The following is a 56,269-nucleotide window of genomic DNA, read 5'->3' as shown; positions in this document are numbered from 1 at the left end:
TTCAGGATCGCGGGCATCGCCCCGCCAGCCGCCGCCGCTTCGCGCGTCAGGCGCAAGGCGGGGAAGCGATCCTGATCGGGCGCTTCGAAATCCAGCCGGCCGATCCGGGCCAGGTCGAGCGGCTGACACGGCGTCGCGATCCGCTGGGGCCAGGCGAGCGCATGGGCGATCGGTATCCGCATATCGGGCGATCCCAGCTGCGCCAGCGTCGATCGGTCGCGATATTCGACCATCGAATGGATCACGGATTGCGGGTGGACCAATATCTCGATCCGGTCTAGGCCGACGGGGAACAGATGCGCCGCCTCGATCAGCTCCAGCCCCTTGTTCATCATCGTCGCGCTATCGACGCTGATCTTGGCGCCCATCGACCAGTTGGGATGCGCGACCGCCTGCGCGGGGGTGATGTCGGCCATCTCCGCCCGGCTCCGCGTGCGGAACGGCCCGCCGCTGGCGGTCAGCGTAATGCGCGCGACATCTTCTAAAGAACTGCCGGCAAGGCATTGGAAAATCGCATTATGCTCACTGTCCACCGGCAATAATGTCGTGCCGGACACGCCAGCCGCCGCCATCATCAGCCCGCCCGCCGACACCAGCGATTCCTTGTTGGCCAGCGCCACCGTGCCGCCCGCCTTCAGCGCCGCCATGGTCGGCCGCAACCCTGCGCACCCCACGATCGCCGCCATCGTCCAGTCCGCCCCGGCCCCCGCGACATCGACCAGCGCCTGCTCGCCCGCCGCCGCCTCGATCGCCGTCCCGGCCAGCGCCTCCTTCAGCGCGCCGTACAGCCGCTCCTGGCCGATGACCGCCACCTTGGCGCCCGCCTCCCGCGCCAGCGCCGCCAGACTGTCCAGGTCACTGTTCGCCGTCAGCGCCACCACGTCATAGGCGTCGCGATCCCGCCGGATCAGGTCCAGTGTCGACTGGCCCACCGACCCGGTCGCGCCGAAAATCGAAACCTTCCGCGTCATCGCAGCACCAGCATCAGATAGAGCAGGGCGGCCAGCGGCGCGGCGGTCACCACCCCGTCGAGCCGGTCCAGCACGCCGCCATGACCCGGCAGCAGCGATCCGCTATCCTTGACCCCCGCCCGCCGCTTCATCGCGCTTTCCAGCAGATCGCCCGCCTGCGCCGCCACCGCCAGCAGGCCGCTTGCCGCCGCCAGTTCGATCGGCAGCCCGGCAAAACGGTGCAACAGAAATCCGATCAGCAACGCCGCCACTACGCCGCCACCCAGCCCCGACCAGGTCTTGGACGGGCTGATCCGCGGCGCCAGCTTCGGTCCACCGATCGACCGGCCCGCAAAATAGGCGCCAATATCCGTCGCCCACACCAGGGCCAGCGCCCACAGCGCCAGCGTCAGGCCAAAGATGTTCGGCCCCTGCCCGCGCAGGAACAGCAGCGCCATGACCGGCAGGCAGACATACAGGACACCCAGCGCCAGCCGGACGGATCGGGTCCCCCCGATCACGAACAGAAAAGCCGCAACCAGCAGGCCGATCGCAAACCAGGACAGGCCAGCGGCCAGCGGGCATAATATCGCCAGCGGCACCGAAACGGCGTACATCGACAATTTCTTGTGATCGGCCGATGCGCCGCTCAAATCGGCCCATTCGGCCTGCATCAGCACGCCCGCCACCGACAGCAGCGCCCAGAACAGCAGCCCGCCAGACAGCAACGCACCCAGCGCCACCGCAATCAGTACGACGCCCACGACGGCGCGGGTGCGCAATTCACTGCCCATGCCGCTCACAGCCCGCCGAAACGGCGGTCCCTCAAACGGAAAGCATCCAGCGCCTGCGCCAGAGCCTGGGCGTCGAAATCGGGCCACAGCATGTCAGTGAAATACAACTCGGCATAGGCCGCCTGCCACAGCATGAAATTGCTCAGGCGCTGCTCGCCCGACGTGCGGATCAGCAGGTCGAGCGGCGGCAGATCAGCCGTGTCGAGCGCCGCATCAATATCGCCCACGCCAATCGCGTCTGCGGCAATCTCGCCCGCCGCGACCCGCTGCGCCATGGCCTGGACCGCACGCACCATCTCATCCTGCGCGCCATAGTTGAGCGCGATCGCGATGATCGGCCCGCTATTGCCCGCCGTGCGCGCCACCGCCTCATCGATCAGCGCGACCAGCGAAGGCTCCAGCGCCTTGTAATTGCCGATGATCCGCAACCGCACGCCATTGGCATGAAATTCGTCCAGATCCGCCTTGATGAAATGGCGCAGCAGCCCCATCAGGTCCGCGACTTCGCTGGCGGGCCGCTTCCAGTTTTCCGACGAGAAAGCGTAGAGCGTCAGGCACTCCAGCCCCATCTCCCGCGCAGCGCGCGACACGCGCCGCACCGCTTCTACCCCGGCACGATGACCGGCGATACGCGGCAGCAGCCGCTTCTTCGCCCAGCGACCATTGCCGTCCATGATGATGGCGACATGGCGCGCGCCATGGGCGGGCGCGGCCTGGGACAGATCGGGCCGGACTTGCGTCGCCATCAGTCGGTGGGGGTTGCGCGGATCATGGGCGGAACATCCCGGCTTACTGGCCGAGAATTTCCTTTTCCTTGGCCGCGAAGGTCGCATCCAGCTCGGCAATCACGCCGTCGGTCAGCTTCTGGACTTCGGCTTCCTTGCGCTTGCGTTCGTCCTCGCTGATTTCGCCCTTCTTCTCGTCGGCCTTCAGGCTGTCCATGCCGTCGCGCCGCACGTTGCGCACCGCGATGCGCGCCGCTTCGGCATATTTGCTCGCCAGCTTGGCCAGTTCCTTGCGGCGTTCCTCGGTCAGGTCGGGGATCGGCAGGCGCAGCGTCTGTCCATCGACGATGGGGTTCAGGCCCAGCCCCGCAGACCGGATCGCCTTGTCCACCGGCCCCACATTGGTCTTGTCCCACACCTGCACCGACAACATGCGCGGTTCGGGCGCGGATACGGTCGCCACCTGATTGAGCGGCATCGACGCGCCATAGACGGTGACGGTCACCGGATCGAGCAGCATCACATTGGCACGCCCGGTGCGCAGGCCCGAAAGATCGCCCTTGAGCGATTCGACCGCGCCAGCCATGCGGCGTTCCAGGTCCGATTTGTCATATTGCGCCATGTGATCAGCTCTCCTGATTTTGTACGATCGTCGCCACGCCCTGCCCGGCCAGCACAGTCGCCAGATTGCCGGTTTCGCGGATGTTGAACACGACGATGGGAATATGATTGTCACGGCACAGCGCAATCGCGCTGGCGTCCATGACCTTGAGATTGTCGTTCAGCACCCGGTCGAAACTGATTTCGTCATATCGGGTGGCGCTGGGCACCTTCTTGGGATCGGCATTATAAACGCCGTCCACGCTGGTGCCCTTGAAGATCGCGTCGCAATTCATTTCGGCCGCGCGCAGGGCGGCGGTCGTGTCGGTGGTGAAGAAGGGATTGCCCGTGCCCGCCGCGAAGATGACGATCCGGCCCTTTTCCATATGCCGCACCGCCTTGCGCCGGATATAGGGTTCGCACACCGACGCCATCGGAATTGCCGACTGGACGCGCGTATCGCATCCCATCTTCTCCAGGGCATTCTGTACCGCCAGCGCGTTCATGACGGTTGCCAGCATGCCCATATAGTCGGCGCTGGTGCGGTCAAAGCCCTTGGCCGCGCCGGCCAGACCACGGAAGATATTGCCGCCGCCCACCACGACGCACAGCTCGAACCCGGCTTCCTTGGCCGCGGCGATCTCGCCTGCGACCCGATCGACGGTTTCGGGGTCTATCCCGAACTGGCCCGATCCCATCAGCACCTCGCCAGACAATTTCAGCAATATGCGCTTGAAGGATGGCCGGGTCATGCGGGGCAAATTCCATCTGGTCGGGGCCCAACTCTGGGCAAGGAAATGGCGCGCACCTTAGCAGTGCGCGCCAGTATGTGAAGCGGGGTTTTGGCGATTCACGCCACCCCCCTTGTCCGTTCGCTGCGCGTCTGTCGAGCGAAGTTTCCCGACCGACGCGCCAAAGCGAACCGACTATGCGTCAGGCAACGCCAGCCGCTGCCGCGACTTCGGCGGCAAAGTCGCTGACTTCCTTCTCGATGCCTTCGCCCAGCTGGAAGCGGACATAGCTCGTCAGGGTGATCGACGCGCCCGCTTCCTTGGCGGCCTTGGCCACCACGTCGGCGATCGGGGTCTTGTTGTCCATCACGAACAGCTGCGACAGAAGCGCATTTTCCTTGGCATATTTGGCCACCGCGCCATCGACCATCTTGGCGATGATCTCGGCGGGCTTGCCCGATTCGGCGGCCTTCTCGGTCGCAATGGCGCGCTCACGCTCCAACTGGACCGGATCGATGTCGGCAGCCGACAGAGCCAGCGGGAAGGCAGCGGCGATGTGCATTGCGATCTGCTTGCCCAGCGTTTCCATCGTGTCGGCAGGCGCGTCGCCTTCCAGCGCGACGAGCACGCCGATCTTGCCCAGGCCCGGTGCGGCGGCGTTGTGAACATAGGGAACGACGACGCCCTGGTTCACCGACACATGCGCGACGCGACGGACATTCTGGTTTTCGCCGATGGTCGCGATGTTGGCGACCAGCTTTTCGGACACGGTGCCACCCGACGGACAGGATGCCGCAAGCAGCGCTTCAGCATCGCTCACGCCGCTTTCCAGCGCGATGGTCGACACGGTGCGGACGAAATCCTGGAACTGCTCGTTCTTGGCAACGAAATCGGTTTCGCTGTTCACTTCGACGGCAACGCCCTTCGTCCCGGCAACGGCGACGCCGACCAGGCCTTCGGCCGCGGTACGGCTCGACTTCTTCTGCGCAGCGGCCAGACCCTTGGCGCGCAGCCAGTCGGTCGCCGCTTCGATGTCGCCGTTGGTTTCGGTCAGCGCCTTCTTGCAATCCATCATGCCGGCGCCCGAACGGTCGCGCAGTTCCTTGACGGTGGCGGCGGTAATATCGGCCATGTTTCGGCTCCTAATATATTTGTGGTTCAAACAAGCGGGTCTTGAACAAGCACTAGGGCGCGTCTCCAAAGAGCGCGCCCTAGCCTTTCAGTCTTACGGTTGTGCGACGCCTTCAGGCTTCGGCGACAACCTCTTCAGCCATCGGCTCGTCCATCGCGCCCAGGTCGACACCCGAAGCCTGCTGCGCACCACGGTTGCCCTTGGTGGCGGCGGCGGCAATGGCCTCGCAATACAGGCGGATGGCGCGGCTGGCGTCGTCGTTCGCGGGAACCGGGAAAGCGATGCCGTCGGGCGAAACGTTGGAATCGAGGATCGCAACGACCGGGATACCCAGCGTATTGGCTTCCTTGATCGCCAGTTCTTCCTTGTTGGCGTCGATCACGAACATGACGTCGGGAATGCCGTTCATGTCACGGATGCCGCCCAGCGACAGTTCCAGCTTCTCGCGCTCGCGAGTCATCTGGAGCACTTCCTTCTTGGTGAAGCCGTGGGTGTCGCCCGACAGCTTTTCCTCAAGGGTCTTGAGACGCTTGATCGAACCCGAAATCGTCTTCCAGTTAGTGAGCATGCCGCCCAGCCAGCGATGGTTGACGAAATGCTGGCCGGACTTGCGCGCAGCGTCAGCGATCGGGTCCTGTGCCTGGCGCTTGGTGCCCACGAACAGCACCTTGCCGCCAGCGGCTACGGTCGACGACACGAAGTCGAGCGCACGGCCGAACAAAGGCACGGTCTGCGACAGGTCGAGAATGTGGATGCCGTTGCGCTCGCCGAAGATGTACGGCTTCATGCGCGGGTTCCAGCGATGCGTCTGGTGGCCGAAATGCGCGCCAGCGTCGATCAATTGGTGCATGGTGACGACAGGTGCCGCCATAAGATATTCTCCTTCCGGTTGTGCCTCTGGGAATCAGGAACCGGGAAGGAGCCTCAAAGACCCCGCCGGCACCGGATATGTCGATTCCCATGTGGAATAGGGCGCGCCTTTAACGGCAGGCGAAACATTGCGCAAGGGGTTGACTTGCCCCAAAGATAGGAACATAACGTGAACAAGCGGAACAAATGGGCCTAACCGCCGTTTGAACCGTCATTGTGGGACAAGCCGTGCAAATGGCAAGATAGAAAGTGATCTCCATGTTCACATTCGTTGCAGTGACCCTGTTTACCCTGGCCTTCATGATGGCCATCGGCACGATCGCGTGGATGCTGCTCCACTATCATGACAAAATGGTGGCGGCCTTGCTGTTCCAGCCCATTCCGCAGGACGCGCCCGTCTATCATGTCCGTATCCGCCGCCCGCGCGTCATCCCCTCCGCGCGCAGCGCCAACCGCGCCCTGCCAAACGGCATGCTCGCCGCTTGACGATATTCAGGCGGGGCCGGGATTGGCCTCGCGCTGGCGGCGGACCTTGGCGTAGGACAGGATGCCAAACGGGATCAGCGCCACATATATGCCGCAGATCAGCAGCAGCGTCAGCCAGGGATCGGTCGCCAGCGAAGCGGCCAGCAATCCGGCCAGGGCAATCGTTTCCAGCCTGATCCGCTTGCGCAACCGCAGGGCCGACCAGCTATAGGTTGCAATGTTGGAAATCATCAGGAAGGCGATGAACGCGGTCCAGGGCGCCACGACATACCAGGCCTGGAAAATCGGTTCCCCCGTCACGAGCCACAGATAGAGCGGCACGAAGGTCAACCCTGCGCCAGCGGGCGCAGGCACGCCGGTCAGGAAGCCTGCCGACTTATGCGGCTGCACATCGACATCGATATTGGCGTTGAACCGCGCCAGCCGCAGGGCACAGGACAGCGCATGAGCGAGCGCGAAGATCCAGCCAAATTTGGGCATCGCATAGAGCGACCATAGATAGAGGATCAGCGAAGGCGCCACGCCGAACGCAATCGAATCGGACAGCGAATCCAGTTCCGCGCCAAAGCGGCTCTCGCCACGCAGCAACCGGGCGATTCGCCCGTCCAGGCCATCCAACACGCCTGCGAACAGGATGGACAGGACCGCCCGCTCCCATTCACCCGATATGCCATACCGCACGCCGGTCAGGCCAAAGCACAGTGCCATTGCCGTCACCGCATTGGGCGCAACCATCCGCAGGGTGATTCCCCGGCGCAACCCCCGTGGCACAGCGCGGCGCTGCCTCACTGTTGGATGCCCGCAATGACGCGGCGGTCGCCGACCTGGCCCAATATGGTCTCGCCCGCGACCGTTCGTTGCCCCAATATCACACGCGGCGCCGTCCCGGCGGGCAGGTAGACATCCACCCGGCTGCCAAAGCGGATCAGGCCGATGCGCTGCCCCGCCGCCACCATGTCACCGGGCTTGACGAACGGCACGATCCGCCGCGCGACCAGACCCGCAATCTGGGTGAAGCCGATACGCAGCCCGTCGTGCCGCTCGACCAATATATGCTGGCGTTCATTGTCCTCGCTCGCCTTGTCCAGGTCCGCGTTCAGGAACTTGCCCGAAATATAGACTACCGACTTGATCGTCCCGCCGATCGGCGTGCGATTGATATGGACGTCGAACACACTCATGAAGATGGACACGCGGATCAACGGCTGATCGCCAAGACCAGCCGCCCCGGCCATCTCGCGCGGCGGCGGGACTTTCTGGATCAGCGTCACCAGACCATCGGCGGGCGCAATGATCGCGCCTTCATCCTGCGGCACCGCCCGCACCGGATCGCGGAAGAAGGCCAGCACCCACATCGTCACGATCAGCATCAGCCAGCCGACCACTTCCCAACCCATCAGAAAGAAAACGCCCGTGATAGCCGCAGCGATCAGGCCGAATTTCACGCCTTCCGGATGAACCTGGGGGAAGCGCCATTTTACATTGCCGCCGGCGGCAATCGTGATCTCGTTATTTTCCATAGCCACCGTCTTTAGGGAGAGACCCTCGCCCTGACAACGACCGATGCCGCGCTATGTATCCTTGCCTGTCCGGAACGTTAGAATCCCCGCCAGAACGGTTGAACATTGGCCGCGCTTTGCCTAGGGCGTTTTGCAAATCCACCCAGAATGAAGAAGGCGAACAGGCGCATGGCGAAGATCAAGGTGAAAAACCCGGTCGTGGAAATTGACGGCGACGAAATGACCAGGATCATCTGGCAATGGATTCGCGAACGCCTGATCCTCCCCTATCTCGACATCGACCTGAAATATTACGACCTGAGCGTCGAAAAGCGCGACGAGACCAATGATCAGATCACGGTCGATGCCGCCAATGCCATCAAGAAATATGGCGTCGGTGTTAAGTGCGCCACCATCACCCCGGACGAACAGCGCGTCGAGGAATTCAACCTCAAGCAGATGTGGAAGTCGCCCAACGGCACCATCCGCAACATCCTGGGCGGCGTCGTGTTCCGCGAACCCATCGTCATCAAGAATGTCCCCCGCCTCGTTCCCGGCTGGACCGACCCGATCGTCATCGGCCGTCACGCCTTTGGCGACCAGTATAAGGCGACCGACTTTCTGGTCCCCAGCGCCGGCAAGCTGACCATGGTGTGGGACGGCGACAATGGCGAAAAGATCGAAAAGGAAGTGTTCAACTTCCCCGCCGCCGGCGTTGCCATGGGCATGTATAATCTCGACCAGTCGATCATCGACTTTGCCAAAGCGAGCATGAACTATGCGCTCGACCGCAAATGGCCGCTCTACCTGTCGACCAAGAACACCATCCTGAAGGCCTATGACGGTCGCTTCAAGGATCTGTTCCAGCAGGTGTTCGACGAAGAATTTGCCGATCGGTTCAAGGCGGCGGGCATCGTGTACGAACATCGCCTGATCGACGACATGGTCGCCTCCGCGCTCAAGTGGAGCGGCAAGTTCGTCTGGGCCTGCAAAAATTATGACGGCGACGTCCAGTCGGACACGGTTGCGCAGGGCTTCGGCTCGCTCGGCCTGATGACCTCCGTGCTCCTCTCGCCCGATGGCAAGACGGTCGAGGCCGAAGCCGCCCACGGCACCGTCACCCGCCACTATCGCCAGCATCAGCAGGGCAAGGCGACCTCGACCAACCCGATCGCGTCGATCTTCGCCTGGACGCAAGGGCTGGCTTTCCGCGGCAAGTTCGACGGCACGCCCGACGTCACCAAATTCGCCGAAACGCTGGAGCGCGTCTGCGTCAAGACTGTCGAGGATGGCGCGATGACCAAGGATCTGGCGCTGCTGATCGGCCCGGAACAGGCGTGGATGACCACGGAACAGTTTTTCGAAACGATCCGCGTCAATCTGGAAGCCGAAATGGCGACATGGAACTGATAGCTGCTTGAGGCTTTCAATTCGCAAACGGAACGAGGCGGCGCCGTGCAACGGAGCCGCCTTTTTCACGACTGGCCAACCGACCGGAAGGAAACCTTTCTCCGTTCGGGACTGACCTTACAGGAGACGCGCAGATGACAACGACAGCCCGCAAACGCCTGGAAGTCCGCACCGCCGTGCCGTCCGACGTGCGCGCCATCCTGCGGCTGATAGCCCGCGTCTATCCGGGCCTGCCCAATTATTCCCCCGCGACAGTCCGGGGCCAGATCAACAATTTCCCCGATGGCTGTTTCGTCGCGCTCTACGACAATAAGGTCGTGGGCTATTGCGCGACCATGCGGGTCAGCAAGTCGATGGCCTTTTCCCCCCATGACTGGGACGAAATCACCGCCAACGGCTTTGGCACCCGCCACAGCGCGGCGGGCGAATGGCTCTATGGCTATGAAATGGCGGTCGATCCCAAACTGCGCGGCCTGCGCATCGGCCAGCGCATCTATGACGAGCGCAAGGAACTGGTCGAACAACTCGACCTGCACGGCATCGTCATCGCCGGTCGCATGCCCGGCTATCTGCGCACCAAGCGCAAGGTGGACGGACCGAAAGATTATCTCGACAAGGTCGTGCAGGGCAAGATCCGCGACCAGGTGGTCAGCTTCCAGCTCAAAAACGGCTTCGAACCGCTCGGCGTCCTCGAAAATTACCTGCCGGAGGACAAGCAGTCGGACGGTCATGCTGCGCATCTGGTATGGCGCAATCCCTATGTCGACCCGGACGAAGCGCCCGAAATGCGCGTCCCGCGCGGCGTCGAAAGCGTCCGCCTCGCCACTTGCCAGCTACAGGCGCGCGCCGTGCAGGATTTTGACGAGTTTATCCGCAACATCGAATATTTCGTCGATGTCGCCGCCGACTACCGCTCGGACTTCATCGTCTTTCCCGAACTCTTCACCCTGCCCCTCCTGTCGTTCGAAACGAAAAAGCTCAACCCGATGGAGGCGATCGACAAACTCACCAACTATACGCCCCGCCTGACCAAGGAATTGGGCCGCATGGCGCTGGAATATAATATCAACATCATCGGCGGTTCCCACCCGACCCGCGCCGATGATGGCGACATCCAGAATATCGCCTATGTCGCGCTGCGCGACGGATCGCTCCACACCCAGGAAAAAATCCACCCGACCCCCAACGAAGCCTTTTGGTGGAATATCAAGGGCGGCGACGCGCTGGACGTGATCCAGACCGACTGCGGGCCGATCGGCGTCCTCATCTGCTACGACAGCGAATTTCCCGAACTCGCCCGCCGCCTGGTGGATCAGGGCGCGCGCATCATCTTCGTCCCCTTCTGCACCGATTCCCGCGCCGGCTATATGCGCGTGCGCTATTGCGCGCAGGCCCGTGCGATCGAAAATCAATGCTATGTCGTCATGTCGGGCAATGTCGGCAACCTGCCCAATGTCGACAATATGGACATCCAATATGCCCAGAGCGCCATCCTGACCCCCTGCGACCTGCCCTTCGCACGGGACGGGATTGCGGCGGAATCATCGGAAAATGTCGAAACCCTGACCATGGCCGACGTCAACCTGGCTGACCTCAGCTGGGCCCGCGCCGAAGGCACCGTCCGCAACCTGCGCGACCGGCGCTTCGATCTCTATCATATCGAATGGGACAACAACCCCGACCACGCCCACGCCCAGAGCGGCGGGCCGGTCCCAGCGGGGGGCCATAATTCGCCGGGGGGTGGGTGAGAAGACACTATAAGGGTGGGTGGCGGCCTGTCCGCTTTCTCAGCATAAAGGAGGCGATTGGACACGAGGAACCAACTCGAAAATGTTCTGGGAATCAAACCCATGGAGGTCGGGCTTTTTGCGATCTCATCCATGAAGAAGGGGTATCGCGAACGCGCAAGCTGGCCGCTTGCTTGGCGGCGCGCGGGCGTAAACGACTGGCCCGCGGTGTCTGCGCTCGGAGACGACCACGATTGGGCGCGAAAGATGGGAATGGGGTTCGTTGCCGAATTCAGCAATGAAGTTTTGTTTTTGATTGATCGGGATTGGTTTGGCTGGCCTGATCCGCCCCGATGGGGACTGGCATCGTTTGATCCGGCCAATGGAAAGTGGAACCTGTGGGGCAACTTTTCAGATTTGCCTTCTGCGTGGACTGTTCCTGCCGCCCTAGATGGACCGGAACGAAACCCTACATAGTCCGGCTGTGGGCCAGATTTATTTGCAATTGATTGACCGGCTTTTGGTCGTTCCCGATCATCCTCCCCTGTAAGGGGAGGTGGATGGCCGTAGGCCAGACGGAGGGGTGTCCCCCTCTCGATAGGGTGACACCCCTCCACCACTTCGTGGTCCCCCTCCCCTTGCAGGGGAGGAATTTGCGGACGCTTCTGGGCAATTTCCACCCCCGCAACCCCGTTCGCCCTGAGCCTGTCGAAGGGTCGCACTTTCTCCGTGCCTCTATACCCGTCGCAAGAAAGACGGGGGCTTCGACAAGCTCAGCCCGAACGGTAGCGGGTGGCACTCCCGATCGTAAACTGACCCGGACCGCATCCCCCGCTCACTCCACCGTAACACTTTTCGCCAAATTCCGTGGCTGATCCACATCCGTCCCCTTGGCCACCGCGACATGATAGGCCAGCAATTGCACCGGCACCGCATAGACCAAAGGCGCGATCAGCGGGTGGACATTGGGCATCTCGATCGTCGCCATGCAGCCCTCGCCTGCCAGTGCGATCCCTTCCGCGTCGGAAATCAGCACCACCTTGCCGCCGCGCGCCTGCACTTCCTGCATATTGCTCACGGTTTTCTCGAACAGCGGGCCTGACGGCGCGATCACGATCACCGGCACCGCTTCGTCTATCAGGGCGATCGGGCCATGCTTCATCTCGCCCGCGGCATAGCCCTCGGCATGGATATAGCTGATTTCCTTGAGCTTGAGCGCTCCTTCCAGCGCCATCGGATAATCCGGCCCGCGCCCCAGATACAGCACGTCACGCGCCGGCGCGATCAGGTGCGCCATCGCCTCTATGTCGCCATCATGGCCCAGCGCCTCGTTCATTGCGGCAGGGGCTTCGGACAGGTGCCAGACGATCTCGGCTTCTTCCGCCGGGGTCAGCAGCCCCTTGGCCCGCGCCAGATTGGCGGCCAGCGCAGCCAGCACCGCCAGCTGGCAGGTAAAGGCCTTTGTCGACGCCACGCCGATTTCCGGCCCGGCATGGGTCGGCAGCAACAGGTCAGCCTCGCGCGCCATCGAACTGGTCGGGACGTTCACCACCACAGCGATGATCTGGTCCGCGGCCCTGGCATGGCGCAGCGCCGCAAGCGTATCGGCCGTCTCGCCCGACTGGCTGATGAACAGCGCCAGGCCACCGGGCTCCAGCACCGGGTCGCGATAGCGGAACTCGCTCGCCACATCGATGTCGACCGGCACACGCGCGAATTTCTCGAACCAATATTTGGCGACCATCCCGGCATAGAAGCTGGTGCCGCAGGCGACGATGGTGATCCGCTTCACCGCCCCCAGGTCGAAATCCATGTCCGGCATGGCGACCTCATTCTCCATCCGGCGCAGATAGGCCCGCAGCGTCTGGGCGACGACGACCGGCTGCTCGTAAATCTCCTTCTGCATGAAGTGGCGATGATTGCCCTTGTCGATCATCGCCCCCGACACGCCGGAGACCGTCACGGCCCGCTCGACCGGCACATTATCCTTGTCGAAAATCTCGGCGCCATTTTTCGTGATGACGACCCAGTCGCCCTCTTCCAGATAGGCGATCTTCTGCGTCAGCGGCGCCAGCGCCAAGGCATCCGACCCTAGATAGGTCTCACCATCGCCATAGCCCACCACCAGAGGCGACCCCAGCCGCGCGCCGATCAGCATGTCGGGGTGGCTGCGGAACAGGATCGCCAGCGCGAACGCCCCGTGCAGGCGCGGCAGCACTTGGCGCACGGCTTCCTTGGGCGACGCGCCCTGCTCCACCAGTTCGCTCACCAGATGGGCCACCACCTCGGTATCGGTCTGGCTGTCGAAAATGCGCCCCCGCGCCATCAGTTCGGCGCGCAACGGCTTGAAATTCTCGATGATGCCATTGTGGACCAGCGCCACCTCGCGCGTCGCATGGGGGTGCGCGTTGCTGGTCGTCGGCGCGCCATGCGTGGCCCATCGTGTATGCGCGATGCCGGTCGTGCCGGGCAGCGGCTCGTCGCGCAACTCGGTCACCAGATTGGCGAGCTTCCCCTCCGCCCGCCGCCGCTCGATCGCCCCGTCATGGACGGTTGCGACCCCCGCGCTGTCATAGCCGCGATATTCCAGCCGCTTTAGCCCATCGACCAGCCGCTCCGCCACGTCGCTGTTGCTGATGATGCCAATGATGCCGCACATGAGCCGGGGGAGCCTTTCAGAGTTGATAAGGGACGCGGATGCCCGGCGTCTGTGCCGGATAATCGTTAGTATTGCGTGTCACGGCAATGGCCACTCCCGTCAAGGTGGGGGGCGTTCACTTTAATATGTTCAGTTCGGTGTCGGCTTTATCGTAATCAACCAGATGTCGGGAGGCGCGAGCAACCGGAACGGCAATCCGCTGGTGCCGATCCCGGCCGCGACGATCATCGTCTTGGCCCCATCGCGATACAGGCCGCAGCCATAGCGCGTCCCATATTTCGACGGCACATAGACGATCCCGGCAAAGGGCAAAGCCACCTGCCCGCAATGGGTGTGCCCCACCAGTGTCAGAGACGGCGTGTTCGGCAGAGCGGGAAACACATCCGGCCCGTGCGACAGGATCAGCCGCGCGCCACCCATTCGCGCCATCGCTGTCATCGTATCGGGCAGGTCGGGCTTTCGCGTATAAATATCCTTCAACCCGCCAATCACCAGCGGCCCGCGCCGCACCACGCCATCCTGTAACAGGGTGATGCCGATCCGCGAGAAAGCCACCGCCCAGTCCCGACTGCTCAACGCAACACGGTTCAATGCGCTGCGGCTGTCATGATTGCCCAGCACCGCTACCACGCCCAGCGGCGCGCGCAGCCCGGCGAGCGGCGCAATGCTTGCCCGCGCATCATAGGTCGCCCCGCCCTTGTCATCGCCAATATAGTCGCCGCCCAGCAGGATAAGGTCCGGGCGCAGCGCGTTGATCTGCGCCACGATCCGCGCCATCCGCGCCGGGCTGTTGTCCGGCCCGGACATATGCGTATCGGTCAGCAGCGCGACGGTAACAGGATCGTGCGCCGCGTCGGCCGGGAAAGGCAGCGCGATCTCGGCCAGCCGAACCTGTGGCATGGCGCTGGCGTTCAGGATCAGCCAGCCAGCCCCTGCCAGAATCAGGATCAGCGTACAGACCAGTCCCACCAACAAGGGATGCCGCTGGACCAGCTTCATCCCACAACGTGCTCCCGCGCAGGCGGGAGCCCAGTCCCACGCTCCGATCTAGGCTCCCGCCTGCGCGGGAGCACGCAGCCTTTTCTCACTTCGCCGCCTTCTTTGCCATCATCCGCGCACGAAACCGCTTGGCCCAGCCCGGCTTTGCCTCCTGCGCGGGCCGGACCAGACACAGCGCGTCGGCCTCCACATTCCGCGTCACCACGCTTCCCGCCGCCACGATCGCGCCATCGCCGATCGTCACCGGCGCGACCAGCGCGCTGTTCGACCCGACAAAGGCGCCCGCGCCAATCTCGGTCTTATATTTGAAGAACCCATCATAATTGCAGGTGATCGTGCCCGCGCCGATATTGGCCCCCGCACCCACGCTGGCATCGCCAATGTAGGACAGATGGTTGACCTTGGCCCCTTCGCCCAGCACCGCCTTCTTGATCTCGACGAAATTGCCGACCTTGGCCTTGACGCCGATCTGCGCACCGGGCCGCAGCCGTGCATAGGGGCCGACAGCCGCGCCGCTTTCAATGCTGGCCCCTTCCAGATGGGAAAAAGCGTGGATGACCACCCCGTCCGCTACCCGCACGCCCGGCCCGAACACCACGTTCGGTTCCACCACCACATCGCGGCCCAATATCGTGTCATGGGCGAAGAACACTGTCTCCGGCGCCACCAGCGTCGCTCCTTCGCGCATCGCCTCTACCCGGCGGCGCGCCTGCCACATTGCCTCCACGCCCGCCAGTTCGACCCGGCTGTTGACGCCCGCCACTTCCCACGCGTCCGTCTCGATCACCGCACTGGGCGCACCGGGCAGCATGATGATGTCGGGCAGATAATATTCGCCAGCGGCATTATCGTTACCGATCTGGTCCAGCAGGACGAACAGATCGGTCGATCGCACCGCCATCAGCCCGCTATTGCACAAAGTGACTGCCCGTTCGGCCTCACTGGCGTCCTTATATTCCACCATCTTCCCAATGATGCCCTGCCCATCGGCAATGATCCGGCCATATGCGGCAGCGTCATCGGGTCGGAACCCCAGCACGACCGCCCGCGGATCGTCCCCCCGGTTCAACCGATCGAGCATCGCCCGCATCGTCGCCCCGCTCACCAATGGCACGTCGCCATAGAGGATCAACACATCGCCCGCGAATCCCGCCAGCGCATCATGCGCCTGTGCAACGGCATGGCCGGTGCCAAGCTGCTGGTCCTGCACCGCGATCACCGCGCCGGTGCCCGCCACCGCCGCCTCGACCTGTTCCCGCCCAGCGCCGACCACCACGACCTGGCGCTCCGGCTCCAGCGTCGCGACGCTCGCCAGCAGGTGCAGCAGCATCGGGCGTCCCGCAACCGGGTGCAACACCTTGTGCAACGACGATTTCATGCGTGTGCCCTGACCGGCGGCAAGGATGATGACGGCCAATGGGCGGGCGACTGGACGGCTGGCGGTCACGATATCTGTGTACCTCGAAAATGGGTCTGTGGCCTTCGGCTCTGCCATGTTTGGCTTGCCTTTGCCACCGCGCTCGCGGCATGGCGCGGCCATGGCAAACATAAATTTCGATATTGTTGGTTTCGACCTGGACGGCACGTTGATCGACACGAGCGGCGACCTTGCCGCCGCCGTCAACCACGCCATCGCGACGATCGATCGGCCGCCTTTCCCGGTGGAGGCCATCCGCCCCTTTGTCGGCAAGGGCGCGAAGGTCATGCTCGAACGCGCGCTGGATGCGTCGGGCGGCTATGATGACGCGACGCTCGCGCGGCTGCTGCCCGTCCTGCTCGACTATTATCAGGATAATCTCAGCGCCCGTTCCATCCCCTATCCCGGCCTGATCGCCGCGATGGACGCGCTGGCCGCGGCAGGCGTCAAGCTGGCCATCTGCACCAACAAGGCAGAGCGCTTCACCATCCCGTTGATCGATCAGCTTGGCCTGACGCCCCGTTTCGCCAGCATCGTGGGCGGCGACACGGTGGGCGTCGCCAAGCCCGATCCCGCCCCCATCCGCGCCATGATCGAGCGCGCGGGCGGCGGCCGGACAATCTTCATCGGCGACACGATCAACGACATAGCGGGCGCGCGCAATGCGGGCATCCCCAGCGTCGCGGTCAGCTTCGGTTTCCTCGACGGCCCGGTCGAGAATCTGGAGGCCGACGCCGTCATCGACCATTTCGACGATCTCGTCCCGCTCCTGCAAAGCTGGCCCACATGAGCTTGCGGCTGGAGCGGGACGGGGCCATCGCCCGCCTGCTGATCGACCGTCCGGCGCGTCGCAACGCCATGACACAGGCGATGTGGGAAGAACTGCCCGTGCTGGTGGCGCAGGCGATGGCCGACGACGCCGTCCGCGTCCTGATCCTCAGCTCCGCCACGCCCGGCATCTTCTGCGCCGGGGCGGACATCGGCGAATTTGCCCGGCACAGCAGCGACGAAGCCTGGCGCATAGCCAATCAGGCCGCGATCCGCGCCAGCCAATATGCGCTCGCCCATGCGCCAAAGCCGGTGATCGCGGCCATTGATGGCGATTGTGTCGGCGGCGGTTGCGGCCTCGCCATCGCCTGCGACTTGCGCATCGCCTCCCCCACCGCTCGGCTGGGCATCACGCCTGCGAAACTCGGCATCGTCTATTCGCTGTTCGACACCAAATTGCTGGTCGATCTGGTGGGTCCGGCGCGTGCCAGACGCATCCTTTTCGCCGGCGCGCTGCACGGCGCGAACGATGCCCTCGCCATCGGCATGATCGACGAGATCGCCGACGATCCCTTCGCCGCCGCGACGGCTTTGGCCCGCACCATCGCCGCCAATGCGCAGCACAGCGTGCGCGCGTCCAAGGCGATTATCCGTCGCATATTGGACGGTCAGTCCGATGATGACGAGGTGACGCTGGCGATGTTCCGCGACGCCTTCACCCTGCCCGATTTTGCCGAGGGCGTGGCTGCGTTTCAGGCGAAGAAGCGACCTGATTTTTAGAGTCGGATGACTTCACCTTGACCCGTTCGTTTCGAGCGAAGTCGAGAAACCGTGGTGCTACGTTTCTCGACTTCGCTCGAAATGAATGGAGGTTTTATCAGGATCTGCTTCCATCCCGGTCGTGAAAAAGGCCTCCGCAATGCGAAGGCCCTCTTCCTTTTTGCCGACTGACGGCAGCAATCACATATGGATCGGCTTGCCGGTCACCGCCATCGCCGCTTCCTTGATCGCCTCGCTATGCGTCGGATGGGCGTGGCAGGTATAGGCGATATCCTCGCTCGATGCGCCAAATTCCATCGCCTGCACGACCTGCGCGATCATGGTGCCTGCCGGTACTGCGATGATCCACACGCCCAGCACCTTGTCGGTCTCAGCGTCGGCAATGACCTTTACGAAGCCGTCCGGCTCATGATTGGTCTTGGCGCGGCTGTTGGCCATCATCGGGAATTTGCCGACCTTGATCGGTCCCTTTTCCTTGGCCTGTTCCTCGGTCAAGCCGACGCCTGCAATTTCAGGCTTGGTGTACACGACACCGGGGATCAGGTCATGGTTCACAATGCCGGTCAGGCCCGCGATATTCTCGGCAACGGCAATGCCCTCATCCTCGGCCTTGTGGGCCAGCATCGGGCCGGGGATCACGTCGCCGATCGCCCAGACGCCGGGCACCTTGGTGGCGAATTCATGATCGGTTTCGATCTGGCCGCGCTTGTTGAGTTCCAGCCCGATCTTGTCGAGGCCCAATCCATCCGTATTGGGGCGACGGCCGATCGACACCAGAACCACGTCCGCCTCGATCGTTTCGGCCGCGCCGCCCGCAGCAGGCTCGACGGTCAGGGTCACGCCCTTCTTGCCCGCCTTCGCGCCGGTCACCTTGGTGCCGAGCCGATATTCAAAGCCCTGCTTCTTGAAGATCTTGTTGGCTTCCTTGCGGATTTCGCCATCCATGCCGGGCAGGATCTGGTCGAGATATTCCACGACCGTGACCTTGGACCCCAGCCGACGCCACACGCTGCCCAGTTCCAGGCCGATGACGCCGCCGCCGACAACGACCAGATGCCCCGGCACCTTGTCCAGTTCCAGCGCACCGGTCGAATCGACGATCTGGCCGCCGGCATTGTCCACCTCGACACCCGGAAGCGGCATGACGGACGATCCGGTGGCGATGACGATATTCTTCGCCGTCACCGTTTCGCCGCCGACTGCAACCGTGTTTGCGCCGGTGAAGCTCGCCAGCCCCTTGAGCCAGGTCACCTTGTTCTTCTTGAACAGAAATTCGATGCCGCCGGTCAGACCCTTGACCGCGTCGACCCGCTGCCCCTGCATGGTCGACAGGTCGAGGCTCATCTTGTCGATCTTGACGCCCAGCTTGGCGAGCGTGCCGTTGGCCGCTTCGTCATAGAGTTCCGACGCATGAAGCAATGCCTTGGACGGGATGCAGCCCACGTTAAGGCAGGTGCCGCCCAGCGTCTCACGGCTTTCCGCGCACGCGACCTTCAGGCCCAGCTGCGCCGCCCGGATCGCGGCCACATAGCCGCCGGGGCCAGCACCGATCACCAGAACGTCATAATCATACTCGGCCATCGTTCTTCTTCCTCATAGTGTTCCTGCGAACGCAGGAACCCAGGGCGTCGTCAGAACAGCGTCTCGAACAAATCCCGCCACTGCGGATTTTCCCGTTCGATCAACTCGATCTTCCAGGCGCGCTTCCATTTCTTCATCTGCAGTTCGCGAAGCCTCGCTTCCTGCAAATCATCATATGACTCAAACCACACCAACATGGTGCAGCCATGTCGCTTCGTAAAGCCTTCAACCAAAGCGTTTTGATGCTGATATGCCCGGCCAGCCAGATCGCTTGTAACACCCAGATAGAGGGTGCCATTGCGTCGGCTGGCCATCAGATAGACATATCCCGCTTTCGTTACATTTCTCCGCCCTGGGCTCCTGCGTTCGCAGGAGCACGTGGGAAATAAGCCTTACAGGTCGATCAGCAGACGGGTCGGATCTTCGATCGCATTCTTCACCGCGACCAGGAAGGTCACCGCCTCGCGACCGTCGATCAGACGATGGTCATAAGACAGCGCCAGATACATCATCGGACGCACCACGACCTGACCATCGCGCACCACTGGACGATCCTCGATGCGGTGGAGGCCAAGCACTGCCGACTGGGGCGGGTTGATGATCGGGGTGGACATCAGGCTGCCGAACACGCCGCCATTGGAGATGGTGAAGGTGCCGCCCTTCATATCTTCCATGGTCAGCTTGCCTTCCTTCGCCTTGCGGCCAAAGTCGCCAATCGTCTTTTCGATCGTGGCCACGCTCATGCTTTCCGCGTTGCGGATGACCGGAACGACCAGACCGGTCGGCGCCGACACCGCGACCGAAATGTCGCAGAAATCGTTATAGACGATCTCGTCGCCCTCGATCTGGGCGTTGACGCCCGGAATGTCCTTCAGCGCCATGCAGACGGCCTTGGTGAAGAAGCCCATGAAGCCCAGACGGACGCCATGCTTCTTTTCGAACAGGTCCTTATATTTGGCCCGCGCCTCGATCACCGCGCTCATGTCGACATCGTTGAAGGTGGTCAGCAGCGCGGCATTATTCTGCGCTTCCTTCAGGCGCTTGGCGACCGTCTGGCGCAGGCGGGTCATCTTGACCCGTTCCTGCGCGCGACCGGGACCGGACGCCGGTGCCGCTGCCGCAGGGGCCGAATCCGCCGCCGTCGCGGCAGCCGCCTTCGCCGTGCCAGCCGCTACGGCCGCCGTCACATCGTCCTTGGTCAGGCGGCCATCCTTGCCGGTGCCCTTGATCTTGCTGGGGTCCAGCCCATGCTCCAGCACCAGACGGCGCACGGCGGGCGACAGGGTCAGATTGCCGCCCTCCTCATCGTCCGATGCAGCAGGCGCAGGGGCCGAAGCGGCCGGTGCAGGCGCGGCGGCCTCCGCCTTGGCGGCGGGTGCAGCGGCAGGCGCGGCAGCTGCGGCTGCGCCTTCGTTGATCAGCGCCAGCAGTGCGCCGACATTCACCGTATCGCCTTCCTTGGCGACGATGTCGCCCAGCGTGCCTGCGACCGGCGCGGGCACGTCGACCGCCACCTTGTCGGTTTCCAGGCTGACGATAGGCTCGTCGAGCGCGACGGCTTCACCGGGCTTTTTGAGCCACTGGCCCACGGTTGCTTCGGTAACGGATTCGCCCAGGGTAGGGACTTTGACTTCGGTGGCCATGAGCTTGTTCAGCCTTTCTTCTGGCGACGGATTTCTTCACGAACGCTGTGACCCAGCGCATCGGCGACGAGGGCGCCCTGTTCGGCGACATGGCGCTTGGCGAGGCCCGTGGCGGGCGACGCCGATGCCTTGCGACCGGCATAGCGGGCGCGCATCGGCGCCTTGCCGGCACTCGCCAGCGCTTCCTCGATATAAGGCTCCACATGGAACCATGCACCATTGTTGCGCGGTTCTTCCTGGCACCAGATCACTTCCGTCAGATTGGTCATCCGCTTGATACGGATGGCCAGCGCATCGGTCGGGAAGGGATAGAGCTGTTCGATACGCACGATCTGGGTATTCTTGTCACCCGCCGCATCGCGCGCCTCAATCAGGTCATAGGCGACCTTGCCCGAACACAGAACCAGACGCTCCGTTTCCGCGTCCGGCGCCGGGTTGGTATCCGACAGGATGCGCATGAAGTGCGTATCGCCCTGGAAGTCCTGCGCCTGACTTACCGCCAGCTTGTGCCGCAGCAGCGACTTGGGCGTCATGATGATCAACGGCTTGCGGAACGGGCGCAACATCTGGCGACGCAGGACATGGAAATAATTGGCCGGCGTCGTGATGTTGGCGACCTGGATATTGCCTTCCGCGCACAGTTGCAGGAAGCGTTCCAGACGCGCCGAACTATGTTCCGGCCCCTGCCCTTCATAGCCATGCGGCAACAGGCAGACGAGCCCGTTGGAGCGCAGCCATTTGGTTTCCGACGATGCGATATACTGGTCGAAGATGATCTGCGCGCCATTGGCGAAGTCGCCAAACTGCGCTTCCCACAGCACCAGGCTCTTGGGGTCGGCGAGCGCATAGCCATATTCAAAGCCCAGCACGCCATATTCGGACAAGGGGCTATCCAGCACCTCGAACCGGCCATGGGGCACGGTCGACAGCGGGATATATTTCTTCTCCGTATTCTGGTCGACCCAGACCGAATGGCGCTGGCTGAACGTGCCACGACCGGAATCCTGCCCCGACAGTCGCACGCCATAGCCTTCCGACAGGAGCGAGCCAAAGGCCAGCGCCTCGCCGGTCGCCCAGTCGAAATTCGCGCCCGACTTGAACATCTCCGCCTTGGCATCCAACACGCGCTGAAGCGTCTTGTGGACGGTGTGGCCCTGCGGCACGGTGGTCAGCGTCTTGCCCAGGCTGTCGAACAGCTTGGGGCTGATCGCCGATTCAACGCTCTGGCGCGCGGTTTCAGCATCGGCAGGCTTGTGCAGTCCCGACCAGCGGCCCGCAAACCAGTCGGCCTTGTTGGCCTTGTAGCTTTTGGACGCCTCAAACTCGTCTTCCAGATGGTTGACGAAGTCGCCCGTCGTCTTGGTGACATAATCATCGTCGACCACGCCCTGCGCCTTCAGGCGGGTGGCGTAGACTTCACTGACCGGCGGATGCTGGCGGATCTTCGCATACATCAGCGGCTGGGTGAATGACGGCTCGTCGCCTTCATTATGGCCGAAGCGGCGATAGCACCACATGTCGATCACGATGTCGCGATGGAAGGTCTGGCGATATTCGACCGCCAGCTTGCAGGCGAAAGTCACCGCTTCGGGATCGTCGCCATTCACATGCAGGATCGGCGCCTGCACACCCTTCGCCACGTCGGACGGATAGGGCGAGCCGCGCGAGAATTGCGGGCTGGTGGTGAAGCCGACCTGGTTGTTGACGATGAAATGGATGCAACCGCCGGTATTGTAACCCGCAACCCCGGAAAAGCCGAGGCATTCCCAGACGATACCCTGACCCGCAAAGGCCGCGTCGCCATGGATGAGCACCGGCAAAACCTGCTCATGCTTGGCCAGATCGTCGCGGAACGTCTGCTGCGCACGCACCTTGCCGAGCACCACCGGATCGACGGTTTCAAGGTGCGAGGGGTTGGGGACCAGCGACATGTGGACCTTGACCCCGTCAAATTCGCGGTCGGTCGATGTGCCCAGATGATATTTGACGTCGCCCGAACCACCGACATCTTCCGGGTTCGCGGTGCCGCCGGAAAATTCATGGAAGATGACGCGAAAGCCCTTGGCCATCACATTGGCCAGCACGTTCAGGCGGCCACGATGGGCCATGCCATAGACGATTTCACGGATGCCCGACTGGCCGCCATATTTGATGACCGCTTCGAGCGCGGGGATCATCGATTCGCCGCCGTCCAGACCAAAGCGCTTGGTGCCGACATATTTGCGGCCCAGGAACTTTTCATATTGTTCGCCCTGGATGACCTTGGCCAGGATCGCCTTCTTGCCCTCTGGCGTGAAGATGATTTCCTTGTCCTTGCCTTCCATCCGCTCCTGAAGGAAACGGCGTTCCTCCACATCGGCGATGTGCATATATTCCAGGCCGACATTGCCGCAATAATTGGCACGCAGGATCGCGACGATTTCGGTCACGGTCGCAAATTGCAGGCCCAGCGTGCCGCCCAGGAATATCTTTTTGGCCGGATCGGTCAGGCCATGATATTCCGGCGTCAGATCGGCCGGCAAGTCGCGCTGGGTCAGCCCAAGCGGATCGAGATTGGCAGCGAGATGACCGCGCACGCGATAGGTGCGGATCAACATCTGCGCGCGAATGGCGTCCTCTGCCGCCTGCGCTATGTCGGCGTCCGACACCGACTTGCCCGCAGACTTGGCGGCGGCCTTTACGGCCACCTGCATCTGGGTCGGGTCCATCGCCCCGGTCAGGTCGTCGGTATCCGCCAGCGGCCAGTTGGGTCGCGCCCAGCTTGGACCTTGCTCGACTTCAAAATCCTGGTTTTCGTAACCCATCATCATATCCCATCCGTGCCGCGTGCAGTCGCGGTCGGGCAAAGGACGGCCGGGGTGCAGCCCGACCGCCTTACAGGCCTGATCAGCCCTTCAGCACTTCCAGCAGGGTCGTGCCCAGTTCGGACGGGCTGGCCGCAACCTTGATGCCCGCTGCTTCCATCGCGGCGATCTTGCTTTCCGCGTCGCCCTTGCCACCCGACACGATCGCGCCAGCGTGGCCCATGCGACGGCCCGGAGGGGCCGTGCGACCGGCGATGAAGCCGGCCATCGGCTTCTTGCGGCCCTTCTTGGCTTCGTCGATCAGGAACTGCGCCGCCTGCTCTTCCGCGTCACCGCCGATTTCACCGATCATGATGATCGATTCGGTGGCGTCGTCGGCCAGGAACAGTTCCAGCACGTCGATGAAGTTGGTGCCGTTGACCGGATCGCCGCCAATGCCGACAGCAGTGGTCTGGCCCAGGCCAGCGTTCGACGTCTGGAACACCGCTTCATAGGTCAAGGTGCCCGAACGCGACACGACGCCGACGCTGCCCGCCTTGAAAATGCTGCCGGGCATGATGCCGATCTTGCATTCATTGGGGGTCAGCACGCCGGGGCAGTTCGGGCCGATCAGGCGCGACTTGCTGCCCGACAGTGCGCGCTTCACGCGGACCATGTCGAGGACGGGGATGCCTTCGGTGATGCAGATGATCAGCGGAATTTCCGCGTCGATCGCTTCCAGGATCGAATCGGCCGCAAATGGCGGCGGCACGTACACAACCGACGCATCCGCGCCGGTCTTGGTCTTGGCTTCCAGCACCGTGTCGAACATGGGCAGGCCGATATGGGTCGAACCGCCTTTGCCCGGCGTGACGCCGGCAACCATCTGGGTGCCATAGGCGAGCGCCTGTTCGGTGTGGAAGGTGCCGGTGGCACCGGTCATCCCCTGGGTGATGACCTTGGTGTTCTTGTTCACCAGAATGGACATGCGTGTCCCTTTACATTCTGTGGACGTGGCACTTGGTCGAATGCATCCCGTTTCAGGCTGCGCACTTACCTGAAACGGGATGGTGCAGCTCTGAAGTGTCAGGCGAGCGAGGGATCAATACCCTTGCAAGCTTCCAGCAGTTCCTTGACGGCGTCGACCGAAACCTGAAGATTGGCTTTGGCTTCGTCGTTGAGTTCGATTTCGATGACCTGCTCGACGCCATCCTTGCCGATGATGACAGGCACGCCGACATAGAGATTGTCGACGCCATATTGGCCGGTCAGGTTGGCCGCGCAGGGCAGCAGGCGCTTCTTGTCGCCCAGATAGGATTCCGCCATCGCGATCGCGCTGGTGGCGGGCGCGTAGAAGGCAGAGCCGGTCTTGAGCAGCGCGACGATTTCGCCGCCACCCGAACGGGTGCGCTGAACGATGGCGTCGATACGCTCCTGGGTGGAGCGGCCCTGCTTGATGAGGTCAGGTACGGGGATGCCCGCAACGGTGGAATATTCGATCACCGGCACCATGGTATCCCCATGGCCGCCCAGCACGAAGCTGGTGACGTCCTTGGCCGACACGTTGAATTCTTCGGCCAGGAAGTGGTTGAAGCGCGAGCTGTCCAGCACGCCGGCCATACCGACGACCTTGTTGTGCGGCAGGCCCGAAAATTCGCGCAGCGCCCAGACCATCGCGTCGAGCGGGTTGGTGATGCAGATGACGAAGGCGTCGGGCGCGTTGGCGGCAATGCCTTCGCCCACCGCCTTCATGACTTTCAGGTTGATGCCCAGCAGGTCGTCGCGGCTCATGCCCGGCTTGCGCGCGACACCGGCGGTCACGATGATGACATCGGCGCCAGCAATATCGGCATAATCGTTGCTGCCGGTGATCTTGGCGTCGAAGCCTTCGACCGAAGCGCACTGGGACAGGTCGAGCGCCTTGCCCTGGGGCACGCCTTCCACGACATCGAACAGGACGATATCGCCCAGCCCCTTCAGGGCCGCGAGATGCGCGAGCGTGCCGCCAATGTTACCAGCGCCGATGAGCGCGATCTTGTTACGGGCCATATGTCTGTCATCCTCCAAGACGTAAACTCTGGAATTGATGGCCCGCTTAAGCCGATAATGCAGGGGTTTCAACTAACAAAGGCCGTAAGAGCAAATTATCTTTGCAACTCATTCGCAATTGCGATAAGAGCAGCAACACCCTGTCGCTCCCGGCTCCCACCCTGGCCGTCGAGCTGTCCCTGCAGCGGTATCCTGCCGGATGCTTTCCCGACGGAGAGCATCCGGTCTGTTTTTCCCCGTTTTCAGCAAGAAGATTGCGTCATGATGACGGCAGCGCACGGCGGGCCGTCCCCGCTGCGGTACCTATTTGGGACCGTGACCCAGCGCCAGATAATCGTCCGACTGCATTTCCATCAGTCGCGACACGGTCCGTTCAAATTCGAACGCGCCGTCTCCCTCCGGGTAGAGCCGCGCCGGTTCCGCGTCCGCCGACGCCAGCAACTTCACCTTATATTCGTAGAGCGAGTCGATCAGCGTCACGAAGCGCGCGGCCTCGTTGCGCTTCTCCGGCCCCAGGACCGGGATACCGACGATGATCACCGTATGATATTTCCGGGCGATCGCCAGATAGTCAGGCGCGCCGCGCGCCTCCGCGCATAACCGATTGAACGAAAAGACCGCCACGCCCTTCAGGCTCTTTGGCACATGGAGCGTCCGCCCGCCCTGCACCTTTATGTCCTCCGAGGGCACATGGGCGCGGTCGGACGGGGGATAATCGGTCAGGCGGAAAAATGCAGTGCTGAGCGCGACCGTCGCCGCTTCGCCATTGGGGCAGTGCCATAAGGTCGCGTCGCCCAGCCGGTCGCGGCGATAGTCGGTCGGGCCGTTCAGCGTCAGAACGTCCAGACGATCCTTGATCAGGTCGATGAAGGGCAGGAAAAGCTGACGGTTAAGTCCATTCTTGTAGAGTTCATCGGGTTCGCGGTTGGACGTCGTGACGATCGTCACCCGCTTTTCCAGCAGCCCGGTAAACAGGCGGGACATGATCGCGGCATCAGCCATATTATTGACGACCATTTCGTCAAAGCAGAGCAAGCGCGCTTCATCGGTCAGCGACTCCACGACCGGCGGGATCGGATCGCCCTTCTCCGACTTGCGGGCTTCCGCCAGCCGCGCATGGACGTCGAGCATGAATTCATGGAAATGCGCGCGCTTCTTGCGCTGGATCTTCACCGTGTCGAAGAACAGGTCCATCAGCATCGACTTGCCGCGACCGACCCCACCCCACATGTAGAGGCCGCGCGGCGGCTCAGGCATTTTGCGCAGCAGCTTCCACAGCGTCGAACCGCGTGCGGGAACCGCCTCCAATTGCTGCTGCAAGGTGTCGAGTCGCAACGCCGCCGCGCGCTGATCGGGATCGGCGCGCAATTCGCCAGCCGCGATCAGCGCCTCATATCGGGCAACCACCCCTGTCACTTGGCCACAATGACCTTGCGCAATGTAACGGTAGAGGCCGCGATCAAACCATCGCCCTGCGCGATCGTCATGCGCAGGAACAACATCTTGCTCGTTTCCTTGAGCAGTTCGACATCGGCGACCATCGTCAGACCGCGCTTGCCCAGGCCCAGATATTGCATCGACAGGTCAATGGTGAGCGCGGCCATCTGATCCTCACGCCCCATAGCCCAGAGCGCGATGAAATAGGCGTGATCGGCAAAGCCAGCGGCAAAACCGCCGTGCATATTGCCAAAGCGGTTCATGTGCTGCGGTCGCACCTCCAGCGCGACCCGCGCCTTGCCCGGCGCGTCGCTGCGCGCATAGCCGCCGCCGATCACCGAGGGGAAATCGACGCTGTCCGAATCGCCCCAGCGCCGCCAACCGCTCCAATCCTCCGCCGGTGCGGCGGAAGCCATCGCCTCGGTCTTACTCACGACAATCAGAGCTGCCGCTCGACCATCATCTTCTTGGTTTCGGCAATCGCCTTGGCCGGGGACAGACCCTTGGGGCAGACATTCGCGCAGTTCATGATGGTGTGGCAGCGATACAGGCGGAAGGGATCTTCCAGTTCGTCGAGACGATCGCCGGTATATTCATCGCGGCTGTCCGCCAGCCAGCGATAGGCCTGCAACAGGATGGCCGGGCCGAGGAACTTGTCCGAATTCCACCAGTAGGACGGGCAGCTGGTCGAACAGCAGGCGCACAGGATGCATTCGTAAAGGCCGTCCAGCTTCTCGCGATCGGCGGGCGACTGGAGCCGCTCCTTGCCCGATGGCGGCGGCGACACGGTCTTGAGCCAGGGCTGGATCGAATTATACTGCGCGTAGAAATGGGTGAAATCAGGAACCAGATCCTTGATCACGTCCATATGCGGCAGCGGCGTGATCCGCACGTCCTTGCCCGAACATTCCTCGATCGCGGTGGTGCAGGCCAGCCCGTTCTTGCCGTTCATGTTCATCGAACAGGAACCGCAAATCCCTTCACGGCAGGACCGGCGGAAGGTCAGCGTCGGATCATATTCATTCTTGATCTTGATCAGCGCGTCCAGAACCATCGGGCCGCAATTGTCGAGATCAATCTCATAGGTGTCGTAACGCGGGTTCTGCCCGGAGTCGGGATCGTAGCGATACACCTTAAAGCTGCGCACCTTCGTCGCGCCTGCGGGTGCGGGGTGGGTCACACCCTTGCCGCTGATCTTGCTGTTCTTGGGCAACGCAAATTCGGCCATCGCTCGTCGAGCCTCTTTCAGAGTGTCGTTCGGTCGCGGCCCGCATAACAAAAAATAAGCAAAGGTCCAGCACCTACAAAAGGGAAACGCGCCACCGCCCTTGCATCTGCACCGGCATCACCGCTAGGCGACAGGCCGTTTCGGAGCGTTTGTGACCTGATGGATATAGCCTTTCTCGCCATTGCCGAAGCGCAACAGCTCTACCATTGGCTGCCCGCCGCGCTGGAACTGGCGCGCCGTCCCGATGTGCGGGTCAGCATCCTATCACCGTCAGACCAGATCCTAGCCCTGGTCGCCAGCTATGACCCGGAAAAACGGCTTATCCCCGTGCGTTTGCGCCGTCCGCCAAGCCGCGCCGACTCGCTGTTCCGTCAGCCTTCGCGGCTCGCCACCCTGCTGCTCAACTACCCCACCATCGCACATTTTCCCGTGCTGGTGACGACCGAAATTTCGACCGCCTGGGCGCGCCGCGTCCCCGGTTTTTCCTCTCGCCTCATCCTCATCAAACATGGCGCGGGGGATCGCGAAGGCGGCTACAAGAAACGTCATGCCGATTTCGACCTGACGCTTGTCGCAGGCGAAAAGGACCGCCGCCGTCTGATCGGTCGCGGCCTCTGCACCCCCGATGCAGTCGCCGTCGGCGGCTATCCCAAATTCGAGCTGAAAGCGCCCCGCCAGCGATTCTTCGATAATGACCGGCCAGTGCTGCTCTACAATCCCCATTTCGACCCAAAGCTCTCGTCATGGGTTACCCATGGTCCGGCAGTGCTGGCGACGCTGGAGGCGCTGCCCGACTGGAACGTCATCATCGCCCCCCACACGAAGCTGGCGCGCGCCGTCCCTCCCATCGTCAGCGCCGCGCCGCATATCCGGATCGACATGGGCAGCCGCCACTCGATCGACATGAGCTATACGATGAGCGCCGACGTCTATCTTGGCGACGTGTCCAGCCAGGTCTATGAATTCCTCATCCAGCCACGCCCCTGCATCTTCCTCAATCTCGACCGCCGCGATGCCAGCAGCGAAGCCTTCGCCCACTGGAAGCTGGGCCAGGTGATCGAGAGCGCCGATGCCCTGCCCGCAGCGCTCGCCCGCGCCGCAGACTTGCAACCGGGCTTCGTTGCTGCTCAGGAAGCGGCCATGCGCGATTCCATCGACCTTTCCCCCATCCCCGCGTCCCAGCGGCAGGCCGACATCATCCTGAACTTCGCGAAGCGCCCAAAGGACTCATAACGCCATGAGCCAGACCCTATCCACCACCCTTGGTCCCGTTCGCCTGATCGGCGACAATGCGACGCCGATCTGGGGCATGACCAATGCCGAGCGCAGCCGCCGCATGGCGGAGAGCGCCGCGAAGAATGGCAGCACGCTGGCTGTGGGCCAGGAACTGATATTCAACCTGACCTACGCCTTCGATCCACTGCTGCTGCGCCTCGCACTCGAAACACCAGGCACTATGTTCGTCTGGGGCGACGCGCCGATCGTCGGCCAAGTGCCGCAGGGCAGCGATCCGCTGACCGCACCCCATGTCATCGACCTGTCGGACGGTCGCACCCTCTACAACCGCCAGTTGCGCAAGCTGGAACAGCCGATGGTGCGGGAATTGACCCCGGCAACCCGGCGCGAGATTGAGCGGCGCAGCTATTTCGGCGCCTATAAGGGCGTCACCGACCTGCTGACCAAATATCTCTGGCCCGAACTGGCGCTGGTGCTGACGCGGATCGCGGCGCAGCTGCGCATGACCCCGAACATGGTTTCGGTGATCGGCGTGACCCTGTGCCTGCTTGCGACATGGTTGTTCGCGCAGGGCATGTACTGGACCGGCTTCCTGTCCGGCTTCATCTTCATGGTGCTCGACACGGTGGACGGCAAGCTTGCCCGTTGCACCATCACATCGTCCAAATGGGGCAATGTGATCGACCATGGTGTCGATCTGGTCCACCCGCCCTTCTGGTGGTATTTCTGGGGGACCGGGCTGGCCTATTGGGGGCTGGCGCTGTCGACCCGGACCTTCGCGCTGGTGATGGCGGCGGTGATCGCAGGCTATGTGCTGCAACGGCTGATCGAGGGGATGTTCCTCAAGGATTTCGGCATGGACATCCATGTCTGGCAGCGCTTCGACAGCCAGTTCCGTCTCATCACCGCGCGGCGCAACCCCAATATGGTCATCCTGTTCGTGTCGCTGCTGTTCGGGCGACCCGACATCGGCCTGATCGCACTGGCCTGGTGGACGGTCATTTCCCTGATCGTCCATGCCGTGCGGCTGGCGCAAGCCTATGCCGTCAAGCGGTCCGGGCAGCCAATTGTCAGCTGGATGGAGCAAGCCCGGCCATGAACCCCACGATCGAGAAATTCGGCTGGCCCGCCACGCTGATCGCGGAGTTCACCCACTGGGTCGTGCTGCTCCGCCCGGCCCAGCCGACGCTGGGGTCGCTGATCCTGGCGGCCAAAAGCGACGCCACGGCGTTCGGTGATCTGCCCGCGCAAGCCCATGCCGAACTCAAGACCGTCACCGCTGCGATCGAGGCGGCGCTGACCAAAGCGGTGGGCTATGCGAAGATCAACTATCTGATGCTGATGATGGTTGACCCCCACGTCCATTTCCACGTCATCCCCCGCTATGAAGGGACACGCAGCGCGGCGGGTGTGCGTGTGGCGGATGCGGGGTGGCCGGGACAGCCGGACCTTGGGTCTGCGGTCAAGCTCGACAGTGAGCTGGACAATGTAAAAGCGTGGCTGAAAATTCATTTCGATAACGAAATGAAGTAACCGGCAGTCTCTTTGACGACCGCCGCTTTTATCGCCCGTAGCGCCCCTCGGCGACCCATTTCGCGGTCAATGCCGTCGCCGCCTCGACATCCTGATGGAAGTCGACCTCCTGCCATTCCAGCCCCTCGATCGAGACGGTGCCGACCCGGTTGCCCTTGGCGATGATGTCGATCGCGCGCAGATACCAGCGTTCGACGCCTTCGGGGGTGCGCATCATCTGGTCGATCTGGTTGCGGAAGATTGCCGGGCCTTCGCCGGTGAAGGCCAGCATGCCGATCGATTCGGCGTTGGTGTCGGGCGGCAGCAGCCGCTTGCCGATATGGTGCAGCCGACCACTCTCGTCGCGGTTCACCTTCATATCGTCATCGTCATAGTCGGGCTTCACATCGACGGTCACGGTGATCGCATCCTGCGTCCCGGCTATAAGCTTCGCGACGATTTCGTCCGACACAATGGTGTCGCCGTTCAGGATGATGAAGTCCCGGTCCATCTCCTCCCGCACGATCCAGCAGGTGCCAAGGTTATCGGCCACCTGAAAGAAGGGGTTGAACACGCAGCGGATGCGCGCGCCGGTCTCGCGATAGAGTTGCAGCGCATGATCCTCGACCCGTTCGGTGCGGAACCCCGTCACCACCACGATGTCGGTCACGCCATTGGCGACCAGCGCGGCGATCTGCCAGCTGATCAGGGTGCGGCCGTTAAAGTCGATCATGCATTTGGGCACGTCGCGGGTCAGCGGCAACAGGCGCGATCCTTGCCCGGCGGACAGGATGATGGCTTTGGTGATGGTCATGGCGCGGGTCTTTAGAGTGGAAATTGGCCGAAAAAAAGGCGGCGTTTGCACTCGGTTCAGTGGGCGCTTAAAGCGCAGCGTGCTCCTGCGCAGGCAGGAGCCCAGATCGGAGCGAGGAACTGGGCTCCTGCCTGCGCAGGAGCACGTCGCGGTCAGTTTGAAGGACCTGGTTGGTTGATGTTCAAGCCCGGCGCAGCACAGGACGGCTTTTCCCGCATATTGGCCAATACCGGCTGGCTGCTGGGGGGCAAAGGCGTGGGCGCGGTCTTGAGCCTGGCCTATCTCGCCATCGTCACCCGCACGCTGGGCGTGGCCGATTTCGGGCGGTTCGCGCTGGTGCTGAGCGCGGCCACCGTCATCAAGACGATCACCAGTTTCGACAGCTGGCAGATCGTCGTGCGCTATGGCCAGACCCATCTGGCGGTGGACAATGGCGACGCGCTCAACCGGGTGCTGCGCTTCTGCATTATGATCGACCTTGCCTCCGCAGCGGTCGGCGGGGCGATTGCCGCCGTCATCATCCTGGCCTTTGGCGGCCTGCTGGAACTGCCGCCGGGCATGGGGTGGCAGGCATGGCTGTTCTGCATGGTGATGATGATCACGATCCGGTCCAGCCCCACCGGCATATTGCGCCTCTTCGACCGGTTCGATTCCGCCGCGCTCGCCGAAACCATGATCCCGGTCGGACGGATGATCGGCGCGGTCGCCGCGCTTTGGCTGATGCCGACGATCACCGGCTTTCTGATCGCCTGGGGCGCGGCGGAGCTATTATGTGCGCTCGCCTATTGGTGGCTCGCTCTGCGCGAGGGGCGTGGGCGGATCGGCGCGTGGCGCGCGGGACGGGCGCTGGACGCGCGGGCGGAAAATCCCGGCATTATCGGCTTCCTGACCGCCACCAACCTCCAGACCAGCCTGTCGTCCATGGGACAGCAAGTCGCGGTGCTGGTGGTCGGGCTGTTCGTCGGGCCAGTCGGCGCGGGCCTGTATCGCCTCGCCAACCAGCTTGCCAATTCGCTGACGAAGATTTCCAGCCTGCTGTCGCGCAGCATCTTCGTCGAGCTGTCACGCAGCGGCAGTCAGGGGGGCGAGGCGCTGGGCGCGCTGTTCCGCCGTACCAACCGGCTGGCGCTGGTCGCTGGCGCGGTGATCATCGCGCTGATCCTGACCATCGGCCATCCGCTGCTGGGTCTGATCGCCGGGCGGGAATTTCTGCCCGCCTATCCGCTGCTGCTGCTGCTGGGCATCGCCGCCTGCATCGACCTGATTGGCGTCAGCTATCGCCCGCTGCTGATGGCGACCGACCGGGCGGGCCTGTCGCTGCGCATCACCTTCATCTCGACCGCGCTTTTGCTGGGGATGCAGGCAGCGCTGTTGCCGCTTTACGGCACGATGGGCGCGGCCAGCGCCAATATCGTCGCGGCCATCGCCGGCTTCGTGATGATGGGCCTGGCCAGCCGCAAGGCTGTTCGCGCGCAAGGGTGAGCGGGCGGCTGGCGTCGCTCACCTTGCCCCGTTCGTTTCGAGCGCAGTCGAGAAACGTGGCCCGCGGTTTCTCGACTGCGCTCGAAACGAACGGCGGGTGGAAGATGACTCCGTGATCCCACCTCGCACGACGCCCAACGAAAAAGGGGCCGGAAAACCGGCCCCTTCTCGATCGTCTGACAGTAGCTGAAACGCTTAGCGCTTCGAGAACTGGAAGCTCTTGCGGGCCTTCGCCTTGCCGTACTTCTTACGTTCGACAACGCGGCTGTCGCGGGTCAGGAAGCCTTCGGCCTTGACCGCGCTGCGCAGCGCCGGTTCATATTTGGTCAGCGCCTGGGCGATGCCATGCTTGACCGCGCCGGCCTGACCCGAAAGGCCACCGCCCTTGACGGTGCAGATCACGTCATACTGACCGGTGCGGTCGGTGACGCCGAACGGCTGGTTGATCACCAGACGCAGGGTCGGACGGGCGAAATAGATTTCCTGATCGCGGCCATTGACCGTGATCTTGCCGGTGCCGGGCTTTACCCAGACGCGGGCAACGGCGTCCTTGCGGCGGCCGGTCGCATAGGCGCGGCCAAGATTGTCGATTTCCTGCTGGCGCAGCGGCATGGTCGACACGGGCGGCGCGATGGGCGCGTCAGCGGCAACGTCCGCAGCAGGCGCTTGCGCAGCGGCAGGCGCGGCAGCCGGAGCCGCGGCGGCTTCGGCAGCGATCTGTGCGAGATCGGACAGGGACTGGCGGTTATCGGACATTATGCACCCACCTTGTTCTTGCGGTTGCGCGACGCGAAGTCGAGCACTTCGGGGTTCTGGGCTTCATGCGGATGCTCGGCGCCGCCGAACACGCGCAGGTTGCGCATCTGCTGGCGACCCAGCGGGCCACGCGGGATCATGCGTTCGATCGCCTTTTCCAGCACGCGCTCAGGGAAACGGCCTTCCAGAATCTTGGCCGGGGTGGTTTCCTTGATGCCGCCGGCATAGCCGGTGTGCTTGTAATAAACCTTGTCGGTCAGCTTCTTGCCGGTGAACTTCACCTTGCCAGCATTGATGATGATGACATTGTCACCACAATCGACATGGGGCGTGAAGCTGGGCTTGTGCTTGCCGCGCAGGATGTTCGCCACGGTCGAAGCGAGACGGCCGACCACAAGGCCTTCCGCGTCGATCAGGACCCATTTTTTTTCGACCGTCGCCGGCGTCGCCGACTTGGTGGTCTTCATCAGCGCCTTCATGGTGCCAATTCTCCAGAATGAAAAAGGAAACCGGACGCCGTTGCCGACGCCCGGAAGTGGGGCGCTAATGACGGGTGGCAGGCTGTAAGTCAAGAGATTCGGCGGCTTTGCTGACGGGTAAAATAATACCCGTTGCTAATCGGTGGGCGTCAGATCCCGCTTCTCGGTCACCGCGCGCGTTCCCAGCGCCAGATTGCGCTGCTGCTGCTCGATCAGGCCGGTGCGCCGCGACAGGTGGTAAGTAACGCCGACAGCGATCCCCTGCCCAGCCAATTGTTCATCCAGATCGAGCGCGGCATCCGACCGCGCCGTCACCCGCAGCACGCCTTCGACCGGGACCGGACGGCCAAGCGGCGCGCCAGCGACCGTCCGCACGCCGCGCCCCGCGCCATCCTCCACCGTGTCGCCAGCAAACAGGAAGATCGGTCGCAACTCGCCCGCCAGCAACGCCAGCCGCCCTTCCGGCGACAGGCCCGACAGCAATGCCTGTACGGACAGCACGGCCTTGTGCCGCGGCGTGTCTGGCGCAAAGCTCGCCTGCATCTTTGCCAACCCGGCTTCTACCGCGCTCCAGACCGCATCCATATTGTCGAGCGCTGTAATCTGTCCCCTGGCATCGACATGAAAGCGATGCTCCACCCCGATCAGCGGCGTCAGCGCGGCGGCATAGGGTTCAGCGCCCGATGCAGGCGCATCGCTGTCGATAGTGCGCAAGGTGGCGTGGAGGATGTAGCCGTCCGCAACCTTGTCGAACCGCAGGTCGCGGGTCGCGGTGAACCGGCTGACCTTGCCTTCGACGGGGCGATGTTGCTCGATCCGATAGGTGAGATTGCGATCGACCGGCGGCGCGAAGGGGATGGCGATCGCTTCGGCCTGCGCCACCCCCGGCACCAGCAGCGCCAGCCAGAGCGCCGCTGCACGCATCGCCATCATATGCGCCGGGTGCCAATGGCATGCGCGCCCCAGGCTGCCGACGCCACGACCAGAGCGCCGACCGCCTGGTGCAGCACGGCGAGCGGCAGGGCGATGCCGCTCAGCACGGTCGCGATGCCCAGCACGATCTGCGTACCGACCGCCGCATTGATCGCGATCGAGGGTGCGCGCTGTCCGGCGCGCCTGGCCTGCCGGGCCAGCAGGATGAGCGCAACGGCAGCGCACCAGGCCCACCAGCGATGGAGAAAATGGACGAGATAGGGATCACTGGAGACGGTGGCCCAAAGGGAACCCATCCAGCTGATCCCTTCCGGCACCAGATGATCGTTCATCAGCGGCCAGGTGCTGGATACATAGCCCGCATCCAGACCGGCCGTGAAAGCGCCCAACATGAGCTGCACGAACAGCGCCAGCAGCGCGACGAGCGCCAGCGGCCGCAATCGTGCCGGACGGGCGCGGCTGTTGCGCGACAGCGCCAGCAGATCGAGCGCGGTCCAGATCAATCCGCCGATGATGAAGAGCGCCGTCAGCAAATGTACCGCCAGCCGGTAATGGCTGACATCGGTGCGCAAGGTCAGGCCCGACTTGACCATCCACCAACCAATCGCCCCCTGCAATCCGCCGAGCGCCAGCAGCGCCACCAGCCGGGGGCCGTAACCCGCCGGAATGGCGCGTTTCCACGCAAACCATGCCAGCGGCAAGGCGAAGGCGATCCCGATCAGCCGCCCCAGCAGCCGATGCAGCCATTCCCAGAAGAAGATGAACTGGAAATCGGACAGGCTCATGCCCCGGTTGATCTGCTGATATTCGGGGATTTGCTGATAGAGGCGGAAGGCCTCCATCCACTGATCATGGGTCAGCGGCGGTATGGCGCCGGTGATCGGCTTCCACTGGGTGATCGACAGGCCCGATTCGGTCAGGCGGGTGATGCCGCCGACCACGACCATGAAGAATACCAGCGTAGCGACGAACAGCAACCAGCGGGCGATCGCCACCGGGCGGGGAGAGGGATTGGCCATAGCCGGTCCATGCCCCCAAGCCGATGGCGTTTCAAGCAGGACGTTCGGGACAGATTGTCCCAGACGTCAACGACAGGCTTTCCAGGCCGCGACCAGATCGCGCCCGCGCGCGCCAACCAGCGCCGCATCGTCGCCGGGGCGGTAGAGCGCACCCCCCACGCCGATCCCTTCGCATCCGCCCGTCAGCCACTCGCCGATCGTGTCCGCGCCGGTGCCGCCCACGGCCCAGACGCCGATATGTTTGGGGAGCACATCCTTGATCGCCTTCACATAGGCCGGGCCGAGCCGGGCGGCTGGAAAGAGCTTGATCCGGCGCGCGCCCGCGGCGATCGCGGCAAAGGCTTCGCTGGGGGTCATGAAGCCGGGCAGCAACTCAAGACCCAGTTCCGCGCCGCGCGCGATGACGGCGGGGTTGGTGTTGGGCGTCACCATGATGCGCCCACCCACGCCATGCAGTTGTTCCAGCGCCTCAACGCTCAGCACCGTGCCCCCGCCAATGATCGCGCGGTCGCCAAAGGCCTGTTGCATCGCGCCGATGCTGACGAGGGGGTCGGGCGAGTTGAACGGGACTTCGAGGATGCGGATGCCCGCCTCCACCAGCGCCGCAGCGACGTCCAGCGCCTCGTCCGGGCGGATGCCGCGCAGGATGGCGGCGATCGGCGGCGCGCCATCGGCCAACAGGTCGTCCATCGTCATACCAACATATCTCCAGCATAGCCCAGTCCGGCCAGCGCGCAGGCGTCGCCATCCAGACGGTGCGATTCCACGCCCTGCACGGCCAGCGCGCGGGCATAGCGATCCGACAGGCGCGCATCGCCGATCAGCGTCACGCCATGGTCCGCGCGCAACAAAGCACGCGCTTCGGCTATTTCGCCCCCGATCAGCAGGCCCGACAAATAGCCCAGCGCCCAATCGGCGGATCGCCCGGCACGCAGCCGCATCGCCCGCGCGGCGAACAATCCGGCCAGCACAGCCCCCTCCCCCGCCTGCGCCAGCCCTTCGGCAAAGCCCGCAGCCTCTTCGGCGGCATCGCCGACGCTATCCTTTGGCCCCAGCGTCGATCCGTCCCGCAGCAAGGCGAACAGTTCGCCGGTGGGCACGGTGCGGAACGCCAGCACCCGGCCATCCTCTACCAAGGCCCATTTGCTGTGGGTGCCCGGCAGCACGATCAGGCGACGGCCCTGCGCCAGTGCCGGATCACGCACGCAGGCGCCGAAAATCTGCGCTTCCTCGCCGCGCATCACGTCGGGGACGCCATCCGCGCCGGTACAGGCAAGTCCCGCCATGATCGCGATCGGCACGCCACGCCAGTCAAAGCCTGTGGCGACTGCGCGCCAGGCTGCCGCATCGGACGGGCAATCGGCATAGGGCGCCTCTACCCAGCCATCGCGCGCGCCAACCATGCCGCACAGGGTGATGGAAAGCGGCATGGCATCGGCCAGCCAGGGGGCGACCGTATCGGCAAAGGCGGCTTCCGCATTCCGCCCGGCGACAGCGATGCCCGGCCCGTCGCGGCGCGCGACGATCCGCCCGTCCTCGACCCGGAACAGGCGCAGATTGCTCGTTCCCCAATCGCCGATGACCCGATACGCGCTCATCGCGGACCGGCTTTCGTAAAAATCTCGATCCGCCTCACTTGTCCTCGACACAGCTTCTTGAATTCCTATTTGTCTGAGTATATCAGGAGGCCAAGCGCGTCAACGTGCCATAGTCCATCAAGTGTCAGGATGCCCAATGAGTGATTCGTCCAAGCCAGCCTTCAAATTGCGCAGTCGCGCCTGGTTCGACAACCCCGACAATATCGACATGACAGCGCTCTATCTGGAACGCTATCTGAATTTCGGGCTGAGCCTGGAGGAATTGCGCAGCGGCAAGCCGATCATCGGCATCGCCCAGACCGGCAGCGACCTTTCGCCCTGTAACCGCCATCATATGGTGCTGGCCGAACGCATGCGCGACGGTATTCGCGAGATGGGCGGGATCGCGCTGGAATTTCCGGTCCACCCGATTCAGGAAACCGGCAAGCGCCCGACGGCGGGCCTGGACCGCAACCTTGCCTATCTGGGGCTGGTCGAAGCGATGTATGGCTATCCGCTCGACGGGGTGATCCTGACCACCGGCTGCGACAAGACCACGCCTGCGCTGCTGATGGCGGCGGCGACCGTCAACATCCCCGCCATCACCCTGTCCGTCGGCCCGATGCTGAATGGCTGGCACAAGGGCGAGCGCACCGGGTCCGGCACCATCGTATGGAAGGCGCGGCAATTGCTGGCGGCGGGCAAGATCGACGATGAAGGCTTTATCAAGCTGGTCGCGTCGTCCGCGCCATCGACCGGCTATTGCAACACCATGGGCACGGCATCGACCATGAACTCGCTTGCCGAGGCGCTGGGCATGATGCTGCCGGGTTCGGCCGCTATTCCCGCCCCTTATCGCGACCGTCAGGAAGCCGCCTATCTGACCGGCAAGCGCATCGTCGAGATGGTGCATGAGGATCTCAAGCCATCCGACATTCTGACCAGAGATGCGTTCCACAACGCCATCATGGTGAACAGCGCCATCGGCGGATCGACCAACGCGCCCATTCATCTGGCGGCGATTGCCCGCCATATCGGCGTCGACCTGCCGCTCAAGGATTGGGAGAGCGTCGGGCACAAGATTCCCTTGCTGGTCAATCTCCAGCCTGCGGGCGAATATCTGGGCGAGGATTATTATCGCGCCGGGGGCGTTCCGGCTGTGGTGGCGCAGTTGATCGCGCAAGGGCTGATCCATGAAGGCGCGATGACCGTCAACGGCAAGACCATGGGCGACAATTGCCGGGGCGTGGAAATAGAGGATGAGAAAGTCATCCGCCCCTATGACCAGCCGCTGGTCGAGGATGCAGGCTTTCTGGTGCTGTCGGGCAACCTGTTCGACGCAGCCGTCATGAAAACCAGCGTCATCAGCGCCGAATTCCGCGACCGTTATCTGTCCAACCCGGACGATCCCAACGCCTTTGAAGGGCTGGCAGTCGTGTTTGACGGGCCGGAGGATTATCATCGCCGCATCGACGACCCGTCGGTCGGCATCACCGACCAGACATTGTTGTTCATGCGCGGCGCGGGGCCGATCGGCTATCCCGGCGCAGCCGAAGTCGTCAACATGCGCCCGCCTGCCTATCTGATTACCGAGGGCGTATCGGCCCTGCCCTGCATTGGCGATGGGCGCCAGTCCGGCACGTCGGGCAGCCCATCGATCCTGAACGCATCGCCCGAAGCGGCGGCGATGGGCGGTCTGGCGCTGCTGGAAACGGGGGACCGAGTGCGAATGGACCTGAACGCCGGCACTGTTAACGTGCTGATTTCCGAAGAGGAACTGGACGCGCGGCGTGCAGCGCTGGTGGCCGCAGGCGGCTATAAATATCCCGCATCGCAAACCCCATGGCAGGAAATCCAGCGCGCCGTCGTGGGGCAGATGAATACGGGTGCGATCCTTGAAGGGGCGGAGAAATATCAGCGCATTGCCCAGACCATGGGCCTGCCACGCGACAATCACTGACCCCCTATTTCATGAATATGGAGACTATTATGTTCAACGGAGCCATTCTCGTCGGTGCGGGCGAGCGTCAGGGCGGCGATCCATTCCATGCGATCCACCCGGCCACCGGCGAAAAGGGCAGCGTCGCCTTTTCCAGCGCCATGCCGGACGATGTCGCGGAAGCCACCGCGCTTGCCGACGCGGCGTTTGACAGTTTTTCGACGCTGGCGCCCGATGCCCGCGCCACTTTCCTGGAAACCGTCGCTGACCAGATCGTCGCTATTGGCGACCTGCTGATCGAAACCGCGATGGCCGAATCCGGCCTGCCGCGGGCGCGGCTGGAAGGCGAGCGGGGTCGCACCGTAGGCCAGTTGCGCCTGTTCGCCAGCTATGTGCGGCTGGGTGACTGGCTTGATGCCACGATCGACCCCGCCATGCCCGACCGTGCGCCGCTGCCGCGTGCAGACCTGCGCCGCGTCAACCATTCGGTCGGCCCGGTCGCGGTGTTCGGCGCGTCCAACTTCCCGCTCGCCTTCTCGGTCGCGGGGGGCGATACCGCTTCGGCCTTCGCCGCAGGGTCGCCTGTCATCGTGAAGGGGCATAGCGCCCATCCCGGCACGGGCGAACTGGTCGCCCGCGCCATCCAGGCGGCGGTCAAGGCGTGCGGCCTGCATGAAGGCGTGTTTTCCTACCTGCCCGGCAACAACCGGGCGCTGGGCGGCGCGCTGGTTGCCGATCCGCGCGTCAAGGCGGTGGGCTTCACCGGATCGCGCGGCGGCGGCGTCGCGCTGATGAAGATCGCGGCCGAACGGGCGGAGCCGATCCCGGTCTATGCCGAAATGTCGTCGATCAATCCCGTCGTCCTGCTGCCCGGCGCGCTGGCCGACCGGGCCGCGGCGATGGGGACGGCCTTTGTCGGGTCGCTGACCATGGGGTCGGGGCAGTTCTGCACCAACCCCGGCCTCGTCATCGCGCTGGACGGGCCGGACCTCGACGCATTCGTTGCGGCAGCGGCGGAAGCCTTGTCCGGCGCTGCGCCGCAGGTCATGCTGACCCCCGGCATCCACGACGCCTATGAAAAGGGCGTTGCGGCTCTGGAAAGCGCGGAGGGCGTCACCACCATCGCGCGCGGCACGGAAGCGGAAGGCTGCAATCGCGGCAAGGCCGCTTTCTTTGCGACCGATTCGGCGACCTTCGGCGCGAATCCGCTGCTGGCGGAAGAAGTGTTCGGGTCTTCGTCGGTGCTGATCCGGTGCAGCAGCATCGATGAAGTCATCGCCACGATCGCGGGCCTTGAAGGCCAGTTGACCGCAACGCTGCAACTGACAGACGCAGACAGCGCCGACGCAGCCCGGCTCCTGCCCGTGCTGTCGCGCAAGGTTGGGCGTATCCTGACCAATGGCTGGCCCACCGGCGTCGAAGTGACCCATGCAATGGTCCATGGCGGCCCCTTCCCATCGACCGCCGATGGCCGCTCCACATCGGTCGGCACGCTGGCGATGATGCGTTTCCTGCGGCCTGTCTGCTATCAGGATGTGCCGGATGCGCTGCTGCCCGCGGCCTTGCAGGCGTCCAATCCGCTCGGCCTCAATCGCCGGATCGACGGCAAGCTGGTGGTCGCGGCATGACTATCAGGGCAGGTCTGGTGGGGCTGGGCAAAATCGCGCGCGACCAGCATCTGCCCGCAATGGCCAGGACGGCTGGCATCGATCTGGTCGCCATCGCCAGCCGCAACGCTCAAGGGGACGGGGTGCATAATTATCCCGACCTCGGCGCGATGCTGGCGGGCGAGCCGGATCTGGACGCGGTCATCCTGTGCCAGCCGCCCCAGGCCCGCTATCATGCCGCGCGGCAGGCGCTGCTGGCGGGCAAGCATGTGTTTCTGGAAAAGCCACCGGGCGCGACCGTGTCCGAAGTGGAGGCGCTGATCGCGCTGGCCAAGGCGCAGAATGTCACCCTCTATGCCAGTTGGCACAGCCGCTATGCCGCCGCCGTGGCGCAGGCGAAAGCGTGGATAGCGCAACGCAGGATCGAGCGCATCTCGATCCAGTGGCGCGAGGATGTCCGTCACTGGCACCCCGGTCAGCCCTGGATATGGGAGGCCGGCGGTTTCGGCGTGTTCGATCCGGGCATCAATGCGCTGTCCATCCTGACCGAAATCGTACCCGAACCCGTCACCCTGCTGTCAGCCAGCCTGGAAGTACCGTCCAACAAGGACGCCCCCATCGGCGCGACGCTGGCGATGGCGACCGCATCGGGCGCCCCGATCGACACTGTGTTCGACTGGCGGCAGACCGGGCCGCAGACGTGGGACATTGCGGTCGATACCGATAATGGCAACCTGCTTCTGTCCGAAGGCGGCAATATGCTGCGGTTGGACGGGGAGGTTCAGATGAAAGCCCCGGACGAGGAATATCCCGCCATGTATCGCCGGTTCGTCGATTTGGTCGCCACGCGCACGATTGATGCTGACATCGTGCCGCTGCGGCTGGTAGCTGATGCCTTCCTTTGTGGACGGCATTGTCCTACGGCGATATTCGAGGACTGAAACGGGAGAGACTATAGTGGCTAGCGGGCGCAAGGTCGGATCGGAAGAGAGCGGGCTGCGTATCCACCAGACGATCGCGCGCGATCTGGGCACCGCTATCCTGACCGGCCGTTACCAGCCCGGCGAATTGTTCGAAGGCGAGATTGAGGCGTCCGACCGCCTGGGCGTTTCGCGCACCGCCTATCGCGAGGCGGTCCGCATCCTGATCGCCAAGGGGATGCTGGAAAGCCGCCCCAAGGCCGGTACCCGCGTCCTGCCGCGAAATCGCTGGAATGTGCTGGACCCCGAAATGCTCGCCTGGATGTTCGCGGGCGAACCGGATTCGCGGTTCATCCGCGACCTGTTCGAACTGCGCGGCGTGATCGAACCAGCCGCAGCGGAATTTGCCGCACGCCGCCGCACCGACGAGCAACTGGCTGTTATGGAAACGGCGCTCGACGATATGGGGCGCTATGGCCTTTCCACCCCGGAAGGCCGCGCTGCTGATCAGCGCTTCCACAATATGATCCTGGCCGCGACCCGCAATGACGCGCTGGAGGCGCTGGCCAGTTCCGTAGGCGCAGCGGTGAGCTGGACCACGACCTTCAAGCATCGCAAGAAATTGTTGCCGCGCGATCCCCTGCCCGATCACCGCGCTGTGTTTCAGGCGATCGCCGCGCGCGACACAGCAGCGGCGCGGGCGGGCATGGCCGAATTGCTGCGGCTGGCGCTCGCTGACATGGACATTGCGCTGGTGGAGCCGAACGGCGAAGGCTGAGCAGCCCGCCGATCCCCATACATTTTGATACAAAATTCTTCCTGCGACTCATTTGCAATTGCGAATCGTTCGCGGTATGCGGTCGACATCCATCCTCGCAGGACCAGTCACCCATTCGATGCACGGAACCGCCCGCCTTAAGCAGCAGCAGAAGAAGAAGTCCGCCAAATCCTTCTGGCTCAAGCAGCTGCATAGCTGGCACTGGATCAGTTCGGCGATCAGCCTGGTCGGGCTGCTGCTTTTCGCTTTCACCGGCATCACGCTCAACCATGCCGCCGATGTCGAAGGATCGCCCCAGACGATCGAGAAAAGTGCGACTTTGCCCACCGATCTGCGCAAGCTGATCGCGCCAGACGATGCGCCCGATGCCAAAAAGCCGCTGCCTGCGCCGGTTGCGGCCTGGGTTGCAAAGACGACCGGGCAGCGCGGCGGTGGCGAGGCGGAATGGTCCGCCGACGAAATCTATCTCGCGCTGCCCCGCCCCGGCGGCGATGGATGGGTCTCGATCGACCGGAACGATGGGACGATGACCAGCGAAGCGACCAGCCGGGGCTGGGTCAGCTATCTCAATGATCTGCACAAGGGCCGCAATACCGGCACGGTGTGGAAATGGTTTATCGACATTTTCTCGGTCGCCTGTTTCCTGTTCGCGCTGACCGGACTTCTGCTGCTCCAGTTGCACGCGAAGAAGCGCCCCAGCACCTGGCCGCTCGTCGCCATTGGCCTGGCCCTGCCGGCAGTGCTTGCCATCATCTTCATCCATTAAGGGGAATTTTCATGCAGATCAGCCATCGCCTGCTGCTGACCGGCACCGCCGCACTGGGCACGATTGCAGCGCCAGCCACCGCGCAGACGCTGAACCTCTCGGTCGGCATACCGCGCCTGTCGGTGGCCGAATATCACCGCCCCTATGTCGCGATCTGGATCGAAAAACAGGGGGCGACGCCGCGCACCCTGTCGGTCTGGTATGATTATGACATGAAAAAGGGGGAAGGCACCAAATGGCTGCGCGACGTGCGGCAATGGTGGCGCGCTTCGGGGCGAACGATGAGCTTTCCGGCTGATGGCGTGACCGGCGCAACCCGCGCGCCCGGCGACAACAAGATCGCTTTTGTCGCGGGCAAGGGTCCGCTCGGCGCGCTCAGCCCCGGCAATTACACGCTGATCGTGGAAGCGGCACGCGAAGTGGGTGGCCGCGAAGTCGTCCGCCTGCCCTTCGCCTGGCCGCCAAAGCCCGGCAGCACCGTCAAGGCGCAGGGCAATGCGGAACTGGGCACCGTCGCCCTGAATTTCGGCAAATAGGGGATAAGATGATGAAAGCCAGACTGATGATCGCGGGCGCATTGGCCGCCCTTATGCTCCCCGCCGCGGCGCAGGCGCACCGCCAGTGGATGATGCCATCCTCGACCACCCTGTCGGGCAGCGAAAGCTGGGTGACGGTCGATGCTGCCGTGTCCAACGATCTCTTCTATTTCGAGCATGTGCCGATGCGGACCGACGGCATCGTCGTGACCCAGCCGGACGGCAGCATCGGGAAGATCGAAAATGCCGCCACCGGCAAATATCGGTCGACCTTCGACGTGCATCTGACCCAGCCGGGCACCTACCGCATCGGCAGCGTGTCGACCAATATGATGGGCAGCTACAGGCTGAACGGCAAGCAGGAACGGCTGCCGCGCGGCACGACCAAGGACAAGCTGGCCAGTGTCATTCCGGCAGGCGCGACCGACGTGCAGGTCGCTGAAGCGTCCAATCGCAACGAGATATTCGTGACGCTGGGCGCGCCCACCACCGGGGTGTTCAAGCCGACCGGATCGGGCATCGAACTGGTGCCCGTGACCCATCCCAACGATCTGGTGTCGGGCGAAACCGCCAGCTTCCAGTTTCTGCTCGACGGCAAGCCGGCGGCAGGCCTGAAGGTCACCGTTATCCCCGGCGGCATCCGTTATCGCGATGCGCTGGGCCAGATGGACCTGATCGCCGATCAGGATGGCAAGGTCGCGATCACATGGCCGCAGCCGGGCATGTACTGGCTGAACGCCAGTGTCGGTGGCGGGCGCGAAGGTGGTGGCCCCGGCGGCCCTGGTGCCGGCGCACCGGGTGCATCGCCTGCGCCTGCGCGCCCCGCCGGTCCGCCGCAGCGGCGGGCATCCTATGTCAGCACGCTGGAAGTGCTGGCGCCCTGACCCACGCAGTCCGAATCGCGATCCCGCCCGAACTGTCGCCCGACCAGTTTGCCGGGCGAGCGCGGGCGGGCCGTATCGTGACGTTGGGCGGACCGACCATGGGGACCAGCTGGTCCGCCATGCTGGTCGATCCGCCCGCCAATTGCCAGGCCGCGATCGAGGATGGTCTGGCCCGCATCATCGACCAGATGAGCAATTGGGAGGCAGACTCCGCGATCAGCCGGTTCAACCGAACGCCGGTGGGCGATTGGATGACCCTGCCGCCGGACATGCTGACGGTGCTGCGGGCCGGGCTGGACATGGCGCGGCTGTCGAACGGCGCCTTCGACCCGGCGATCGGCGCGCTGGTTGATCAATGGGGCTTTGGTCCTGCGGCCCTGCCGCGCCCCGCCCCCTTGATCGACAGCGCACCATGGCAGGCGATCGAACTGGATGGCGACAAGGCCCGCCGGATCGCCCATGTCGCGCTTGATTTTTCCGGCATTGCCAAGGGTTTTGCGGTCGATGCCATGGCGGCTGGGTTGCGGGCATTGGGGGTTACCAATTTCCTCATCGAAATCGGCGGCGAGTTGCGCGGCGACGGTGTGAAGCCCGACATGCAGCCCTGGTGGGTCGATGTGGAGCCTCCGCCGGGTCTGGCGATACCCGTGCTGCGCATCGCGCTATGTGGCCTCTCGGTCGCGACATCGGGCGACTATCGCCGCTTCCGCATGGAAGGCGATGCGCGCCTGTCGCACAGTATCGACCCGGCGCGTGGCGCCCCGATCCCGCAGAAGGTGGCATCCGTTACGGTATTGCATGAGCATGCGATGCTGGCGGACGCATGGGCCACTACGATCACCGTCATGGGCCCGGCGCAGGGCATGGCGTTGGCCACGCGCCACGCCCTGCCCGCCCGGCTGGTGCTGCGGACAGACGATGGCGCGCAGGAATATATGACCCCCGCGCTCGCCGGGATGCTGGAATGAAGGGTGGTGCCTGACGCCAAGGCTGCTATGCGGACGCCCATGCACAATCTTTCCGGAACCGTCTCCGTCGATGGCGACATATATGAATGGGAACTCCGGCGCGAGCCGCAATGGAGCGATGCCGAGGGCTGGAAGGGCATGACCATCGCCCTGTCACAGCAGGATTGCCAGCGCGGCGCGGTGCTGGAATTTCCGCCGCCCAAACGCCTGCTCAAAGGCTTGCAGCGCGGCCGCCTCCAGATCAACGACGCCATTGTCACCAGGGGCATCCGTGCAGCCTTGCTGGCGGGATGGGAGCCTGCATCGCGCGGCAAGCCGATGATATTCACCGTCGACGCGGACGGCAATTAAGCGTCAGCTTTCGGCCCAGCAGCGCAACAGATTGTGATAAACGCCGGTCAGGCGGATCACCTCCCCATGCTCCTGCCCAAGCGTCCCGCCCAGTTCCTGTACGCTGCGGTCCAGATCGAACAGGATTTGACGAGCGGCATCGTCACGGATCATCGACTGGAGCCAGAAGAAGCTGGCCACGCGCCGCCCGCGCGTGACCGGCTCGACCCGGTGCAGCGACGATGAAGGATAGAGGACGGCGTGGCCCGCAGGCAGCTTGACGCTCTGCACCCCGAAATTGGTTTCGATCGTCAGTTCGCCGCCATCATAGGCGTCCGGCTCTTCCAGAAAGACAGTCATCGACAGGTCGGACCGGACGCGAAAGCCGGTCCCGGCCTGAATGCGCACCGCATTGTCGACATGGACGCCGAACGCCTGCCCGCCCGCATAGCTGTTGAACAAGGGCGGGAAAATCTTGAGCGGCAGCGCGGCAGCGATGAACAGGGGCGATCGGCCCAGCGCGTCGAGTACCATCTGTCCGGCCTGCCTGGCGGCGGGCGCGTCTTCCGGCAATTGCAGGTTATGCTTGGCCAAAGCGGATTGCGGGCCGGACGTAACGTTACCGTCCACCCATTCCGCGCCGTCGATCAGGGCGCGGATCGCGGCGACACCAGCGGCGTCGATCAGGTCGGGGATGGCTATGAGCATGACTGGGGTCGCGTTTCAGGCTGCGTCGCTGCGCAGGACGAAGGGAATTTCGACCACGCCCTTGACCCGCATCGGTTGACCGTTGCGGACGACCGGCGACCAGCGCCATTTGCGCACCGCGTCGCGCGCCGCTTCGTCCAGTCGGGCAAAGCCGCTGCTCTGCGATACGGCGATGCTGTCGACCGCGCCGTCGATCCCAAGTGTCAGGGTCAGCACGACCGTCCCTTGCTCCCGCTTGCGACGGCTTTCGATCGGATAGCGCGGCGGTTTGCCCGCGATCATCTGGGCGCTCAGGTCACCGCCCTGGATCAGGCTGGGCGGGGCTGGCGAAACGGCAGCCGGTGATGGAGTGGGCACGGCCACGACAGCGCGTTGGGGCGTGGGCACCGGCACCGGATCGGGCGTGGTCTGCACAGTCTGGACCGGCGGCACCGGCGTCTGAACGATCGGTGGCGGCGCCACGATTTCCGGAGTCGAAGGCGGCGGTGGTGGCGTTTCGGCCGACGGCGGCGGCGGGGGTGGCGAAAGATTGACCACCGTCAGCTTCGCTTCCTGCATCCGCTGGACATGGCTGCGAACCTGGACCAGCGCGGCGATCAGCAGGACATGGAAGATCAGGATGGCCGCGATGACCGGAATATTGGGGCGCGAACCTGCACCATAGCGACCGGGCGCAGGCCGTTCCTCCGGCTGCGATCGGGCAAGGCCGATGGCGGACGGGCGATCAAAATCATGCGACAGGTCGGTCGGGAAATCGTCGGCTGGCCGACTTGCAGCATGGAGCATGGCAGCGCCTTCCTTCCCTTGATCCGATGCCCGTCTCGATAACGCGAACCATAATGCGAATCAATTGCGTTATTTACTTATTGGCGAACGGGCGGCGACCCGAGGAGGATGGAGTGTATCGCCGCCCGTCCGCTCGCCCCCGGCAAGGGACAAATGCCGGGGGAACGGAGTTTACAATTTATAACCCAGCGTCAGCACCCACGAACGGCCTTCGCCGGGATTGGCCCAGCCATTGTTGCGGATGCTGGTATAATATTTTTCGTTGGTGAAGTTCTGGACATTGAGCTGCGCGCTCAGCTTTTCCGTGATGGGGTAGGACAACATCGCGCGATGGACCAGATAATCGTCCGACTTGTACATCGTCGCGCCAGTGATGTTCGAGAGATACCAGCTGCCCTGATAGGTCAGGCCATAACCCAGTTCGAGGCCGAAGGGCAGCGTATAGGTGGTGAACAGGCTGCCCGAATGTTTTGGATTGTTGGTCATCGGATTACCCGCTTGGGTATCCGCCACGCCCTGCGATTTCTGATAGTCCGAAATGCTCTGGATCACCTTGGTGTCGAGATAGGTGTAGTTGGCGAAGATCGTCCAGGCGTCGGTGATGTTCCCGGTTGCGCCCAAGGTGATGCCGTTCACCCGGTTGCGGCCGTCGTTGACCGGCAGGTTCCCGATCAGCGGATCGTTGCTGGCGACGCGGTAATTGGTCCGTTCGTTGCGGAACACCGCAGCGGTCAGTTGCAGCTTGGCATCGAACAGGTCGATCTTGCCGCCGACCTCGTAATTGACGGCCTGTTCGGGCTTTGCCTCGCATGGATCGTTGAACAGGTTGGCCTCCGCCGCCAGCCCGCAGCCAGCACGGACGGTCGTGGCCGTGGGGTTCTTGCTGTTCCCGTAAGCGACGTAAAGGCTGGCATTTTCCGCTGGTTTGTAGACCAGCCCGATACGGTAGGAGAAGAGATTGTCGGTCGCGTTCTGCGACCGGCCAGTGGTATAGGCGCCACCTGCTGCCGGTGTGGCAATCGTGTCCGCACGGAAGCGGGCGCGATTATGTTCGTAGCGGACGCCGCCGTTGAGTTCGAACTGATCGACGATCTTGACCGCGGCGAAAGCATAGGCCGCGATGTTGAACAGGTCGCCATCCTGATGACCGGAACGGATCGCGTTGACCGGGCCGGTATAGATGGCGTTCGGATTGCTGATGCTGATCGGGTCCAGCACCGGGTTGGGCAGAGCGCCGCCAGCATTGCGCAGGACGTTGCCGTTATCCAGCGCATAATCTTCCTGCAGCATCGAGGTGCCGAGCACGAGCGAATGGCCGCCGGGAATGGTGAAGGTCAGATCGAGCTGGTTATAGAGCGTGTCGTTGACGGAGTTGCGGAAACCACCGCGCGGGCCGCTGGGATAATAGGTGCCGGGCACCTGTCCCGCCGCGCAGGCCACGCCGGTCTGGGTCTGGCCGTTGGCAAGGCAATAGGTGCCCTGCGGCGGATTGACGATCAGCTTCTGTTCGACCCGCTGCCAGCGCGACAGGTTGCGAACGGCCAGGAGATCACTGAAACGATGGTCGAAGATGGCGGTCGCCTGATTAATCGTCTGATCCTGACGATCCAGATTCTTATAGCCATAATAGCCGCTATAGCGCGCGCCGGGGAGGATGCCGTCATAGAGCGCGTTCTTGTAATAGGGCACGCCGTAGAGCGGCGTATTCTTGTCTTCCTGATGCGTGTAGAGCAACGTCAGCGAGGTCGGGCCATCGACGCCAAGCTTGACCGACGGCGCGACGCCCCAGCGCTTGTAGCGATCGACATTGCGGGCCGGCACGTCGTTTTCATGATACATGGCGTTCAGGCGCACGGCGATGAAATCGGACGCGCGGACATTGCTGTCGATGGTCGCGCGATAATAGTCGGACGTGCCGACGCCTGCCTGAACCAGCGTTTCGTCATAGCCCTTGGGCCGCTTGGTCACGATGTTGATATTGCCGCCGATCGCACCGGAACCGCCGAATACGGAGTTGGAGCCGTTGGTGACTTCGATCTGTTCGACGTTGAAGGGATCCGTACGGCTATATTGCGCGCTGTCGCGGACGCCATCGATGCTGATGTCCGTGTTGGCGCTCTGACCACGCAGGTTGATGCTGTCGCCATAGCCGCCGCCACCTTCGCCCGCGCCAAAGGTGATGCCCGGAATGGTGGACAGAACGTCGCGCAGCGTCAGCAGATTTTGCTTCTGGATTGTCTGGTTGCCGATCACCGTGATCGTCTGGGGCGTGTCCAGCAGCGGGCGGACATATTTGGGTGATTCCGCGTTTTCGACCTTGACCTGGGATTCATCGATCGCCGTGTCGGTGACGGTCATGCCGCCCAGCTTTGGCGCAGGCGCCTCCTGGGCGTGGGCGCCGGTCGCGAAAGCCATGGCGCTGACGCAGCCGAGAGCCAGGAAGGACGAGCGTGACAGTGAGTTGGACATATGCAGCAAATCCCCTTTGAAGTTGGGATGCTGCTATTGCGAACCTTTCTCAGAGTCAACGCTATTGCGAATAATTATTATCTTTGTCGCAACCCGCCCGCGCGAACAGCCAGCAGCGGATCGCGCTCGCCAGATTGGGCGGATCAGGCGCGCCCATGCGGGCCAGGTCTATGCGGGCGATAAGGGCGTTGAGCGGCAGGCCGTCACGCTGCGCGTGATCGCGCAAGGCGTCCCAGAATATGGGTTCCAGACTGATCGCGGTCTGGTGCCCCGCAATGGTCACGCTGCGCTTGACCGGCGGGGCAAAGGGCGACGCCAAGGGACCATCATCCGGCCCGTCCAAGGCGTCGCCCGTCATCATCAATACATGTGCTGGCCGCCATTGATCGACAGCGTGCTGCCGGTCACAAAGCCGCCATCCTCACTGCAGAAGAAGGCGGCGCCGCGCGCGATTTCATGCGCCTGGCCCAAACGCCCGACCGGGATCTTCGCCACGATCTTTTCCAGCACGGCAGGGGGCACCGCGGCAACCATGTCCGTGTCGATATAGCCCGGCGCAATGGCGTTGACGGTCACGCCGACTTTCGCCCCTTCCTGCGCCAGCGCCTTGGTAAAACCGTGGATGCCCGATTTGGCGGCGGCATAATTGACCTGGCCATATTGGCCCGCCTGCCCGTTGATCGACCCGATATTGACGATCCGCCCCCAGCCGCGTTCGCGCATGCCGGCAAAGGTCGCCTTGGCCATGTTGAAGCAACCGCCCAGATTGATGCGCATGACTTCATTCCAGTCGTCAAAGCTCATCTTGGCCAGCACGCCGTCGCGGGTGATGCCTGCATTGTTGACGACGATATCGATCGGCCCAAGTGCATCAGTCACCGCTGCGCAGCCATCCAGGCAGGCCTGGTGATCGCCGACATCCCATTTGAAGGCTGCGATGCCGGTGGCTTCGGTAAAGGCCTGCGCCTTGGCTTCATTGCCGGCATAATTGGCGGCCACAGTATAGCCCATGTCACGCAGCGCCAGGCTGATCGCCTCGCCAATGCCGCGTGTCCCGCCCGTCACGATCGCTACTCTCGACATATGCGCATCCTTCCCTACTTAACCGGCCTGGTTTATCCAGCCCGAAAGCTCACGGCCCAACAGCCTCTGATACAAAGTGATAGCCGCGGCAGACGCGTTTAGACAGGGCAAATAGGCAAAATTTTCACCCCCTACGGACAAAAAAACCTCTTTCGCGCGCAGGGCGATTTCCTCTAGAGTTTCAAGGCAATCTGCCGAAAATCCCGGTGTTGCCACAGCAATGTTTCGGACACCTTCTTGTACCAATTTGGCGAGGGTGGATTCGGTCTCCGGCTCCAGCCATTTGGCCCGCCCGAAACGCGACTGAAAGCTCATATGCACCGGCAGCGAAAGGGCTTCGCGCAGCAGGCGGACGGTCTTGACCGACTGGCAATGATAGGGATCGCCCAGATGCAGGGTGCGTTCGGGCATGCCATGGAAGCTGGCGAGCAAGGCGTCGGGGGTGAAGTCGAGTTTTGCGATGCTGTCTTCGATCGAGATTTTGAGTGCGGCGATATAGGCCGGGTCGTCATGATAGGGCGGCAGGGTGCGGATGGCCGGTTGCCAGCGCATGGCCCGGAGCGCGGCAAAGGCGGCGTCGTTGGCAGTCGCGGTGGTCGCGCCGCTATATTGCGGGTAGAGCGGGGCGAGCAGAATGCGATCGCATCCGGCCGATTTCATGGCGGCGAGGCGCGAGGCGATCGACGGATTGCCGTAGCGCATCGCCCAGTCGACGACCACGCCCTCCCCCATCGCCGCCTGCATCGCATGGGCAGTATCGCGGGTGTGAAAGGCGAGCGGCGATCCCTGATCGGTCCAGACCTGGCTGTAGGCATGGGCGGATTTTTTGGGCCGGGTCGTGAGGATGACGCCGCGCAAAATCGGTTGCCAGATCAAGGGCGGGATTTCCACCACGCGGCGATCGGACAGGAATTGGGCGAGATAGCGCCGCACCGATTTCGCGTCGGGGGCGTCGGGCGTGCCGAGATTGATGAGAAGGACGCCGACTTTGGGCGCGGGGATGGCGGGATGGTCCGGTGGCAGGGTCATGTCGTTCCCAGTAGCGGCAGGCTGCGCAAACGCTGACCTGTCCATGTGTACAGGGCGTTGGCGATGGCAGGCGCGACCAGCGGCGCGGCAAGATCCGTCACGCCAGCGGGCGGCGCGGTGCTGCGGATCAGTTCCACCGTCACCTCGCCAATGTCGGAAAGGCGCGGCAGGTTCATGCGGCCCAGTATCGCGCGGGTCGGCAGGCCCCGTTCATAGGGGACGGATGCGCCCATGGCATAGGCAAGGCCATAGATCAGCCCGCCTTCTATCTGTTGCCGGGCAATGTCGGGATTGACCTGATCACCGACATCGACGGCGGCGATGATGCGGCCCACGCTCAGCCGGTTGCCGCGCACGGCGGCCTCCACCATCACGGCGGCATAGGCACCGTTCATCATATGGGTGGCGATCCCCTGCCCGCTGCCCGCTATGCCGCCCTGCCATCCGCCCATGGCCGCGGCGGTGGAAAGGCAATGGGCGAGGCGCGGGTTGCCGCCCAGCATCTGGATGCGGAAGGACATAGCCTCCATCCCCGCCAGATGGGCGAGTTCGTCCACGAAGCTTTCGGTGAAGAAGGCGCTGTGCAGATGCGCGTTGCTGCGGGTGAAGCCGAGCGGAAGGCCGACATCGCAAGGATAATGATCTACCGCCCAGTTGGGGATGGCATAGGGCGGCACCATGCCCGCGACAGCCAGACGGCTGGCCTTGTCCGCCGATGCAGCGGCCGCTTCGTGCGGCGGCGCGCCGTCGGAAATGCGTGCCCAGGTCTGCGTCATGGCGCAGGGGGCCGCAACCTTGGCCAGCCAGCCTTCTATCGCGCCGTTGCGGCCAAGCTTTGCCGCCATGCGGGCATGGGCTGGCGCAGCGGGGCGATCCTGAATCACATCTTCCAGCCGCGACCAGAGCAGTTGTACCGGGCGACCCAAATCGCGGGCGATCAGGGCTGCCTGTACCCCGGCGTCCCAATCCATCTTGCGCCCGAAGCTGCCGCCGGCATGGAGCGGATAGAGGGCGACGGCGGTTTCGGGCAGGCCCAGCGCATCGGCGATGGCGGCACGGGCAAGGCCGGGCGCCTGGGTCGCCAGCCAGACTTCCGCGCCGTCGTCGCTGACACGAGCGGTGGCGCAGAGCGGTTCGAGGGCGAGGTGCAGTCCGGCGTCGACCTGATATTCGCTGGCCAGGATCGTCGCGCCTTCGAACACCGTTAGCAGGTCGCCCTGCGCATAGAGGCGGCGGCCCGATGCGCTGGAAAAGGCGGCCTCCAGCGCGTCGTCGATGGTCGCGCTGCTGACCGGCGTGCCGCGCAGGGTGAATATGGGATCGGCCAGATCGAGCGCCTTGTTCGCCGCCCACCAGTTGGTGGCGACGGCGGCCAGCCAGCGATCCTGACGGATGAGCTTGATAAAGCCGGTGACGCCGCTGGCGGACCGTTCGTCCAGCCCGGCAAGGATCGCGTCGCCGATCGGCCCTTGCCGGATCGAGGCATAGACCATGTCCGGCAGGCGGATGTCGGCGGCGAAATTATGGCTGCCGTCAATCTTTGACGGGGTATCGAGCCGGGGCAGATCCTGTCCCGACAGCCGCCCGTCCTGCCCCTGCCGCAGCGGCAGGATGGCGGGCAGGTCGAAGCCGACCGCCTGTTCGACCACATCGCCGATCTTCATCCGCCGGGCGCCGCCATCGGATATGAGGCCGTTCTGGATGTCGCAGCTTTCCCAGGGGATGTCCCAGTTCGCCGCTGCAGCCTTGCACAACAGGATGCGGGCAGCGGCCCCGGCGTCGCGGCAGGCGTCATGGAACATCGGGACGGAGGTGCCGCCGCCCGTCAGCATCAGCGCGTTGCGGGTGGCATATTGGCCCAGCGCCCAATCCCCCGCATCGCCCAGCAACCGGGTCCAGTCATTCGCCAGCCATTCGCGGGCCAGCAGGCTGTTGGCGTAGAGCGGGCTGACCGGCGCGCTTTGCACCGCGACGGTGCGCCAGTCCGCGCCCAGTTCGTCCGCGACGATCTGGGGCAGGAGGGTGGTGACGCCCTGCCCCGTTTCGGTCTGCGGCACGATGACGATGATCTGGCCCGACCGATCGATCTTCAGGAAGGCATTGATGATCGTTTCGCCGGGCGCGGCATTGAGGTTGGGGGCATAGCGGCGCGGCCAGGCGGCCCAGGCGATGAGCAGCCCGGCCGCCGCGCCGCCGCCGACCAGCAGCGTGCGCCGGTCAATGCCCTTGGTCGGGCCTGTTTTCTTTCGCGGAAAGCGCGCCATAGCCGCCTGATAGAGAGGGCAGCGCAGGCTGGAAAGCGTTATTCCGCGGGGATCGGCGCGATGCCCAGGCGCGGGATTTCGATCGCCGGGCAATGGTCCATCACGACCTTCAGCCCAGCGGCTTCGGCGCGGGCGGCGGCGGCCTCGTTGATGACGCCCAGCTGCATCCAGACCGCCTTGGCGCCAGCCGCTATCGCTTCGTCCACCACCTCGCCCGCTGCGGCGCTGTTGCGGAAGATGTCGACCATGTCGATCGGCACGCCGATGTCCGAGAGGCGCGCCCAGACAAATTCGCCATGGACATGCTCGCCCGCAATCTGCGGGTTGACCGGCAGGACGCGATAGCCATGGTCCTGAAGGACTTGCATGACATGATTGCTGGCGCGGTCGGGCCGGTCGGATATGCCGACCAGGGCGATGGTGCGGGTTGCGTTGAGCAGGTCGGCAATATCCTGAGGGGCGGTCAGCGGCATGGCTATTTCTCCTTTGCAGCTATGACGAAGCAGGCGGCAGGGGCGTTCCCGGCGACGGAGGATTATCGCTTAACTTCGCATATTTCCCGGCAAATGCGACATAATGTTGCGCGCGCCTGATCCTATCGCAATGCCACTCCGATCATACAACCTGGCCCCGCTGTAGGACAGTCAAACCGTGCGGCCGAGCCAGTCGGCCACCCTCTGCGCAATGGCGCGGAAGGCGTCGGCATGGATGCCTTCGCCAGCGGCCGGGGGATCGCCCGCGTCGGACTGGCGGCGGATGTCGATGGCGAGCGGAACGCGGCCCAGAAAGGGCATGTCCATTTCGCCCGCCGCCGCTTCCGCCCCGCCCTGCCCGAACGGGTCGGAAATTTCGCCGCAATGGGGACAGGCATAGCCCGCCATATTTTCGACAAGGCCGATCATCGGCACCCCGACCTGCGCGAACAGGCTGACGGCGCGGGTCGCGTCGATCAGAGCGAGATCCTGCGGCGTGGACACGATGACCGCGCCCGCCGGCTTATGCTTTTGCACCATGGTCAATTGAATGTCGCCAGTGCCGGGCGGCATGTCCACCACCAGCAATTGCGTGTCGCCCCAGTCGGCGTCGATCAATTGCGACAGGGCATTGCCCACCATCGGCCCGCGCC

At 63.7% G+C, this 56,269-nt stretch carries 56 protein-coding genes (2 of these 56 only partly in view); 19 read left to right on the top strand and 37 right to left on the bottom strand.

Features of this window, described 5'->3' with window-relative positions; all coding sequences use genetic code 11:
- The 7 genes from SX1_RS01955 to rpsB all read right to left on the bottom strand — a co-directional run.
- Positions 1–971, bottom strand: the 5' portion of a protein-coding gene (locus tag SX1_RS01955) for a 1-deoxy-D-xylulose-5-phosphate reductoisomerase (RefSeq protein ID WP_019051690.1). Its footprint begins 190 nt before the window's first position; 971 of the gene's 1,161 nt are visible here — the first part of the coding sequence; the start codon lies at positions 969–971; its stop codon lies beyond the left edge, outside the window.
- On the bottom strand, positions 968–1,744 hold the full coding sequence (locus SX1_RS01950; RefSeq protein ID WP_026149412.1) for a phosphatidate cytidylyltransferase: 777 nt from the start codon (positions 1,742–1,744) through the stop codon (positions 968–970). The genes SX1_RS01955 and SX1_RS01950 overlap by 4 nt, the downstream gene beginning before the upstream one ends.
- 5 nt (positions 1,745–1,749) lie before the next feature.
- Positions 1,750–2,490, bottom strand: coding sequence for an isoprenyl transferase (locus tag SX1_RS01945; protein WP_019051688.1), 741 nt, complete (start codon positions 2,488–2,490; stop codon positions 1,750–1,752).
- Positions 2,491–2,533: 43 nt separating this feature from the next.
- Positions 2,534–3,091, bottom strand: a complete 558-nt coding sequence (gene frr, locus SX1_RS01940) for a ribosome recycling factor (protein ID WP_017182795.1) — start codon at positions 3,089–3,091, stop codon at positions 2,534–2,536.
- A gap of 4 nt (positions 3,092–3,095) precedes the next feature.
- Positions 3,096–3,821 carry a UMP kinase gene (gene pyrH / locus SX1_RS01935; RefSeq protein ID WP_017182794.1) on the bottom strand — a complete coding sequence of 242 codons (726 nt, stop codon included), beginning with the start codon at positions 3,819–3,821 and terminating at the stop codon, positions 3,096–3,098.
- A 181-nt stretch (positions 3,822–4,002) separates the two neighbouring features.
- On the bottom strand, positions 4,003–4,932 hold the full coding sequence (gene tsf, locus SX1_RS01930; protein WP_019051687.1) for a translation elongation factor Ts: 930 nt from the start codon (positions 4,930–4,932) through the stop codon (positions 4,003–4,005).
- Positions 4,933–5,044: 112 nt separating this feature from the next.
- Complete coding sequence (gene rpsB, locus SX1_RS01925) at positions 5,045–5,803, bottom strand: 30S ribosomal protein S2 (protein WP_017182792.1); 759 nt, start codon at positions 5,801–5,803, stop codon at positions 5,045–5,047.
- A gap of 257 nt (positions 5,804–6,060) precedes the next feature.
- Between rpsB and SX1_RS01920 the strand changes: the two genes are divergently transcribed.
- Positions 6,061–6,288, top strand: a complete 228-nt coding sequence (locus tag SX1_RS01920) for a hypothetical protein (RefSeq protein ID WP_017182791.1) — start codon at positions 6,061–6,063, stop codon at positions 6,286–6,288.
- A 6-nt stretch (positions 6,289–6,294) separates the two neighbouring features.
- Here SX1_RS01920 and SX1_RS01915 read toward each other — a convergent pair whose 3' ends face one another.
- Both SX1_RS01915 and SX1_RS01910 read right to left on the bottom strand, forming a co-directional pair.
- Complete coding sequence (locus SX1_RS01915) at positions 6,295–7,023, bottom strand: CDP-alcohol phosphatidyltransferase family protein (protein ID WP_019051686.1); 729 nt, start codon at positions 7,021–7,023, stop codon at positions 6,295–6,297.
- 50 nt (positions 7,024–7,073) lie between these two features.
- Positions 7,074–7,808, bottom strand: coding sequence for a phosphatidylserine decarboxylase (locus SX1_RS01910; protein WP_017182789.1), 735 nt, complete (start codon positions 7,806–7,808; stop codon positions 7,074–7,076).
- Between the two features lie 168 nt (positions 7,809–7,976).
- On the opposite strand from SX1_RS01910, the gene SX1_RS01905 reads away from it, so the two are divergent.
- From SX1_RS01905 to SX1_RS24130, 3 genes are all read left to right on the top strand, one after another.
- The gene (locus SX1_RS01905) at positions 7,977–9,197 is read left to right on the top strand and encodes an NADP-dependent isocitrate dehydrogenase (RefSeq protein ID WP_026149410.1); all 1,221 of its coding nucleotides are present in this window, start codon (positions 7,977–7,979) and stop codon (positions 9,195–9,197) included.
- A gap of 134 nt (positions 9,198–9,331) precedes the next feature.
- A complete protein-coding gene (locus tag SX1_RS01900; RefSeq protein WP_017182787.1) occupies positions 9,332–10,945 on the top strand; it encodes a bifunctional GNAT family N-acetyltransferase/carbon-nitrogen hydrolase family protein in 1,614 nt (537 codons plus the stop codon).
- Between the two features lie 57 nt (positions 10,946–11,002).
- Positions 11,003–11,401: a hypothetical protein gene (locus SX1_RS24130; RefSeq protein WP_026149409.1), complete on the top strand. Its 399-nt coding sequence runs from the start codon at positions 11,003–11,005 to the stop codon at positions 11,399–11,401.
- A gap of 358 nt (positions 11,402–11,759) precedes the next feature.
- Here the strand turns inward: SX1_RS24130 and glmS are convergent, their stop codons facing one another.
- The 3 genes from glmS to glmU all read right to left on the bottom strand — a co-directional run bounded on the left by glmS (position 11,760) and on the right by glmU (position 15,960).
- Complete coding sequence (glmS, locus tag SX1_RS01890; RefSeq protein WP_019051684.1) at positions 11,760–13,583, bottom strand: glutamine--fructose-6-phosphate transaminase (isomerizing); 1,824 nt, start codon at positions 13,581–13,583, stop codon at positions 11,760–11,762.
- Between the two features lie 129 nt (positions 13,584–13,712).
- On the bottom strand, positions 13,713–14,582 hold the full coding sequence (locus tag SX1_RS01885) for a metallophosphoesterase (RefSeq protein ID WP_019051683.1): 870 nt from the start codon (positions 14,580–14,582) through the stop codon (positions 13,713–13,715).
- Between the two features lie 85 nt (positions 14,583–14,667).
- Complete coding sequence (gene glmU / locus SX1_RS01880) at positions 14,668–15,960, bottom strand: bifunctional UDP-N-acetylglucosamine diphosphorylase/glucosamine-1-phosphate N-acetyltransferase GlmU (RefSeq protein WP_019051682.1); 1,293 nt, start codon at positions 15,958–15,960, stop codon at positions 14,668–14,670.
- Between the two features lie 160 nt (positions 15,961–16,120).
- On the opposite strand from glmU, the gene gph reads away from it, so the two are divergent.
- Both gph and SX1_RS01870 read left to right on the top strand, forming a co-directional pair.
- On the top strand, positions 16,121–16,789 hold the full coding sequence (gene gph / locus SX1_RS01875) for a phosphoglycolate phosphatase (RefSeq protein WP_026149408.1): 669 nt from the start codon (positions 16,121–16,123) through the stop codon (positions 16,787–16,789).
- Complete coding sequence (locus tag SX1_RS01870) at positions 16,786–17,547, top strand: enoyl-CoA hydratase/isomerase family protein (RefSeq protein WP_019051680.1); 762 nt, start codon at positions 16,786–16,788, stop codon at positions 17,545–17,547. The genes gph and SX1_RS01870 overlap by 4 nt, the downstream gene beginning before the upstream one ends.
- Before the next feature lie 180 nt (positions 17,548–17,727).
- Here SX1_RS01870 and lpdA read toward each other — a convergent pair whose 3' ends face one another.
- From lpdA to SX1_RS01825, 9 genes are all read right to left on the bottom strand, one after another.
- Positions 17,728–19,128, bottom strand: a complete 1,401-nt coding sequence (gene lpdA / locus SX1_RS01865; RefSeq protein ID WP_019051679.1) for a dihydrolipoyl dehydrogenase — start codon at positions 19,126–19,128, stop codon at positions 17,728–17,730.
- Between the two features lie 50 nt (positions 19,129–19,178).
- Positions 19,179–19,442, bottom strand: coding sequence for a GIY-YIG nuclease family protein (locus tag SX1_RS01860; RefSeq protein ID WP_019051678.1), 264 nt, complete (start codon positions 19,440–19,442; stop codon positions 19,179–19,181).
- A gap of 78 nt (positions 19,443–19,520) precedes the next feature.
- A complete protein-coding gene (gene odhB, locus SX1_RS01855; protein ID WP_019051677.1) occupies positions 19,521–20,771 on the bottom strand; it encodes a 2-oxoglutarate dehydrogenase complex dihydrolipoyllysine-residue succinyltransferase in 1,251 nt (416 codons plus the stop codon).
- Positions 20,772–20,779: 8 nt separating this feature from the next.
- Positions 20,780–23,575, bottom strand: a complete 2,796-nt coding sequence (locus SX1_RS01850) for a 2-oxoglutarate dehydrogenase E1 component (protein WP_026002304.1) — start codon at positions 23,573–23,575, stop codon at positions 20,780–20,782.
- Between the two features lie 82 nt (positions 23,576–23,657).
- The gene (sucD, locus tag SX1_RS01845) at positions 23,658–24,542 is read right to left on the bottom strand and encodes a succinate--CoA ligase subunit alpha (protein WP_019051676.1); all 885 of its coding nucleotides are present in this window, start codon (positions 24,540–24,542) and stop codon (positions 23,658–23,660) included.
- A 98-nt stretch (positions 24,543–24,640) separates the two neighbouring features.
- Positions 24,641–25,603: a malate dehydrogenase gene (mdh, locus tag SX1_RS01840; protein WP_017182653.1), complete on the bottom strand. Its 963-nt coding sequence runs from the start codon at positions 25,601–25,603 to the stop codon at positions 24,641–24,643.
- A gap of 303 nt (positions 25,604–25,906) precedes the next feature.
- Positions 25,907–27,019: a cell division protein ZapE gene (gene zapE, locus SX1_RS01835; RefSeq protein WP_026149407.1), complete on the bottom strand. Its 1,113-nt coding sequence runs from the start codon at positions 27,017–27,019 to the stop codon at positions 25,907–25,909.
- Positions 27,016–27,456 carry a PaaI family thioesterase gene (locus SX1_RS01830; RefSeq protein ID WP_019051674.1) on the bottom strand — a complete coding sequence of 147 codons (441 nt, stop codon included), beginning with the start codon at positions 27,454–27,456 and terminating at the stop codon, positions 27,016–27,018. Before SX1_RS01830 ends, zapE begins: the two co-directional genes overlap by 4 nt.
- A 23-nt stretch (positions 27,457–27,479) precedes the next feature.
- Entirely contained in the window at positions 27,480–28,268 is a 789-nt protein-coding gene (locus SX1_RS01825; RefSeq protein ID WP_017182650.1) for a succinate dehydrogenase iron-sulfur subunit, read from the bottom strand.
- 159 nt (positions 28,269–28,427) lie between these two features.
- Here SX1_RS01825 and SX1_RS01820 point away from each other — a divergent pair, with 159 nt between their 5' ends.
- From SX1_RS01820 to SX1_RS01810, 3 genes are read left to right on the top strand one after another with little or no spacing between them, the layout of a single operon-like run.
- Complete coding sequence (locus SX1_RS01820) at positions 28,428–29,501, top strand: CDP-glycerol glycerophosphotransferase family protein (RefSeq protein WP_019051673.1); 1,074 nt, start codon at positions 28,428–28,430, stop codon at positions 29,499–29,501.
- Positions 29,502–29,505: 4 nt separating this feature from the next.
- Positions 29,506–30,603 (top strand): CDP-alcohol phosphatidyltransferase family protein, encoded by a 1,098-nt coding sequence (locus tag SX1_RS01815; protein WP_019051672.1) that lies wholly within the window; start codon positions 29,506–29,508, stop codon positions 30,601–30,603.
- Positions 30,600–31,037 carry an HIT family protein gene (locus SX1_RS01810; protein ID WP_019051671.1) on the top strand — a complete coding sequence of 146 codons (438 nt, stop codon included), beginning with the start codon at positions 30,600–30,602 and terminating at the stop codon, positions 31,035–31,037. The genes SX1_RS01815 and SX1_RS01810 overlap by 4 nt, the downstream gene beginning before the upstream one ends.
- Positions 31,038–31,065: 28 nt before the next feature.
- Here SX1_RS01810 and SX1_RS01805 read toward each other — a convergent pair whose 3' ends face one another.
- Positions 31,066–31,830 carry a phosphocholine cytidylyltransferase family protein gene (locus tag SX1_RS01805; RefSeq protein WP_017182646.1) on the bottom strand — a complete coding sequence of 255 codons (765 nt, stop codon included), beginning with the start codon at positions 31,828–31,830 and terminating at the stop codon, positions 31,066–31,068.
- Between the two features lie 177 nt (positions 31,831–32,007).
- Here SX1_RS01805 and SX1_RS01795 point away from each other — a divergent pair, with 177 nt between their 5' ends.
- On the top strand, positions 32,008–33,312 hold the full coding sequence (locus SX1_RS01795; RefSeq protein ID WP_019051669.1) for a lipopolysaccharide biosynthesis protein: 1,305 nt from the start codon (positions 32,008–32,010) through the stop codon (positions 33,310–33,312).
- Positions 33,313–33,507: 195 nt separating this feature from the next.
- On the opposite strand, the gene rpsI is transcribed toward SX1_RS01795, so the two are convergent.
- From rpsI to SX1_RS01765, 6 genes are all read right to left on the bottom strand, one after another.
- Complete coding sequence (rpsI, locus tag SX1_RS01790) at positions 33,508–34,068, bottom strand: 30S ribosomal protein S9 (protein WP_017182644.1); 561 nt, start codon at positions 34,066–34,068, stop codon at positions 33,508–33,510.
- Positions 34,068–34,547 (bottom strand): 50S ribosomal protein L13, encoded by a 480-nt coding sequence (gene rplM / locus SX1_RS01785; RefSeq protein WP_017182643.1) that lies wholly within the window; start codon positions 34,545–34,547, stop codon positions 34,068–34,070. Before rplM ends, rpsI begins: the two co-directional genes overlap by 1 nt.
- 135 nt (positions 34,548–34,682) lie before the next feature.
- Complete coding sequence (locus tag SX1_RS01780) at positions 34,683–35,480, bottom strand: hypothetical protein (protein ID WP_255209682.1); 798 nt, start codon at positions 35,478–35,480, stop codon at positions 34,683–34,685.
- Complete coding sequence (locus SX1_RS01775; protein WP_026149405.1) at positions 35,477–36,499, bottom strand: COX15/CtaA family protein; 1,023 nt, start codon at positions 36,497–36,499, stop codon at positions 35,477–35,479. Before SX1_RS01775 ends, SX1_RS01780 begins: the two co-directional genes overlap by 4 nt.
- 66 nt (positions 36,500–36,565) lie before the next feature.
- Complete coding sequence (locus tag SX1_RS01770; RefSeq protein WP_019051666.1) at positions 36,566–37,195, bottom strand: 2-dehydro-3-deoxy-6-phosphogalactonate aldolase; 630 nt, start codon at positions 37,193–37,195, stop codon at positions 36,566–36,568.
- Positions 37,192–38,097 carry a 2-dehydro-3-deoxygalactonokinase gene (locus tag SX1_RS01765; RefSeq protein ID WP_019051665.1) on the bottom strand — a complete coding sequence of 302 codons (906 nt, stop codon included), beginning with the start codon at positions 38,095–38,097 and terminating at the stop codon, positions 37,192–37,194. Before SX1_RS01765 ends, SX1_RS01770 begins: the two co-directional genes overlap by 4 nt.
- Positions 38,098–38,233: 136 nt before the next feature.
- Between SX1_RS01765 and SX1_RS01760 the strand changes: the two genes are divergently transcribed.
- The 9 genes from SX1_RS01760 to SX1_RS01720 all read left to right on the top strand — a co-directional run bounded on the left by SX1_RS01760 (position 38,234) and on the right by SX1_RS01720 (position 46,825).
- A complete protein-coding gene (locus SX1_RS01760; protein ID WP_019051664.1) occupies positions 38,234–40,036 on the top strand; it encodes an IlvD/Edd family dehydratase in 1,803 nt (600 codons plus the stop codon).
- Between the two features lie 29 nt (positions 40,037–40,065).
- Positions 40,066–41,643, top strand: coding sequence for an aldehyde dehydrogenase (NADP(+)) (locus tag SX1_RS01755; protein WP_019051663.1), 1,578 nt, complete (start codon positions 40,066–40,068; stop codon positions 41,641–41,643).
- Positions 41,640–42,563, top strand: a complete 924-nt coding sequence (locus SX1_RS01750; protein ID WP_019051662.1) for a Gfo/Idh/MocA family protein — start codon at positions 41,640–41,642, stop codon at positions 42,561–42,563. The genes SX1_RS01755 and SX1_RS01750 overlap by 4 nt, the downstream gene beginning before the upstream one ends.
- A gap of 16 nt (positions 42,564–42,579) precedes the next feature.
- On the top strand, positions 42,580–43,320 hold the full coding sequence (locus SX1_RS01745) for a FadR/GntR family transcriptional regulator (protein WP_017182635.1): 741 nt from the start codon (positions 42,580–42,582) through the stop codon (positions 43,318–43,320).
- Positions 43,321–43,396: 76 nt separating this feature from the next.
- A complete protein-coding gene (locus SX1_RS01740) occupies positions 43,397–44,086 on the top strand; it encodes a PepSY-associated TM helix domain-containing protein (RefSeq protein ID WP_019051661.1) in 690 nt (229 codons plus the stop codon).
- Between the two features lie 11 nt (positions 44,087–44,097).
- Positions 44,098–44,622: a DUF2271 domain-containing protein gene (locus tag SX1_RS01735; RefSeq protein ID WP_019051660.1), complete on the top strand. Its 525-nt coding sequence runs from the start codon at positions 44,098–44,100 to the stop codon at positions 44,620–44,622.
- Positions 44,623–44,633: 11 nt separating this feature from the next.
- Positions 44,634–45,506: a DUF4198 domain-containing protein gene (locus SX1_RS01730; RefSeq protein ID WP_026149403.1), complete on the top strand. Its 873-nt coding sequence runs from the start codon at positions 44,634–44,636 to the stop codon at positions 45,504–45,506.
- Positions 45,507–45,604: 98 nt separating this feature from the next.
- The gene (locus SX1_RS01725; RefSeq protein ID WP_019051658.1) at positions 45,605–46,474 is read left to right on the top strand and encodes an FAD:protein FMN transferase; all 870 of its coding nucleotides are present in this window, start codon (positions 45,605–45,607) and stop codon (positions 46,472–46,474) included.
- 27 nt (positions 46,475–46,501) lie between these two features.
- Complete coding sequence (locus SX1_RS01720; RefSeq protein ID WP_017182630.1) at positions 46,502–46,825, top strand: hypothetical protein; 324 nt, start codon at positions 46,502–46,504, stop codon at positions 46,823–46,825.
- A 3-nt stretch (positions 46,826–46,828) separates the two neighbouring features.
- On the opposite strand, the gene SX1_RS01715 is transcribed toward SX1_RS01720, so the two are convergent.
- The 9 genes from SX1_RS01715 to SX1_RS01675 form a co-directional block, all read right to left on the bottom strand.
- Entirely contained in the window at positions 46,829–47,512 is a 684-nt protein-coding gene (locus tag SX1_RS01715; protein WP_019051657.1) for a Fe2+-dependent dioxygenase, read from the bottom strand.
- Positions 47,513–47,527: 15 nt separating this feature from the next.
- Positions 47,528–48,298 (bottom strand): energy transducer TonB, encoded by a 771-nt coding sequence (locus SX1_RS01710; RefSeq protein ID WP_019051656.1) that lies wholly within the window; start codon positions 48,296–48,298, stop codon positions 47,528–47,530.
- Positions 48,299–48,469: 171 nt separating this feature from the next.
- Complete coding sequence (locus SX1_RS01705; protein WP_026149402.1) at positions 48,470–50,767, bottom strand: TonB-dependent receptor; 2,298 nt, start codon at positions 50,765–50,767, stop codon at positions 48,470–48,472.
- Positions 50,768–50,828: 61 nt separating this feature from the next.
- Positions 50,829–51,128 carry a ribbon-helix-helix domain-containing protein gene (locus SX1_RS01700; RefSeq protein WP_019051654.1) on the bottom strand — a complete coding sequence of 100 codons (300 nt, stop codon included), beginning with the start codon at positions 51,126–51,128 and terminating at the stop codon, positions 50,829–50,831.
- Positions 51,128–51,850: an acetoacetyl-CoA reductase gene (gene phbB / locus SX1_RS01695; RefSeq protein ID WP_026149401.1), complete on the bottom strand. Its 723-nt coding sequence runs from the start codon at positions 51,848–51,850 to the stop codon at positions 51,128–51,130. Before phbB ends, SX1_RS01700 begins: the two co-directional genes overlap by 1 nt.
- An 18-nt stretch (positions 51,851–51,868) precedes the next feature.
- Positions 51,869–52,879, bottom strand: a complete 1,011-nt coding sequence (gene hemH, locus SX1_RS01690) for a ferrochelatase (RefSeq protein WP_019051652.1) — start codon at positions 52,877–52,879, stop codon at positions 51,869–51,871.
- Entirely contained in the window at positions 52,876–55,143 is a 2,268-nt protein-coding gene (locus tag SX1_RS01685; protein ID WP_019051651.1) for a molybdopterin cofactor-binding domain-containing protein, read from the bottom strand. Before SX1_RS01685 ends, hemH begins: the two co-directional genes overlap by 4 nt.
- A 38-nt stretch (positions 55,144–55,181) precedes the next feature.
- Entirely contained in the window at positions 55,182–55,616 is a 435-nt protein-coding gene (locus SX1_RS01680) for a CoA-binding protein (RefSeq protein ID WP_019051650.1), read from the bottom strand.
- A 171-nt stretch (positions 55,617–55,787) separates the two neighbouring features.
- On the bottom strand, positions 55,788–56,269 hold the 3' end of the coding sequence (locus SX1_RS01675) for an Mrp/NBP35 family ATP-binding protein (protein WP_019051649.1). It continues 484 nt past the right edge of the window; only the last 482 of its 966 coding nucleotides appear in the window; its start codon lies beyond the right edge, outside the window; the stop codon is at positions 55,788–55,790.

The organism is Sphingobium xenophagum NBRC 107872 (assembly GCF_000367345.1).
Taxonomy (GTDB): Bacteria; Pseudomonadota; Alphaproteobacteria; order Sphingomonadales; family Sphingomonadaceae; genus Sphingobium; species Sphingobium xenophagum.
Note: the sequence above shows the minus strand (reverse complement) of the source record. Positions and strands in the feature narration are given on the sequence as shown.

Excerpts from the sequence above, each read along its gene's own strand:
- SX1_RS01885 (WP_019051683.1), bottom strand. The coding sequence starts at position 14,582 with ATGAAGCTGGTCCAGCGGCATCCCTTGTTGGTGGGACTGGTCTGTACG.
- SX1_RS01765 (WP_019051665.1), bottom strand. The coding sequence starts at position 38,097 with ATGAGCGCGTATCGGGTCATCGGCGATTGGGGAACGAGCAATCTGCGC.
- SX1_RS01900 (WP_017182787.1), top strand. The coding sequence starts at position 9,332 with ATGACAACGACAGCCCGCAAACGCCTGGAAGTCCGCACCGCCGTGCCG.
- glmS (WP_019051684.1), bottom strand. The coding sequence starts at position 13,583 with ATGTGCGGCATCATTGGCATCATCAGCAACAGCGACGTGGCGGAGCGG.
- SX1_RS01700 (WP_019051654.1), bottom strand. The coding sequence starts at position 51,128 with ATGATGACGGGCGACGCCTTGGACGGGCCGGATGATGGTCCCTTGGCG.
- SX1_RS01910 (WP_017182789.1), bottom strand. The coding sequence starts at position 7,808 with ATGGAAAATAACGAGATCACGATTGCCGCCGGCGGCAATGTAAAATGG.
- pyrH (WP_017182794.1), bottom strand. The coding sequence starts at position 3,821 with ATGACCCGGCCATCCTTCAAGCGCATATTGCTGAAATTGTCTGGCGAG.
- SX1_RS01760 (WP_019051664.1), top strand. The coding sequence starts at position 38,234 with ATGAGTGATTCGTCCAAGCCAGCCTTCAAATTGCGCAGTCGCGCCTGG.
- SX1_RS01770 (WP_019051666.1), bottom strand. The coding sequence starts at position 37,195 with ATGACGATGGACGACCTGTTGGCCGATGGCGCGCCGCCGATCGCCGCC.
- glmU (WP_019051682.1), bottom strand. The coding sequence starts at position 15,960 with ATGAAATCGTCGTTGCACAAGGTGTTGCACCCGGTTGCGGGACGCCCG.
- SX1_RS01775 (WP_026149405.1), bottom strand. The coding sequence starts at position 36,499 with ATGGCCAATCCCTCTCCCCGCCCGGTGGCGATCGCCCGCTGGTTGCTG.
- SX1_RS01735 (WP_019051660.1), top strand. The coding sequence starts at position 44,098 with ATGCAGATCAGCCATCGCCTGCTGCTGACCGGCACCGCCGCACTGGGC.
- lpdA (WP_019051679.1), bottom strand. The coding sequence starts at position 19,128 with ATGGCCGAGTATGATTATGACGTTCTGGTGATCGGTGCTGGCCCCGGC.
- SX1_RS01755 (WP_019051663.1), top strand. The coding sequence starts at position 40,066 with ATGTTCAACGGAGCCATTCTCGTCGGTGCGGGCGAGCGTCAGGGCGGC.
- rplM (WP_017182643.1), bottom strand. The coding sequence starts at position 34,547 with ATGAAGGCGCTGATGAAGACCACCAAGTCGGCGACGCCGGCGACGGTC.
- SX1_RS01915 (WP_019051686.1), bottom strand. The coding sequence starts at position 7,023 with ATGGTTGCGCCCAATGCGGTGACGGCAATGGCACTGTGCTTTGGCCTG.
- SX1_RS01795 (WP_019051669.1), top strand. The coding sequence starts at position 32,008 with ATGTTCAAGCCCGGCGCAGCACAGGACGGCTTTTCCCGCATATTGGCC.
- SX1_RS01815 (WP_019051672.1), top strand. The coding sequence starts at position 29,506 with ATGAGCCAGACCCTATCCACCACCCTTGGTCCCGTTCGCCTGATCGGC.
- SX1_RS01870 (WP_019051680.1), top strand. The coding sequence starts at position 16,786 with ATGAGCTTGCGGCTGGAGCGGGACGGGGCCATCGCCCGCCTGCTGATC.
- phbB (WP_026149401.1), bottom strand. The coding sequence starts at position 51,850 with ATGTCGAGAGTAGCGATCGTGACGGGCGGGACACGCGGCATTGGCGAG.
- hemH (WP_019051652.1), bottom strand. The coding sequence starts at position 52,879 with ATGACCCTGCCACCGGACCATCCCGCCATCCCCGCGCCCAAAGTCGGC.
- gph (WP_026149408.1), top strand. The coding sequence starts at position 16,121 with ATGGCAAACATAAATTTCGATATTGTTGGTTTCGACCTGGACGGCACG.
- SX1_RS01810 (WP_019051671.1), top strand. The coding sequence starts at position 30,600 with ATGAACCCCACGATCGAGAAATTCGGCTGGCCCGCCACGCTGATCGCG.
- tsf (WP_019051687.1), bottom strand. The coding sequence starts at position 4,932 with ATGGCCGATATTACCGCCGCCACCGTCAAGGAACTGCGCGACCGTTCG.
- sucD (WP_019051676.1), bottom strand. The coding sequence starts at position 24,542 with ATGTCCATTCTGGTGAACAAGAACACCAAGGTCATCACCCAGGGGATG.
- SX1_RS01945 (WP_019051688.1), bottom strand. The coding sequence starts at position 2,490 with ATGGCGACGCAAGTCCGGCCCGATCTGTCCCAGGCCGCGCCCGCCCAT.
- SX1_RS01740 (WP_019051661.1), top strand. The coding sequence starts at position 43,397 with ATGCGGTCGACATCCATCCTCGCAGGACCAGTCACCCATTCGATGCAC.
- SX1_RS01850 (WP_026002304.1), bottom strand. The coding sequence starts at position 23,575 with ATGGGTTACGAAAACCAGGATTTTGAAGTCGAGCAAGGTCCAAGCTGG.
- rpsB (WP_017182792.1), bottom strand. The coding sequence starts at position 5,803 with ATGGCGGCACCTGTCGTCACCATGCACCAATTGATCGACGCTGGCGCG.
- rpsI (WP_017182644.1), bottom strand. The coding sequence starts at position 34,068 with ATGTCCGATAACCGCCAGTCCCTGTCCGATCTCGCACAGATCGCTGCC.
- SX1_RS01860 (WP_019051678.1), bottom strand. The coding sequence starts at position 19,442 with ATGGCCAGCCGACGCAATGGCACCCTCTATCTGGGTGTTACAAGCGAT.
- SX1_RS01920 (WP_017182791.1), top strand. The coding sequence starts at position 6,061 with ATGTTCACATTCGTTGCAGTGACCCTGTTTACCCTGGCCTTCATGATG.
- SX1_RS01820 (WP_019051673.1), top strand. The coding sequence starts at position 28,428 with ATGGATATAGCCTTTCTCGCCATTGCCGAAGCGCAACAGCTCTACCAT.
- SX1_RS01720 (WP_017182630.1), top strand. The coding sequence starts at position 46,502 with ATGCGGACGCCCATGCACAATCTTTCCGGAACCGTCTCCGTCGATGGC.
- frr (WP_017182795.1), bottom strand. The coding sequence starts at position 3,091 with ATGGCGCAATATGACAAATCGGACCTGGAACGCCGCATGGCTGGCGCG.
- SX1_RS01905 (WP_026149410.1), top strand. The coding sequence starts at position 7,977 with ATGGCGAAGATCAAGGTGAAAAACCCGGTCGTGGAAATTGACGGCGAC.
- SX1_RS01680 (WP_019051650.1), bottom strand. The coding sequence starts at position 55,616 with ATGCCGCTGACCGCCCCTCAGGATATTGCCGACCTGCTCAACGCAACC.
- SX1_RS01710 (WP_019051656.1), bottom strand. The coding sequence starts at position 48,298 with ATGCTCCATGCTGCAAGTCGGCCAGCCGACGATTTCCCGACCGACCTG.
- SX1_RS01950 (WP_026149412.1), bottom strand. The coding sequence starts at position 1,744 with ATGGGCAGTGAATTGCGCACCCGCGCCGTCGTGGGCGTCGTACTGATT.
- SX1_RS01780 (WP_255209682.1), bottom strand. The coding sequence starts at position 35,480 with ATGATGGCGATGCGTGCAGCGGCGCTCTGGCTGGCGCTGCTGGTGCCG.
- SX1_RS01750 (WP_019051662.1), top strand. The coding sequence starts at position 41,640 with ATGACTATCAGGGCAGGTCTGGTGGGGCTGGGCAAAATCGCGCGCGAC.
- SX1_RS01715 (WP_019051657.1), bottom strand. The coding sequence starts at position 47,512 with ATGCTCATAGCCATCCCCGACCTGATCGACGCCGCTGGTGTCGCCGCG.
- SX1_RS01705 (WP_026149402.1), bottom strand. The coding sequence starts at position 50,767 with ATGTCCAACTCACTGTCACGCTCGTCCTTCCTGGCTCTCGGCTGCGTC.
- SX1_RS01730 (WP_026149403.1), top strand. The coding sequence starts at position 44,634 with ATGAAAGCCAGACTGATGATCGCGGGCGCATTGGCCGCCCTTATGCTC.
- mdh (WP_017182653.1), bottom strand. The coding sequence starts at position 25,603 with ATGGCCCGTAACAAGATCGCGCTCATCGGCGCTGGTAACATTGGCGGC.
- SX1_RS01825 (WP_017182650.1), bottom strand. The coding sequence starts at position 28,268 with ATGGCCGAATTTGCGTTGCCCAAGAACAGCAAGATCAGCGGCAAGGGT.
- SX1_RS01805 (WP_017182646.1), bottom strand. The coding sequence starts at position 31,830 with ATGACCATCACCAAAGCCATCATCCTGTCCGCCGGGCAAGGATCGCGC.
- SX1_RS01830 (WP_019051674.1), bottom strand. The coding sequence starts at position 27,456 with ATGGCTTCCGCCGCACCGGCGGAGGATTGGAGCGGTTGGCGGCGCTGG.
- SX1_RS01685 (WP_019051651.1), bottom strand. The coding sequence starts at position 55,143 with ATGGCGCGCTTTCCGCGAAAGAAAACAGGCCCGACCAAGGGCATTGAC.
- SX1_RS01725 (WP_019051658.1), top strand. The coding sequence starts at position 45,605 with ATGGGGACCAGCTGGTCCGCCATGCTGGTCGATCCGCCCGCCAATTGC.
- odhB (WP_019051677.1), bottom strand. The coding sequence starts at position 20,771 with ATGGCCACCGAAGTCAAAGTCCCTACCCTGGGCGAATCCGTTACCGAA.